This is a genomic window from Flavobacterium johnsoniae UW101, from assembly GCF_000016645.1.
Classification (GTDB): Bacteria; Bacteroidota; Bacteroidia; order Flavobacteriales; family Flavobacteriaceae; genus Flavobacterium; species Flavobacterium johnsoniae.
This window is the reverse complement of the sequence record NC_009441.1, coordinates 344,840-402,510: the sequence shown is the minus strand read 5'-3', so window position 1 is coordinate 402,510 and position 57,671 is coordinate 344,840. Positions and strand designations below refer to the sequence as shown.

64 protein-coding genes (2 of these 64 running past the window's edge) are annotated in these 57,671 nt (G+C 30.4%); 63 read left to right on the top strand and 1 reads right to left on the bottom strand.

Annotation, left to right across the window (positions count from 1 at the left end):
* The 23 genes from rplN to ctlX all read left to right on the top strand — a co-directional run.
* Positions 1–166: the 3' end of a 50S ribosomal protein L14 gene (gene rplN / locus FJOH_RS02030; protein WP_007803649.1), read on the top strand. It extends 203 nt beyond the left edge of the window; only the last 166 of its 369 coding nucleotides appear in the window; its start codon lies off the left edge, out of view; the stop codon is at positions 164–166.
* Between the two features lie 11 nt (positions 167–177).
* Complete coding sequence (gene rplX, locus FJOH_RS02025; RefSeq protein WP_008464300.1) at positions 178–492, top strand: 50S ribosomal protein L24; 315 nt, start codon at positions 178–180, stop codon at positions 490–492.
* Positions 493–494: 2 nt separating this feature from the next.
* A complete protein-coding gene (gene rplE / locus FJOH_RS02020; RefSeq protein ID WP_012022484.1) occupies positions 495–1,046 on the top strand; it encodes a 50S ribosomal protein L5 in 552 nt (183 codons plus the stop codon).
* 3 nt (positions 1,047–1,049) lie between these two features.
* A complete protein-coding gene (rpsN, locus tag FJOH_RS02015; RefSeq protein ID WP_008464305.1) occupies positions 1,050–1,319 on the top strand; it encodes a 30S ribosomal protein S14 in 270 nt (89 codons plus the stop codon).
* Positions 1,320–1,396: 77 nt separating this feature from the next.
* Positions 1,397–1,795, top strand: a complete 399-nt coding sequence (gene rpsH, locus FJOH_RS02010) for a 30S ribosomal protein S8 (protein WP_008464306.1) — start codon at positions 1,397–1,399, stop codon at positions 1,793–1,795.
* A gap of 18 nt (positions 1,796–1,813) precedes the next feature.
* Entirely contained in the window at positions 1,814–2,356 is a 543-nt protein-coding gene (gene rplF, locus FJOH_RS02005; RefSeq protein ID WP_012022483.1) for a 50S ribosomal protein L6, read from the top strand.
* Positions 2,357–2,367: 11 nt separating this feature from the next.
* Positions 2,368–2,718 carry a 50S ribosomal protein L18 gene (gene rplR / locus FJOH_RS02000; protein ID WP_012022482.1) on the top strand — a complete coding sequence of 117 codons (351 nt, stop codon included), beginning with the start codon at positions 2,368–2,370 and terminating at the stop codon, positions 2,716–2,718.
* Positions 2,719–2,721: 3 nt separating this feature from the next.
* Positions 2,722–3,246 (top strand): 30S ribosomal protein S5, encoded by a 525-nt coding sequence (gene rpsE / locus FJOH_RS01995; protein ID WP_085949269.1) that lies wholly within the window; start codon positions 2,722–2,724, stop codon positions 3,244–3,246.
* An 11-nt stretch (positions 3,247–3,257) separates the two neighbouring features.
* Positions 3,258–3,440 (top strand): 50S ribosomal protein L30, encoded by a 183-nt coding sequence (gene rpmD, locus FJOH_RS01990; protein WP_012022481.1) that lies wholly within the window; start codon positions 3,258–3,260, stop codon positions 3,438–3,440.
* 11 nt (positions 3,441–3,451) lie between these two features.
* Positions 3,452–3,904 carry a 50S ribosomal protein L15 gene (gene rplO / locus FJOH_RS01985; RefSeq protein ID WP_012022480.1) on the top strand — a complete coding sequence of 151 codons (453 nt, stop codon included), beginning with the start codon at positions 3,452–3,454 and terminating at the stop codon, positions 3,902–3,904.
* A 13-nt stretch (positions 3,905–3,917) separates the two neighbouring features.
* Positions 3,918–5,264 (top strand): preprotein translocase subunit SecY, encoded by a 1,347-nt coding sequence (gene secY / locus FJOH_RS01980; RefSeq protein ID WP_012022479.1) that lies wholly within the window; start codon positions 3,918–3,920, stop codon positions 5,262–5,264.
* An 8-nt stretch (positions 5,265–5,272) separates the two neighbouring features.
* Entirely contained in the window at positions 5,273–5,488 is a 216-nt protein-coding gene (gene infA / locus FJOH_RS01975) for a translation initiation factor IF-1 (RefSeq protein WP_007136545.1), read from the top strand.
* A 12-nt stretch (positions 5,489–5,500) separates the two neighbouring features.
* The gene (gene ykgO, locus FJOH_RS26420) at positions 5,501–5,617 is read left to right on the top strand and encodes a type B 50S ribosomal protein L36 (RefSeq protein ID WP_002987490.1); all 117 of its coding nucleotides are present in this window, start codon (positions 5,501–5,503) and stop codon (positions 5,615–5,617) included.
* Between the two features lie 2 nt (positions 5,618–5,619).
* Positions 5,620–5,994, top strand: a complete 375-nt coding sequence (rpsM, locus tag FJOH_RS01970; RefSeq protein WP_012022478.1) for a 30S ribosomal protein S13 — start codon at positions 5,620–5,622, stop codon at positions 5,992–5,994.
* 8 nt (positions 5,995–6,002) lie between these two features.
* Entirely contained in the window at positions 6,003–6,386 is a 384-nt protein-coding gene (rpsK, locus tag FJOH_RS01965; RefSeq protein WP_012022477.1) for a 30S ribosomal protein S11, read from the top strand.
* A gap of 92 nt (positions 6,387–6,478) precedes the next feature.
* Complete coding sequence (gene rpsD / locus FJOH_RS01960; protein ID WP_008464326.1) at positions 6,479–7,084, top strand: 30S ribosomal protein S4; 606 nt, start codon at positions 6,479–6,481, stop codon at positions 7,082–7,084.
* A gap of 21 nt (positions 7,085–7,105) precedes the next feature.
* Positions 7,106–8,098, top strand: a complete 993-nt coding sequence (locus FJOH_RS01955; protein ID WP_008464329.1) for a DNA-directed RNA polymerase subunit alpha — start codon at positions 7,106–7,108, stop codon at positions 8,096–8,098.
* Positions 8,099–8,134: 36 nt separating this feature from the next.
* Positions 8,135–8,626 (top strand): 50S ribosomal protein L17, encoded by a 492-nt coding sequence (rplQ, locus tag FJOH_RS01950; RefSeq protein WP_012022476.1) that lies wholly within the window; start codon positions 8,135–8,137, stop codon positions 8,624–8,626.
* Positions 8,627–8,866: 240 nt separating this feature from the next.
* Positions 8,867–9,985 carry a glutamine-hydrolyzing carbamoyl-phosphate synthase small subunit gene (gene carA, locus FJOH_RS01945; protein ID WP_012022475.1) on the top strand — a complete coding sequence of 373 codons (1,119 nt, stop codon included), beginning with the start codon at positions 8,867–8,869 and terminating at the stop codon, positions 9,983–9,985.
* A gap of 102 nt (positions 9,986–10,087) precedes the next feature.
* Positions 10,088–11,380 carry a phosphopyruvate hydratase gene (eno, locus tag FJOH_RS01940; protein WP_012022474.1) on the top strand — a complete coding sequence of 431 codons (1,293 nt, stop codon included), beginning with the start codon at positions 10,088–10,090 and terminating at the stop codon, positions 11,378–11,380.
* 153 nt (positions 11,381–11,533) lie between these two features.
* Entirely contained in the window at positions 11,534–12,811 is a 1,278-nt protein-coding gene (locus FJOH_RS01935; protein ID WP_012022473.1) for a citrate synthase, read from the top strand.
* Positions 12,812–12,872: 61 nt separating this feature from the next.
* The gene (locus tag FJOH_RS01930) at positions 12,873–13,787 is read left to right on the top strand and encodes a dimethylarginine dimethylaminohydrolase family protein (RefSeq protein WP_012022472.1); all 915 of its coding nucleotides are present in this window, start codon (positions 12,873–12,875) and stop codon (positions 13,785–13,787) included.
* A gap of 82 nt (positions 13,788–13,869) precedes the next feature.
* Positions 13,870–14,805: a citrulline utilization hydrolase CtlX gene (gene ctlX / locus FJOH_RS01925; protein WP_012022471.1), complete on the top strand. Its 936-nt coding sequence runs from the start codon at positions 13,870–13,872 to the stop codon at positions 14,803–14,805.
* A gap of 69 nt (positions 14,806–14,874) precedes the next feature.
* Here the strand turns inward: ctlX and FJOH_RS01920 are convergent, their stop codons facing one another.
* Positions 14,875–15,504 carry a MarC family NAAT transporter gene (locus FJOH_RS01920; RefSeq protein WP_044047404.1) on the bottom strand — a complete coding sequence of 210 codons (630 nt, stop codon included), beginning with the start codon at positions 15,502–15,504 and terminating at the stop codon, positions 14,875–14,877.
* A gap of 151 nt (positions 15,505–15,655) precedes the next feature.
* Here FJOH_RS01920 and FJOH_RS01915 point away from each other — a divergent pair, with 151 nt between their 5' ends.
* The 40 genes from FJOH_RS01915 to FJOH_RS01720 all read left to right on the top strand — a co-directional run.
* Complete coding sequence (locus tag FJOH_RS01915) at positions 15,656–16,021, top strand: CoA-binding protein (protein ID WP_044047403.1); 366 nt, start codon at positions 15,656–15,658, stop codon at positions 16,019–16,021.
* 165 nt (positions 16,022–16,186) lie between these two features.
* Positions 16,187–16,807: a recombination mediator RecR gene (recR, locus tag FJOH_RS01910; protein ID WP_012022468.1), complete on the top strand. Its 621-nt coding sequence runs from the start codon at positions 16,187–16,189 to the stop codon at positions 16,805–16,807.
* 70 nt (positions 16,808–16,877) lie between these two features.
* Complete coding sequence (locus FJOH_RS01905) at positions 16,878–17,669, top strand: polysaccharide biosynthesis/export family protein (RefSeq protein WP_012022467.1); 792 nt, start codon at positions 16,878–16,880, stop codon at positions 17,667–17,669.
* An 11-nt stretch (positions 17,670–17,680) separates the two neighbouring features.
* The gene (locus FJOH_RS01900) at positions 17,681–20,128 is read left to right on the top strand and encodes a polysaccharide biosynthesis tyrosine autokinase (protein WP_012022466.1); all 2,448 of its coding nucleotides are present in this window, start codon (positions 17,681–17,683) and stop codon (positions 20,126–20,128) included.
* Positions 20,129–20,137: 9 nt separating this feature from the next.
* Entirely contained in the window at positions 20,138–21,121 is a 984-nt protein-coding gene (locus FJOH_RS01895) for an SDR family oxidoreductase (protein WP_012022465.1), read from the top strand.
* Between the two features lie 24 nt (positions 21,122–21,145).
* Entirely contained in the window at positions 21,146–22,537 is a 1,392-nt protein-coding gene (locus tag FJOH_RS01890) for a UDP-glucose 6-dehydrogenase (RefSeq protein WP_012022464.1), read from the top strand.
* Positions 22,538–22,630: 93 nt separating this feature from the next.
* A complete protein-coding gene (locus FJOH_RS01885; RefSeq protein WP_012022463.1) occupies positions 22,631–23,095 on the top strand; it encodes a UpxY family transcription antiterminator in 465 nt (154 codons plus the stop codon).
* A 292-nt stretch (positions 23,096–23,387) separates the two neighbouring features.
* Positions 23,388–24,677 carry a nucleotide sugar dehydrogenase gene (locus FJOH_RS01880; RefSeq protein WP_012022462.1) on the top strand — a complete coding sequence of 430 codons (1,290 nt, stop codon included), beginning with the start codon at positions 23,388–23,390 and terminating at the stop codon, positions 24,675–24,677.
* Between the two features lie 36 nt (positions 24,678–24,713).
* Positions 24,714–25,721: a mannose-1-phosphate guanylyltransferase gene (locus FJOH_RS01875; RefSeq protein ID WP_012022461.1), complete on the top strand. Its 1,008-nt coding sequence runs from the start codon at positions 24,714–24,716 to the stop codon at positions 25,719–25,721.
* A gap of 2 nt (positions 25,722–25,723) precedes the next feature.
* A complete protein-coding gene (rfbB, locus tag FJOH_RS01870) occupies positions 25,724–26,770 on the top strand; it encodes a dTDP-glucose 4,6-dehydratase (RefSeq protein ID WP_012022460.1) in 1,047 nt (348 codons plus the stop codon).
* A 42-nt stretch (positions 26,771–26,812) separates the two neighbouring features.
* Entirely contained in the window at positions 26,813–29,305 is a 2,493-nt protein-coding gene (locus tag FJOH_RS01865; RefSeq protein ID WP_012022459.1) for an SLBB domain-containing protein, read from the top strand.
* 7 nt (positions 29,306–29,312) lie between these two features.
* Positions 29,313–30,386 (top strand): Wzz/FepE/Etk N-terminal domain-containing protein, encoded by a 1,074-nt coding sequence (locus FJOH_RS01860; protein ID WP_012022458.1) that lies wholly within the window; start codon positions 29,313–29,315, stop codon positions 30,384–30,386.
* Positions 30,387–30,564: 178 nt separating this feature from the next.
* Positions 30,565–31,194 (top strand): phosphatidylinositol-specific phospholipase C/glycerophosphodiester phosphodiesterase family protein, encoded by a 630-nt coding sequence (locus FJOH_RS01855; protein WP_012022457.1) that lies wholly within the window; start codon positions 30,565–30,567, stop codon positions 31,192–31,194.
* Between the two features lie 6 nt (positions 31,195–31,200).
* Positions 31,201–31,827: an HAD family hydrolase gene (locus tag FJOH_RS01850; RefSeq protein ID WP_012022456.1), complete on the top strand. Its 627-nt coding sequence runs from the start codon at positions 31,201–31,203 to the stop codon at positions 31,825–31,827.
* On the top strand, positions 31,820–32,542 hold the full coding sequence (locus FJOH_RS01845; RefSeq protein ID WP_012022455.1) for a glycosyltransferase family 2 protein: 723 nt from the start codon (positions 31,820–31,822) through the stop codon (positions 32,540–32,542). Before FJOH_RS01850 ends, FJOH_RS01845 begins: the two co-directional genes overlap by 8 nt.
* Before the next feature lie 9 nt (positions 32,543–32,551).
* Positions 32,552–32,881, top strand: coding sequence for a hypothetical protein (locus FJOH_RS01840; RefSeq protein WP_012022454.1), 330 nt, complete (start codon positions 32,552–32,554; stop codon positions 32,879–32,881).
* Complete coding sequence (locus FJOH_RS01835) at positions 32,868–33,596, top strand: glycosyltransferase family 2 protein (RefSeq protein WP_200799110.1); 729 nt, start codon at positions 32,868–32,870, stop codon at positions 33,594–33,596. The genes FJOH_RS01840 and FJOH_RS01835 overlap by 14 nt, the downstream gene beginning before the upstream one ends.
* Positions 33,593–34,579: a WavE lipopolysaccharide synthesis family protein gene (locus FJOH_RS01830; protein ID WP_012022452.1), complete on the top strand. Its 987-nt coding sequence runs from the start codon at positions 33,593–33,595 to the stop codon at positions 34,577–34,579. The genes FJOH_RS01835 and FJOH_RS01830 overlap by 4 nt, the downstream gene beginning before the upstream one ends.
* 114 nt (positions 34,580–34,693) lie before the next feature.
* A complete protein-coding gene (gene wzx / locus FJOH_RS01825; RefSeq protein WP_012022451.1) occupies positions 34,694–36,100 on the top strand; it encodes an O-unit flippase-like protein in 1,407 nt (468 codons plus the stop codon).
* A gap of 248 nt (positions 36,101–36,348) precedes the next feature.
* Positions 36,349–37,461 (top strand): glycosyltransferase, encoded by a 1,113-nt coding sequence (locus FJOH_RS01820; protein WP_012022450.1) that lies wholly within the window; start codon positions 36,349–36,351, stop codon positions 37,459–37,461.
* Positions 37,462–37,464: 3 nt separating this feature from the next.
* Complete coding sequence (locus FJOH_RS26135; RefSeq protein ID WP_012022449.1) at positions 37,465–38,373, top strand: glycosyltransferase family 2 protein; 909 nt, start codon at positions 37,465–37,467, stop codon at positions 38,371–38,373.
* 285 nt (positions 38,374–38,658) lie between these two features.
* Positions 38,659–39,837 (top strand): O-antigen polymerase, encoded by a 1,179-nt coding sequence (locus FJOH_RS01810; protein ID WP_123875681.1) that lies wholly within the window; start codon positions 38,659–38,661, stop codon positions 39,835–39,837.
* 5 nt (positions 39,838–39,842) lie between these two features.
* Complete coding sequence (locus tag FJOH_RS01805; RefSeq protein WP_012022447.1) at positions 39,843–40,877, top strand: glycosyltransferase; 1,035 nt, start codon at positions 39,843–39,845, stop codon at positions 40,875–40,877.
* Positions 40,867–41,967, top strand: a complete 1,101-nt coding sequence (locus FJOH_RS01800; protein WP_012022446.1) for a glycosyltransferase family 4 protein — start codon at positions 40,867–40,869, stop codon at positions 41,965–41,967. Before FJOH_RS01805 ends, FJOH_RS01800 begins: the two co-directional genes overlap by 11 nt.
* 55 nt (positions 41,968–42,022) lie before the next feature.
* The gene (locus FJOH_RS01795) at positions 42,023–42,766 is read left to right on the top strand and encodes a class I SAM-dependent methyltransferase (protein ID WP_012022445.1); all 744 of its coding nucleotides are present in this window, start codon (positions 42,023–42,025) and stop codon (positions 42,764–42,766) included.
* A gap of 1 nt (position 42,767) precedes the next feature.
* Positions 42,768–43,946, top strand: coding sequence for a glycosyltransferase (locus FJOH_RS01790; protein ID WP_012022444.1), 1,179 nt, complete (start codon positions 42,768–42,770; stop codon positions 43,944–43,946).
* Positions 43,939–44,835 (top strand): NAD-dependent epimerase/dehydratase family protein, encoded by an 897-nt coding sequence (locus FJOH_RS01785; protein ID WP_012022443.1) that lies wholly within the window; start codon positions 43,939–43,941, stop codon positions 44,833–44,835. The genes FJOH_RS01790 and FJOH_RS01785 overlap by 8 nt, the downstream gene beginning before the upstream one ends.
* A 43-nt stretch (positions 44,836–44,878) precedes the next feature.
* A complete protein-coding gene (locus tag FJOH_RS01780; protein WP_012022442.1) occupies positions 44,879–45,850 on the top strand; it encodes an MraY family glycosyltransferase in 972 nt (323 codons plus the stop codon).
* Positions 45,840–46,265: a cupin domain-containing protein gene (locus tag FJOH_RS01775; RefSeq protein WP_012022441.1), complete on the top strand. Its 426-nt coding sequence runs from the start codon at positions 45,840–45,842 to the stop codon at positions 46,263–46,265. Before FJOH_RS01780 ends, FJOH_RS01775 begins: the two co-directional genes overlap by 11 nt.
* Positions 46,258–47,391: a DegT/DnrJ/EryC1/StrS family aminotransferase gene (locus FJOH_RS01770; RefSeq protein ID WP_012022440.1), complete on the top strand. Its 1,134-nt coding sequence runs from the start codon at positions 46,258–46,260 to the stop codon at positions 47,389–47,391. The genes FJOH_RS01775 and FJOH_RS01770 overlap by 8 nt, the downstream gene beginning before the upstream one ends.
* Before the next feature lie 27 nt (positions 47,392–47,418).
* A complete protein-coding gene (rfbC, locus tag FJOH_RS01765) occupies positions 47,419–47,967 on the top strand; it encodes a dTDP-4-dehydrorhamnose 3,5-epimerase (protein ID WP_012022439.1) in 549 nt (182 codons plus the stop codon).
* The gene (rfbD, locus tag FJOH_RS01760; RefSeq protein WP_012022438.1) at positions 47,967–48,812 is read left to right on the top strand and encodes a dTDP-4-dehydrorhamnose reductase; all 846 of its coding nucleotides are present in this window, start codon (positions 47,967–47,969) and stop codon (positions 48,810–48,812) included. Before rfbC ends, rfbD begins: the two co-directional genes overlap by 1 nt.
* Before the next feature lie 32 nt (positions 48,813–48,844).
* A complete protein-coding gene (gene rfbA / locus FJOH_RS01755; RefSeq protein ID WP_012022437.1) occupies positions 48,845–49,720 on the top strand; it encodes a glucose-1-phosphate thymidylyltransferase RfbA in 876 nt (291 codons plus the stop codon).
* Positions 49,721–49,754: 34 nt separating this feature from the next.
* Positions 49,755–50,867, top strand: coding sequence for a GDP-mannose 4,6-dehydratase (gene gmd, locus FJOH_RS01750; RefSeq protein WP_012022436.1), 1,113 nt, complete (start codon positions 49,755–49,757; stop codon positions 50,865–50,867).
* Positions 50,868–50,885: 18 nt separating this feature from the next.
* On the top strand, positions 50,886–51,821 hold the full coding sequence (locus FJOH_RS01745; RefSeq protein WP_012022435.1) for a GDP-L-fucose synthase family protein: 936 nt from the start codon (positions 50,886–50,888) through the stop codon (positions 51,819–51,821).
* Positions 51,822–51,967: 146 nt separating this feature from the next.
* On the top strand, positions 51,968–53,935 hold the full coding sequence (locus tag FJOH_RS01740) for a polysaccharide biosynthesis protein (RefSeq protein WP_044047400.1): 1,968 nt from the start codon (positions 51,968–51,970) through the stop codon (positions 53,933–53,935).
* 146 nt (positions 53,936–54,081) lie between these two features.
* Complete coding sequence (locus FJOH_RS01735; protein WP_012022433.1) at positions 54,082–54,948, top strand: ABC transporter permease; 867 nt, start codon at positions 54,082–54,084, stop codon at positions 54,946–54,948.
* A gap of 53 nt (positions 54,949–55,001) precedes the next feature.
* On the top strand, positions 55,002–56,129 hold the full coding sequence (locus FJOH_RS01730; RefSeq protein ID WP_012022432.1) for a glycosyltransferase family 4 protein: 1,128 nt from the start codon (positions 55,002–55,004) through the stop codon (positions 56,127–56,129).
* An 87-nt stretch (positions 56,130–56,216) separates the two neighbouring features.
* Positions 56,217–57,485, top strand: coding sequence for an ABC transporter ATP-binding protein (locus FJOH_RS01725; protein WP_012022431.1), 1,269 nt, complete (start codon positions 56,217–56,219; stop codon positions 57,483–57,485).
* Positions 57,486–57,671, top strand: the 5' end (the start) of a protein-coding gene (locus tag FJOH_RS01720) for an FkbM family methyltransferase (protein ID WP_012022430.1). Its footprint extends 585 nt past the window's final position; 186 of the gene's 771 nt are visible here — the first part of the coding sequence; it begins with the start codon at positions 57,486–57,488; its stop codon lies beyond the right edge, outside the window. It begins immediately after the preceding gene.

Genomic DNA, 57,671 nt, shown 5'->3' with positions numbered 1-57,671 from the left:
AGTGAGAAGAGCTGATGGTTCTTATATCCGTTTCGATGACAATGCATGTGTTCTTTTGAATGCTGCAGGGGAAATGAGAGGAACTCGTGTTTTTGGTCCGGTAGCAAGAGAACTTCGTGAAAAACAATTCATGAAAATTGTATCATTAGCACCAGAAGTGCTTTAATTCGTTTTAAGATGATAAAGCTAAAAATAAAATCAGGAGATATCGTAAGAGTTATTGCTGGAGACCATAAAGGTGCTGAAGGTAAAGTTTTACGTGTTTACCGTGAAAAAAACAAAGCGATCGTTGAAGGTGTAAACCTGGTTTCAAAACATACTAAACCAAGTGCTAAAAACCCTCAAGGTGGTATCGTTAAGAAAGAGGCTTCTATTCAAATTTCTAACATTGCTTTAATTGATCCTAAAACTAAGGAAACAACTAGAGTAGGTATTAGAGTAGAAGGAGATAAGAAAGTAAGATTTTCAAAAAAATCTAATCAAGTACTATAGTAATGGCATATACACCTAGACTAAAAGAAGAATATAAGAGTAGAGTAATCTCTGCTCTTAAAGAAGAGTTCGGATATACAAACGTAATGCAAGTTCCTAAACTTGAAAAAATCGTTTTGAGCCGTGGAGTTGGTGCAGCTGTATCTGATAAAAAACTTATTGACTATGCAGTTGATGAGTTAACTAAGATCACTGGACAAAAAGCAGTATCTACAATTTCTAAGAAAGACGTTGCGTCTTTCAAATTAAGAAAAGGGATGCCTATTGGAGCAAAAGTTACTTTACGTGGAGAAAGAATGTATGAGTTTTTAGATAGACTTATTACTTCTGCTTTACCACGTGTTAGAGATTTTGGTGGTATTAAAGCTACTGGTTTCGACGGAAGAGGTAACTACAATCTTGGAGTTTTAGAGCAAATCATTTTCCCAGAAATTGATATTGACAAAGTAAATAAAATTTCAGGAATGGATATTACATTTGTTACTACTGCAAAAACAGACAAGGAAGCAAAGTCATTATTGGCTGAATTAGGATTACCTTTTAAAAAGAATTAAGACATGGCTAAAGAATCAATGAAAGCCCGCGAGGTGAAAAGAGAGAAAACGGTAGCTAAGTATGCTGAAAAGAGAAAAGCTTTATTAGAAGCTGGAGACTATGAAGGTTTACAAAGATTACCTAAAAATGCTTCACCTGTTCGTTTACACAATCGTTGCAAATTAACTGGAAGACCAAGAGGTTATATCCGTCAATTCGGAATCTCTCGTGTAACTTTCCGTGAAATGGCTAACAATGGATTAATTCCAGGTGTAAAAAAAGCCAGCTGGTAATTTAAAAAAGTTTATAAATTGATTAAAGGTTCAGGAAGCGGGTGCTTCCTGAAAACCATAATCGCAATCAAATACATATGTATACAGATCCTATTGCAGATTATTTGACTAGAGTTCGTAATGCTGTGGCTGCAAACCACAAAGTTGTTGAAATTCCAGCTTCTAATCTTAAAAAAGAAATAACTAAGATCTTATTCGATCAAGGTTATATCTTAAGTTACAAATTTGAGCAGAACACGGTTCAAGGTTCTATCAAAATTGCTTTAAAGTATGATAAAGATACTAAAGAGCCTGTAATTAAAGATATCCAAAGAATTAGTAAACCTGGTTTACGTAAGTACGCAGGTGCTGCCAAATTACCAAGAATCCTTAACGGATTAGGAATTGCTATTGTTTCTACATCAAAAGGTTTGATGACAGGAAAACAAGCTAAGCAGTTAAATGTAGGTGGTGAAGTAATTTGTTACGTATACTAATTTTAAACACTAGATAAGATGTCAAGAATAGGTAAAAGCCCAATTGTAATCCCTGCTGGTGTAACTGTAGAAGTTAAAGACGGTATTATTACAGTAAAAGGAAAAAAAGGTCAACTAGTTCAGGAGTTTTCGGACGTAAATGTAACTGTTGAAGGCGATCAAGTTTTAGTAGAAAGATCGTCTGATCATAAAGACCATAGAGCAAAACACGGATTATTCAGATCTTTGATCAGTAATATGGTTGTTGGTGTATCTGAAGGTTTCACAAAAGAACTAGAATTAGTTGGAGTTGGTTATAGAGCTTCAAACCAAGGACAAAAATTAGATTTAGCTCTTGGATATTCTCACAATATTGTTTTAGAAATTGCTCCAGAAGTAAGTTTAGAAACAATATCTGAAAAAGGTAAGAACCCAATTGTAAAATTAACATCATTTGATAAACAACTTTTAGGGCAAGTTGCAGCGAAAATCAGAGGTTTCCGTAAGCCAGAGCCGTACAAAGGAAAAGGTGTTAAATTTGTGGGTGAAGTATTAAGAAGAAAAGCAGGTAAATCAGCTTAAAATATAAGATTATGTCATTAACAAAATCTGAAAGAAGACAGAGAATTAAATTCAGAATTAGAAAAACGATTAGTGGTTCTGCTGCTAAGCCAAGATTGTCTGTATTTAGAAGTAACAAAGAAATTTACGCTCAACTTATTGATGATGTAAATGGAGTTACTATATTAGCTGCATCTTCAAGAGAAAAAGAAATAGCAAAAGGTACTAACGTTGAAATCGCTGCCGCTGTTGGAAAACTAGTTGCAGAGAAAGCGTTAAAAGCTGGGATAGATACCATCACTTTTGATAGAGGTGGATATTTATATCACGGTCGTATTAAATCATTAGCAGAAGGCGCAAGAGCCGCTGGACTTAAATTCTAATATATTATGTCTAAATACAAAAATGTAGAATTGGTAAAACCTAGTGGTCTTGAACTTAAAGATCGTCTAGTTAGTGTAAATCGTGTTACTAAAGTTACAAAAGGAGGTAGAGCTTTTGGTTTTTCTGCTATTGTAGTTGTAGGTGATGAAAATGGAGTAGTTGGTCACGGATTAGGAAAATCTAAAGACGTTTCTGAAGCAATTGCGAAAGCAGTAGAAGATGCTAAGAAAAACTTAGTTAGAATTCCTTTGAACGGACAATCTGTTCCTCACGAACAAAAAGGTAAATTTGGTGGTGCGCGTGTATTCTTAATCCCTGCCTCTCATGGTACAGGAGTTATTGCTGGTGGAGCTGTTCGTTCAGTTCTTGAATCAGTAGGTATTCACGACGTATTATCTAAATCTCAAGGATCATCAAATCCTCATAACGTAGTTAAAGCAACTTTTGATGCTTTATTACAAATGAGAAGCGCTCATACTGTTGCAAAACAGAGAGGAGTTTCTTTAGAAAAAGTTTTTAAAGGTTAATCAAGGAAATTATGGCTAAATTATTAGTAAAACAAGTAAGAAGCAAGATCAACTGTCCTCTTTCTCAAAAGAGAGGTTTAGAAGCTTTAGGTCTACGTAAATTAGGACAAGTTGTGGAGCATGAGTCAAATCCTGCTATCCTTGGGATGATAAACAAAGTTAAACACTTAGTTTCTGTAGAAGAAGCTAAATAACAAATACTGTTATGAATTTAAGTAACTTACAGCCTGCTGAAGGATCAACGCACAATCAAAATAAAAGAGTAGGTAGAGGAGAAGGTTCTGGAAAAGGTGGCACTGCTGCAAGAGGTCACAAAGGGGCTAAATCTCGTTCTGGTTATTCTAAAAAGATTGGTTTTGAGGGTGGACAAATGCCACTTCAAAGACGTGTTCCTAAGTTTGGTTTCAAAAACATCAATCGTAAAGAATACGAAGGTGTTAATTTAGATACGCTTCAATTATTAGTAGACAATGGTGTGATTACAGATTCTGTTTCTATGACAGATTTCGTAGCTAATCGTCTAGCTTCAAAAAATGAAATCGTTAAGATTTTAGGTAGAGGTGAATTGAAAGCAAAATTAAAAGTAACTGCCCACAAATTTACTGCTACTGCAAAAGCTGCTATTGAAGCTGCTGGTGGTGAAGCTGTAACTATATAACTTATCTATTAAGATGAAGAAATTTATTGAATCACTAAGTAATGTTTGGAAAATCGAAGAACTGAAAAACAGAATCTTAATTACATTAGGATTACTTTTAGTATATCGTTTTGGTGCACACGTTACGCTTCCTGGAATTGACGCAACTCAATTAACAGGTTTAGCGGGACAAACTAAAAATGGTTTAGGATCTATCCTAGACATGTTTACTGGGGGTGCTTTCTCTAAAGCTTCAGTTTTTGCTTTAGGTATCATGCCTTATATTTCTGCATCTATTGTTGTTCAGTTAATGGGAATTGCTATTCCTTATTTACAAAAACTTCAAAACGATGGAGAAAGTGGTAGAAAAAAGATTAATCAAATCACTCGTTGGTTGACTATAGCTATTACACTGGTTCAAGGTCCAACTTATATCTATAATTTATACAGAACATTGCCTGGTAGTGCTTTTCTACTAGGCTTTAATTCACCAGAATTTTTGTTCTCGTCAGTTATCATTTTAGTTACAGGTACAATTTTTGCTATGTGGCTTGGTGAGAAAATTACAGATAAAGGTATTGGAAATGGAATTTCATTATTAATCATGGTTGGTATCTTAGCTCGTTTACCACAAGCTTTTATTCAAGAGTTTACAACGAGAGTTACCAATAACAATGGTGGTCCAATGTTGTTAGTTATTGAAATTATTGTGTGGTTATTAGTAATCATTTCTTGTGTATTGCTTACTATGGCAGTACGTAGAATCCCGGTTCAATACGCTCGTCGTACTACAACTGGTGATTACGAGCAAGATTTGGCAGGTGGTAATAGACAATGGATTCCTCTTAAGCTTAATGCTTCTGGAGTTATGCCTATCATTTTTGCTCAGGCAATTATGTTTATCCCTGCAGCTGTAGCTGGACTGTCTAAGTCAGATACATCACAATCAATTGTTGGTGCATTTAGTAATATGTTTGGTTTCTGGTATAATTTTGTTTTTGCAACTTTAATTATTGTATTTACATTCTTTTATACTGCAATCACTGTACCTACTAACAAAATGGCTGATGATTTAAAAAGAAGCGGTGGTTTTATTCCGGGAGTTCGTCCAGGAGCTGAAACTTCAGATTTCTTAGATAAAGTGATGTCTTTAATAACTTTCCCAGGATCTTTATTCCTTGCTTTGATTGCTGTGTTCCCAGCTATTGTTGTAAGTATTATGGATGTACAACAATCTTGGGCGATGTTTTTTGGAGGTACCTCATTAATAATTATGGTTGGGGTTGCAATAGACACTATTCAACAAATCAATTCATACTTGTTAAACAAACATTATGATGGTTTAATGAAGACTGGTAAAAATAGAAAAGCAGTAGCTTAATATTATTTATGGCAAAACAATCAGCAATAGAACAAGACGGATCAATCATTGAAGCATTATCAAATGCTATGTTCCGTGTGGAGTTAGAAAATGGACATATAGTAATTGCTCATATTTCTGGAAAGATGCGAATGCATTATATCAAGTTATTACCTGGTGATAAAGTGAAATTGGAAATGAGCCCTTACGATTTGTCAAAAGCAAGAATTACTTATCGATATTAAAAGATATTCAGTATGAAAGTTAGAGCATCAGTAAAAAAGAGAAGTGCCGAGTGCATTATCGTGCGTAGAAAAGGAAGATTGTACGTGATAAACAAAAAGAATCCTAGATTTAAACAAAGACAAGGATAATTATGGCAAGAATAGCAGGGGTAGATATCCCAAAAAACAAAAGAGGTGTTATTGCACTTACCTACATCTTCGGATTAGGAAAAAGTAGAGCTATTGAGATTTTAGAGAAAGCTCAAGTTAGCCAGGATAAAAAAGTTCAAGATTGGAATGATGACGAGATCGGAGCGATTCGTGATGCTGTTTCATTTTACAAAATTGAAGGAGAATTACGTTCTGAAGTTTCTTTGAACATCAAACGTTTAATGGATATTGGTTGTTATAGAGGTATTCGTCATAGATCTGGTCTTCCATTAAGAGGTCAAAGAACTAAAAACAACTCTAGAACAAGAAAAGGAAAAAGAAAAACTGTTGCTAACAAGAAAAAAGCAACTAAATAATAAGTAATATGGCTAAAGCAACTGCAAAAAAACGTAAAGTTATCGTTGAATCAACGGGTGAAGCTCATATTTCTTCGACTTTCAACAATATTATCATTTCTTTGACAAATAAGAAAGGTGAAGTTATTGCTTGGTCTTCAGCTGGTAAAATGGGTTTCAGAGGTTCTAAAAAGAATACTCCGTACGCAGCTCAGATGGCAGCAGAAGATTGCAGCAAAGTAGCTCTTGAGGCAGGACTTAAAAAAGTAAAAGTTTATGTAAAAGGACCAGGTAACGGACGTGAGTCTGCTATCCGTTCTATTCATAACGGTGGAATTGAAGTTACTGAAATTATTGATGTTACTCCAATGCCTCACAACGGATGTCGTCCTCCAAAAAGACGTAGAGTTTAATTTTTTTATTTTTATAGTATAATCAAGGTAGAATATAGATTATCGGAGGATTAGACCTGAATTCATAATCTCTACCTTAAAATTTTTTTAAAATGGCAAGATATACTGGTCCAAAAACCAAAATCGCTCGTAAATTTGGCGAAGCAATCTTCGGAGATGATAAGTCTTTCGAAAAAAGAAATTACCCACCTGGACAACACGGGATGGCTAAGAAAAGAGGAAAAAAATCTGAATATGCTGTTCAATTAATGGAAAAGCAAAAAGCTAAATATTCTTATGGAATTTTAGAAAAACAATTCAGAAATTTATTCGAAAAAGCATCAGCTACTAAAGGTGTAACTGGTGAAGTTTTATTACAACTATGTGAAGCAAGATTAGATAATGTTGTTTTTAGAATGGGAATTGCTCCATCTAGAAGAGGTGCTCGTCAAATTGTATCTCACAGACACATTACTGTAAACGGAGAAGTTGTAAACATTCCTTCTTACCACCTAAAACCTGGTGATAAAGTTGCAGTTCGTGAAAAATCTAAATCTTTAGAAGCTATCGAGCGTTCTTTATCAAATTCAAGTCATGTTTATGAATGGATTACTTGGAACAATGATCTTAAAGAAGGAACTTTTGTTTCTGTACCTGCGAGACTTCAAATTCCAGAAAACATTAAAGAACAATTAATCGTAGAGTTGTACAACAAATAATAATTGACTTAGTCGAAATTTATGGCAATATTTAATTTTCAAAAGCCCGATAAAGTTATCATGATCGATTCAACCGATTTTGAAGGTAAATTTGAATTTAGACCTTTAGAACCTGGTTACGGATTGACAGTTGGTAATGCACTTAGAAGAGTTTTGCTTTCAGCGTTAGAAGGTTATGCAATTACATCTGTTCGTATCGAAGGTGTAGATCATGAGTTTTCTACTATTTCAGGTGTTGTTGAAGATGTTACCGAAATTATCCTTAATCTAAAACAAGTACGTTTTAAACGTCAGATCGAAGATATCGATAATGAATCAGTTACTATTTCTGTTTCTGGTAAAGATCAATTAACAGCAGGTGATTTTCAAAAATTTATCTCAGGTTTTCAAGTTTTGAATCCAGACCTTGTTATCTGTAATTTAGATTCTAAAATCAAATTGAACTTCGATTTAACAATCGAAAAAGGTAGAGGATACGTTCCTGCTGAAGAGAACAAAAAACAGAATGCTGCAATTGGAACGATTTTTACAGATTCTATTTTTACTCCGGTAAAAAATGTAAAATATGCAATCGAAAATTTCCGTGTAGAGCAAAAAACAGATTACGAAAAATTAGTTTTTGAAATCAAAACTGATGGATCTATTAATCCAAAAGATGCTCTTACTGAAGCTGCTAAAGTTTTAATTCACCATTTCATGTTGTTTTCTGATGAAAGAATTACACTTGAGGCTGACGAAATTGCACAAACAGAATCGTATGATGAAGAGTCATTGCATATGAGACAATTGCTTAAAACTAAGCTTGTTGATATGGATTTATCTGTAAGAGCATTAAATTGCTTGAAAGCGGCTGAAGTTGATACACTTGGTGATTTAGTATCGTTCAATAAAAATGACCTAATGAAATTCCGTAATTTCGGTAAAAAATCTTTAACTGAACTTGATGAACTTGTTGCAGTGAAGAATTTAACTTTTGGAATGGATTTAGCTAAATACAAACTAGATAAAGAATAATTCAATCCGCTTCGGCGGGTTAAATTTAAAATAGCAATGAGACACGGAAAAAAAATCAATCACTTAAGCAGACAGACTGGACATAGAAAAGCTATGTTAGCTAATATGGCTTGTTCTCTTATCGAGCACAAACGTATTAATACTACTGTTGCTAAAGCTAAAGCGCTTAAACAATTTGTTGAGCCTTTAATCACAAAATCAAAAGAAGATACGACTCACAATCGTCGTATTGTTTTTGCATACTTACGTAGCAAATATGCTGTAACTGATTTGTTCAGAGATGTAGCTGCTAAAGTAGGAGACCGTCCAGGAGGATACACTCGTATCATTAAAGTTGGAAATCGTTTGGGAGATAACGCTGATATGGCGATGATCGAACTTGTAGATTTCAATGAACTTTACAACGGAGGTAAAAAAGAAGTTAAAAAAGCTAAAAGCCGTCGTGGTGGTAAAGCTAAAAAAGCTGAAGGTACTGCTCCTGAAGCTCCTGCAGCTGAATCAGAATCGACTACTGAAGCTTCTGAATAATTATGAAAGTAATGATTCTATAGAAATCAAGGATAAGCTAATTTTTAGTTTATCCTTTTTTTTTGATTTTTTTAGAAGAGTAAAATTTAACTTATTTCATTGTCAAGGTTTTATTTTTATGAATGAAAATTTTAAAAAATCTTGGCAGCACTCTTTTAAAGAAGTAAATTTGCAAAATATCTAATTACAATGGAACTCTAAAAGTTTCATAATACGATTAAAAACAATACAAATTAAACAATGAAATACACAACACGACAAAGCGCCATTTTATTACTAAGCGATGGAACTATTTTTCATGGTAAATCTATCGGAATCAGCGGTAAAACTTTTGGTGAAGTTTGTTTTAATACTGGAATGACAGGATATCAGGAGATTTTTACAGATCCTTCTTATTTTGGACAAATTATGGTAACTACTAACCCTCACATTGGTAATTACGGTGTGAATGATCTTGAAGTTGAATCAGAAGATGTAAAGATTGCTGGTTTAGTTTGTAAAAATTTTAGTTTTAATTATTCAAGAGTAGGTGCTTCTGGAAGTTTAGAAGATTATTTCGCTAAACAAAATTTAATTTGTATTTCAGATGTAGATACTAGAGCTCTTGTTAGTTATATCCGAGATAATGGTGCAATGAATGCTGTTATTTGTACAGATGGAACTTCAATTGAGGATTTGAAAAAAGAATTAGCAAATGTTCCAAACATGGAAGGTTTAGAATTAGCTTCAAAAGTTTCTACCAAAGAACCATATTTTGTTGGAGACGAAAATGCAACATATAGAATTTCTGCACTTGATCTAGGAATTAAGAAAAACATTTTAAGAAACTTTGCAAAGAGAGACTGTTATATTAAAGTTTTTCCATACGATGCTACTTACGAAGATTTGAATTCATTTAATCCAGATGGATTTTTCTTATCGAATGGACCTGGAGATCCGGATCCATTACATGGAGTAATTGAAGTTGCTAAAAAAATCATTGCTGATGACAGGCCTTTGTTCGGAATTTGTTTAGGACACCAAATTATTGCTTTGGCAAATGGAGTACAGACTTATAAAATGTTTGGGGGACATAGAGGTATTAATCACCCTGTAAAAAATCTTTTAACAGGTAAAGGTGAAATTACTTCTCAAAATCATGGATTTGCTGTAAAAAGAGAGGCTTTGGAAGGTCATCCGGAATTAGAGCTTACACATATACATTTAAATGATGATACTGTTGCAGGTATGAGAATGAAAAACAAGAATTGTTTTTCAGTGCAATATCACCCAGAAGCAAGTCCGGGACCGCACGATTCGTCATATTTATTTGATCAATTTGTTGAGAATATAAAACTAGCTGTGTCTAAAACGATGTAGTTAATAAATAAAGGTGTTTAGTAGAGAAAAAGCGTTTTTAATATTAAATATTTTTATAATTTCGAAAAAAAATCTATAATCTATTAATAAAAAACAAAAATAATGAGTATTATAATTAAAGTTCACGCAAGACAAATTTTGGATTCCAGAGGAAATCCTACTATCGAGGTTGATGTAGTAACTGAAAACGGAGTTTTAGGTAGAGCAGCTGTTCCATCTGGAGCATCAACTGGAGAGCACGAAGCTGTTGAATTACGTGACGGAGGTAAAGCTTATCTTGGAAAAGGAGTTTTAAATGCAGTGAACAATGTAAATACTGTTATTGCTGAAGAATTAGTTGGAACTTCTGTTTTTGAACAAAACACTATTGATCAATTAATGATCGATTTAGATGGAACTCCAAATAAGTCTAAATTAGGAGCTAATGCAATTTTAGGAGTTTCTTTAGCTGCTGCTAAAGCTGCTGCAAACGAATTAGGATTGCCTTTATACAGATATGTAGGTGGAGTTTCTGCTAATACATTACCTGTTCCAATGATGAATATCATCAATGGTGGTTCTCACTCTGATGCGCCTATTGCATTCCAGGAATTTATGATTTTCCCAGTAAAAGCTACTTCTTTTACACATGCTATGCAAATGGGAACTGAAATTTTCCACAGCTTGAAAAAAGTATTACATGATAGAGGTTTAAGTACAGCTGTTGGTGACGAAGGAGGTTTTGCTCCAAACTTAGCTGGTGGTACTGAAGATGCTTTAGATACTATTAAATTAGCAGTTGAAAAAGCAGGATATACTTTCGGTGACGAAATTATGATTGCTCTTGATTGTGCTGCTTCTGAATTTTATGTTGATGGTAAATACGATTATACTAAATTTGAAGGAGAAACTGGAAAAATCAGAACATCTGCTGAACAAGCTGATTATTTAGCTGAACTTGCAGCTAAATATCCAATTATCTCTATCGAGGATGGTATGTATGAAGATGACTGGGATGGATGGAAAGCTTTAACTGAGAAAATTGGAAATAAAGTACAATTAGTAGGTGATGATTTGTTTGTTACTAATGTTGCTCGTTTGTCAACTGGTATCGAAAAAGGAATCGCAAATTCAATCTTGGTAAAAGTTAACCAAATTGGAACTTTAACTGAAACTATTGCTGCTGTAAACATGGCGAAAAACGCTGGTTATACATCAGTAATGTCTCACCGTTCAGGAGAAACTGAAGATAATACAATTGCTGACTTAGCGGTTGCGTTAAACTGTGGACAAATTAAAACAGGTTCTGCTTCTCGTTCTGATCGTATGGCAAAATACAATCAGTTATTAAGAATTGAAGAAGAATTAGGAAGTACAGCTTATTTTCCTGGTTTAAATGCTTTTAAGATTAAATAATCATAAGAGTTATATTAAGATAAACCATTCGTTTTCTAACGAATGGTTTTTTTTTGGAGTTTTAACAAATTCATAGCAGTATTCTTTTTTTAATTAGTCTTAAATTCATTAGATTTGGTAAATTATTATTTAAAGAATTATTTCCAATATATTATGTCAAAAATAGCTACATTAGAAATAGATGGTAAAAAGATTGAACTTCCAGTAATCACAGGAAGCGAAAACGAATCAGCTATCGATATTAACAAATTACGTGATTTAACAGGTGTTATTACTATTGATCCGGGTTATAAAAATTCAGGATCTTGTACAAGTGAAATCACTTTCTTGGATGGAGAAGAAGGAATTTTACGCTACAGAGGGTATTCAATCGAAGATTTAGCAGAAAAAGCTAGTTTCTTAGAAGTTTCATACCTTTTGATTTTTGGAGAATTGCCAACTGCGGCACAATTAGAAGATTTTGAAAATAATATTAGAAAACATTCTTTGGTAAACGAAGAAATGAAAAATATTATTGACGGTTTTCCAAAAACAGCCCACCCAATGGGAGTTTTATCTGCTTTAACAAGTGCTTTGACAGCATTTAATCCAAAAGCGGTAAATGTTGATAATGAAAAAGAAATGTACGAAGCTATTTGTAAAACAATGGCAAAGTTTCTTGTGATTGCGACTTGGACTTATAGAAAATCTATGGGTTATCCGTTAAACTACTACGATAATACAAAAGGATATGTTGAGAGCTTTATGCAATTAATGTTTAAATTGCCAACAGGTCCTTACGCAGCAAATCCGGTTATTGTTAATGCTTTAGATAAATTATTTATTCTTCATGCAGATCATGAACAAAACTGTTCTACTTCGACAGTAAGAATGGTAGGTTCTTCTCATGCTGGTTTATTTGCTTCAGTTTCTGCAGGAGTTTCTGCTTTATGGGGACCACTTCATGGTGGTGCAAACCAAGCGGTACTTGAAATGTTAGAAGAAATTAATAAAGACGGTGGAGATACTGATAAATTCTTAGCAAAAGCAAAAGATAAAAATGATCCATTCCGTTTAATGGGATTCGGACACAGAGTTTATAAAAACTTTGATCCAAGAGCCAAAATCATCAAAAAAGCAGCAACTGAAGTATTAGAGACTTTAGGTGTTGAAGATCCAATTTTAGATATTGCAAGAAAATTAGAAAAGGCAGCTCTTGAAGATGATTACTTCAAATCAAGAAATTTATATCCAAACGTTGATTTCTACTCTGGAATTATCTACAGAGCGTTAGGAATTCCAACAGATATGTTTACTGTAATGTTTGCTATCGGAAGATTACCAGGCTGGATCGCACAATGGAAAGAAATGCGTGAAAATAAAGAGCCAATTGGAAGGCCAAGACAAATTTATACTGGACATCCTTTAAGAGAGTTCAAGTCTAATAAATAAAAAACGAAAGCTTCACTTAACTGTGAAGCTTTTTTTATATTTGCTCAAAATATATAATGTTATGTTGCAATTAAATGTAAAGAACGAAACATCTAGGCTTCGGGCTGTTGTTTTGGGTTCTGCCGTTCATAATGGGCCAACTCCTACAATTGATGAAGCCTATGATCCTAAATCGTTGGAACATATTAAAGCAGGAACATATCCAATAGAAAAAGATATGGTTGCTGAAATGGATGCTTTTAATGCTGTTTTTCAAAAGTATAATGTGACAGTTTATCGTCCTGAGTTGATCGAAAACTACAATCAGATTTTTGCAAGAGATATAGGATTTGTAATTGATGATGTTTTTGTAAAATCGAATATTCTGCCAGATCGCGAACGTGAATTAGATGCAATTCAATATGTTATTGATCAAATTAATCCAGTAAAAGTGGTGCGTCCGCCGGAAGAAGTTCATATTGAAGGCGGTGACGTCATGCTTTGGAATGATCATATTTTTATTGGTACTTACAAAGGAAGCGACTATAAAGATTACATTACGGCCAGAACAAATATGCATGGTGTAAATTATATTAAAGAATTATTCCCAAATAAAATTGTAAAAGAATTTGATTTAGTTAAATCTAAATTAGAAGCACGTGATAATGCACTACATTTAGACTGCTGTTTTCAGCCTGTTGGGAAAGATAAAGGCATTATCTACAAAAGAGGTTTTCGTGAAGAGGCAGATTATTTGTATTTAGTTAAGCTTTTTGGAAAAGAAAATTTATTCCATATAGAAAGAGAAGAAATGTACAATATGTTTTCAAATGTCTTTTCGATCGATACAAATGTTGTGGTTTCTGAAAAGAACTTCACTCGTTTAAATAATTGGCTTCGTGCAAAAGGTTTTACAGTGGAAGAGATCCCTTATGCAGAAATAGCAAAACAAGAAGGGTTGTTAAGATGTTCAACTTTGCCATTAATTAGAGACTAAAAATAGTTTTTTGGTTTCAAATTTCAAGTTTGTACAAGACGTGAAACGTGAAAGTTGAAACCTGAAACAAAAAAGATAAAAGATGAAACAAACTACAAATGCAATCGTAATGATTCGGCCAGTTGCTTTCAGAATGAATGAGCAGACTGCTGTAAATAATTATTACCAAAAAGTATTAGATGGATTATTGCCAAGCACTGTGAATGCAAAAGCACAACAAGAATTTGATGCTTTTGTTGAAAAACTAAGAGCTGTTGGTGTTGATGTTACCGTAATCGAAGATACTTTGGAAACTGATACTCCGGATAGTATTTTCCCAAACAACTGGGTTTCTTTTCATGAAAATGGAGATGTAGCACTTTATCCTATGTTTGCCGAAAATCGTCGTCAGGAACGTCGTGAAGATATTTTAGATACACTAGAAGAAAAAGGTTTCGAAATTTCTAATATAATGGATTATACATCTGCAGAAGATGATGGGTATTTTTTAGAAGGAACCGGAAGTTTGCTTTTAGATCGTGCTAATGCAAAAGCGTATTGTGCTCTATCTCCTCGTGCTGATGAAGAATTATTTATAGAATTCTGCGAAGATTTTGATTATGCTCCGGTAATTTTTGAAGCTTTTCAAACAGTTGACGGTGAAAGAAAACTAATATATCATACCAATGTTATGATGTGTTTAGGAGAAACATTTGCTGTTATTTGTGCAGATTGTATCGATGATAAAAAAGAAAGAAAAATGGTTTTAGATAATCTGAAAGATGATAAAAAAGAAATCATTTTAATTACAGAAGATCAAGTAAATAATTTTGCTGGTAATATGTTGGAAGTTCGTGGTACAAACGATAAAAAATATATCGTTATGAGTGCGTCAGCTCATCAAAGTTTAACTCCTAAGCAAATTCAGCAGTTAGAGAAACATGCAGAGATTTTGAGTTCTAGTTTAGATACTATTGAAGCTTGTGGAGGCGGAAGTGCAAGATGTATGATGGCTGAAGTATTTTTGCCAAGAAATTAAGATTTTATATAAAATTAAAAGGGGATAGAAACATTAGTTTTATCCCTTTTTTTGTTTTTAAAAGATAAATTACATTAAGTTTCCTTTTATGATATTTACGATCGAGCTTACAATGTATTGAATCCCAATAGAGATTACAATAAAGCCAACAATTCTTGAAATAGCAACGATTCCAGACGCACCTAAAATTCTTGCCAGATAATGTGCACTTTTTAGAATAACAAAAATTACAACAGCTATTGCTAAAATCGCAAGACAAGAAAAAAGGATTTCTTCCATTTGATGATGTTCCTGATAAAATGCAATTAACAAAGAAATTGATCCGGGACCAGCAAGCATCGGAATTGCTAATGGAGTTAAGGCAATGTCGTTTCTTTGTTGTACTTCGTTTTCAATTTTTTTATTGATACCTCGCTTCTTATTGAATTTACCAGAAAGTAACGAAAAACCAGAATTTACAATTACAATTCCGCCGGCGATTCGAAGTGCATCAATACTAATTCCAAAAAAAGTTAAAACATATTGGCCAATGAAATAAGAAACTAATAAAATAATACCAACATTTATGGCAGTCCATAAAGAAATTCTCGAACGTTCTTTTTGTGAATCATGCTGTGTTAATCCAACAAAAATGGGTACTGTTCCAATTGGGTTTAGTACTGAGAAAAGAGCGGCAAATAGGTAAATAAATAAATCCATGAAATATTGGTTAGTAAAGTAAAAATAATCAAATTTTAATAGCTGCATACAAATAAATATTATCATATTGTTTTTTACAGTCAATATTCTAAATTAATAAGATAAGTTAAACTTATGCTTTTTAACTACTTTTGTAGAATATTCTAAAATGATGAAAAACAAAAAAACTTTGTTGCTAGGAGCAACAACAAAAACAGATCGTTATGCTTTTAGAGCTATTAATGCATTAACTCAAAAAGGGCATACTGTTATTGCTATTGGGCAAAATGCCGGAGAAGTAGCAGGGGTAAAAATTCATACAAAAGCAATTCCGGTTAAAAATATAGATACAGTTACTTTATATTTAAATCCTACTCGTCAGCGTGATTATTATAATTATATCATTGAAGCACAGCCAAAAAGAGTGATCTTTAATCCGGGAACTGAAAATCCTGAACTGTATCAATTATTAGAGTTAAATAATATTGAAGCAGAAGTGGCTTGTACTTTGGTACTATTGGCAACAAATCAATATTAATATCTGGCTTTATCTCAATTATTTTGCAGTCGTAAAAAGTTATTAGTGATATTGCAAGATGATGTCACTTTAATTTGAATTAATTATAACATTTTATCTTTCTAAGGTATTGATTTTAGATGCGTCAAAACTTCTGATACCATTAAAAGTATTACTTTTGTCGTCATGGAATTTTCATCAAAATTAATAGAAAAAGCAGTCAATGAAATGTCGCAATTACCAGGGATTGGTAAACGTACGGCATTGCGATTGGTATTACATTTATTAAAACAGCCAAAAGAACAAACAGGATTTTTGTCGCAGGCGCTTTTAAATATGCGTGAGGATATTAAATTCTGTGAAAATTGTCACAATATTTCAGATACTAAAGTGTGTGAAATTTGTGCAAATTCAGTTAGAAATCATCAAACAATTTGTGTTGTAGAAGATATTCGAGATGTCATGGCAATTGAAAACACAGGACAATATAAAGGAATTTATCATGTTTTAGGAGGTAAGATTTCGCCAATTGAAGGAGTTGGTCCAAGTCAGCTGAATATTTCAAGCTTAGTTGAGAAAGTAAAATCAGGAAAAGTGGTTGAAATTATATTTGCACTAAGCTCTACAATGGAAGGCGATACGACCAATTTTTATATTTATAAACAAATCGCCGAATCAGAAATTATAATTTCGACTATTGCAAGAGGGATATCAGTGGGAGATGAATTAGAATATGCTGATGAAATTACCCTTGGTCGAAGTATTCTGCATCGAGTTCCATTTGAAAAAACTTTCAAAAATAATTAACTAAAATCAAGCAAAACATAGATTTTCTGGAAACTAAAGGAAAAGCTATATTTGCGGTAAAATTTTCATAATGACAAAAAATAGCTTTTATATACTTTTAATAGTTAGTATATTTTTTACTTCATGTATCCCTGTAAAAGATCTGATATATTTACAAGATAAAAATAATTCGGGAGAGCAAAACAATAATATAGCTCAGGTAGAATCGAAACCTTACAGGCTTCAGGTTAATGATGTCTTGAGTGTTACTATTAAAGCTATTGACCCTAAGTTTGTATCTATTTTTAGTCCCACCGAAAGTGGAGCTGATGGCAAATCTGAATCTGCTTTATATTTTGATGGATTTACGGTTGATGATCATGGAAATATAAGAATGCCAATCTTGGGTGAGATAAATGTTATAGGGTATACTTTAGAAGAAGTACGTCTTAAAATTGAAAAGCAGCTTCTTGAAGAATATTTTAAAAGTGAAGCTAATATTTTTGTTACAGTTAAACTTGCAGGGTTTAGATATACAATCAATGGCGAAGTTGGCAGCACTGGTACAAAAACTTTGTTTCAGGAACGCGTAAATGTATTGGAAGCGATTGCTAATGCAGGAGATATTAAAACAGTTGGAGATAGAAAATCTGTTGTTATCATTCGCCAGAGTCCCACCGGAGTTCAGATGAATTCTATTGATTTAACAGATGTTAATGTTATGAAGTCTCCATATTATTATTTACAGCCAAATGATTACATTTATGTTAAGCCTTTACGACAAAAAACTTGGGGTACAGGAGAGACAGGTTTACAATCTATTGGTACAATCATAACTTTACTTTCTTTGGCAACAACTGTTTATTTTATTGTAAAAAACTAAAAAATCAAAAAATGTTAGATATAAAAGATTTTTCCATTTTTGAGAACCAGTCAAATTTTGATTTTAAAGGTTTTTTGTTGAAAATAATAAGTTATTGGAAATGGTTTTTATTGAGCTTGATAATTGCATTTACAATTGCATATCGGGTGAATGTAAGAAAAGAAAAAATTTACGGAATGCAGACCATGATTTCTATTAAAGAGGAGAGTAATCCCTTTTTTACTTCTAATACTAGTTTAGTTTTTAATTGGGGAGGTGTTTCAGATAAAGTAAATGGAATTTCGACTATTTTGCAATCAAGATCTCATAACGAAATGGTTGTTAGTAAATTATCTTTTTATGTCGACTATTTGGAGCAAGGAAAATATAATTTAATTGATTCTTATGGAGCAGTACCTTTCTATGTAGAAATTGATAAAACAAAAGGGCAACTGGCAAATAATTTAATTAGCATTAAGTTTTTGAGTGAAAATGAATATCAAATTAAAATTCCATTTGAAAACCCTTCAGTTTCATTAATCACATATTCTGATAATACTTATAGTAATACTTCTGTTCAGCCAGCAATATTTTTAAAAAGATATAAAGTTGGAGAACAGGCTTCTCTACCTTTTCTAAATTGGAAATTGCAGATAATTGATAATCCAGGTTTTTACATAGGGAAGGAATATTTTGTGAGGTTTAATGATTTTAACGGAACAGTTTCTCGTTATAGAGGAATTAGTGTTGACGGTGATAAAGGGGGAGGCTCTATCCTGACTTTAAGTATGCAGGGAACTAACAAAGCAAGAATGGTGGAGTATTTAAATGCAACAGTAAGAATGTTGATTAAAATTCAGCTGGATGGAAAAAATCAGTTTGCAACAAATACTATTCGATTTATTGATAGCACTCTTGTTTCTATGGAAGCACAGTTGAAACAAACAGGTAATGAGTTAAAAACATTTTCGAAAGACAAAAATATATTTGATATAGAAGGAGGTGGCGAAAAATTTTCTAATAAAATTATGGATTTTGATGTTCAAAAGGATCAAGTTACTAGAAAAATTGCTTACTATAACTCTTTAAGAGCATATTTAAATAATAGTGTAGATTACTCAAGATTGCCCGCTCCATCAGTTGCCGGAATTGAAGATGCAAATATTATTGCAGGTGTTGCAAAACTTATTACACTTTCTACTCAAAGATCAGAAATGGCTTATGCTGTAAAAAGTGATAAAATTTTTAAAGATTTTGATAATCAAATGCAGGCGGTGAAAAATGTTTTGATAGAAAATATTTCATCTGCAAAAAATTCTCTGCTTTATGATTTGTCTCTTGTAAATGCAAAAATTGGAGAAGCAGAAAGTACTGTTAAAAGACTTCCTCAAGAACAGCAGGAATTGTTAAAAATAAAGAGGAAATATGATCTTAATGATAATATTTATACTGAATTTCTGCAAAAGAGAAATGAAGCTGAAATTGTAAAGGCATCTAATCTTTCAGATATTCATTTTATAGATCCTGCAAAAGATATTGGAGGAGGGTTAATAGGTCCCAAAACTTCTGTGAATTATATTCTGGCATTATTTCTAGGAATATTAGTTCCGCTAATGTTTATTTTTATTTTATTTTTTATTAATAATTCTATTCAAAACATTGATGATATAAGTAAATTAACGAATATACCAATTATTGGAGTTATTGGATTTAATAAGGAATCAGTAAATTTAGCTGTTTTTGACAAACCGAAATCTGCACTTTCTGAGGCCTTTAGAGGAGTTCGTTCATCTTTGCAGTTTTTATATAAAAAGCAACAGTTAGAAGGATCAAAAACTTTAATGATTACATCATCTATTAGTGGAGAAGGTAAAACATTTTGTTCGATAAATATCGCAACAGTTTTCGCTTTAAGTGAGAAAAAAACAGTAATCGTTGGTTTAGATTTGAGAAAACCTCGTTTAGCAGATGAATTTTGTTTGACAAATCATCAATTAGGCGTTGTGAATTATTTAATAAAACAAAATACTTTAGAAGAGATAACTAATTCAACACAGATTTCAAATCTTGATGTTATACTTTCAGGTCCTATTCCGCCTAATCCTTCTGAATTGATTCTAGGTGACGCAATGGGAGAGTTGATAAATGAGCTTAAACAAAAGTATGATTATATTATTCTTGACACACCTCCCGTAGGGTTAGTTTCTGACGCTTTGGAGTTAATTCAATATACTGATGTTACTTTGTATATTGTGAGACAGAATTACACTAAAAAAGATATGATTACCCTTTTAAATAACAGAGTTAAAAGAGGAGAATTAACTAATACGAGTGTTATATTTAACGGTTTTGAAAATAAAACAAAATACGGTTCTAATTACGGATACGGATACGGCTATGGTGCTTATTCTAATGGATATCATGAAGAAGAAAAAAAAGGATTTTTGAAAGTGATATCCAAAGTATTTAGAAAAAAATAATGACTTAAAATGGAGATTTCAAATCAAAATACGATATTAATTACTGGAGGCGCAGGGTTTATTGGCTCAAATTTATCTGAGCATTTTTTAGGTTTAGGTCATAAAGTAATTTGTTTGGATAATTTTTCTACTGGACATAGACATAATCTAAAAGATTTTATAGAAAATCCTAATTACAAATTAATTGAAGGCGATATTAGAAATCTTGAAGATTGTACTAAAGCTGTTCAAGGAGTTGATTATGTTTTACATCAAGCTGCATTAGGATCTGTGCCAAGATCTATAAATGATCCGATAACAACAAATGAAGTAAATGTTTCAGGTTTTTTAAATATGTTAGTCGCTTCAAGAGATGCAAAAATAAAACGTTTTATTTATGCTGCCAGCTCATCAACTTATGGAGATTCTGAAGGATTGCCAAAAGTAGAAGAAGTAATTGGAAAACCTTTATCTCCATATGCTATTACAAAATATGTAAATGAACTGTATGCAGAAATTTTTAGCAGAACCTATGGACTAGAAACAATTGGATTACGATATTTTAATGTTTTTGGAAGGAAGCAAGACCCAGATGGTGCTTATGCTGCAGTAATTCCAAAATTTGTTAGGCAATTAATCAATCTTGAGAGCCCTTTAATAAATGGAGACGGTAATTATTCACGTGATTTTACATATATTGATAATGTGATTCAAATGAATGAACTGGCTATAAATACGAAAGATTCAGCTGCAATTAATACAGTTTATAATACTGCATTTGGAGATCGAAATACATTAAATGATTTAGTGAAATATCTAAAACAATATTTGTCAGAATTTGATCCAAATATCGCTGATGTTGAAATTAGTTATGGATTAAATAGAGTTGGAGATATTCCGCATTCATTGGCAAGTATCGAAAAAGCAAAAAAAATGTTAGGATATAAACCAGAATTCTCTTTGCAGGATGGATTAAAAGAAGCAGTTAGTTGGTACTGGAATAATTTAAAATAAAAAAATAAGATAATAATAAAGTAAATGGAAATTACAAAAATTTGCTGCATTGGTGCCGGTTATGTTGGAGGGCCAACTATGGCTGTAATTGCTCAAAAATGTCCACATATTCAAGTAACAGTTGTAGACTTGAATGAACAAAGAATTAAAGATTGGAATGATCCAAATACTGATAATATTCCTATTTATGAACCTGGGCTTTCAGAAATTGTAGCTGAAGCAAGAGGAAGGAACTTATTTTTTTCTACAGAAGTTGAAAAAGCAATTGATGAAGCTCAAGTTATTTTTATTTCAGTAAATACACCAACCAAAACCTACGGAAAAGGAAAAGGTATGGCGGCAGATTTAAAATATATTGAATTATGTGCCAGACAAATTGCGAAAGTTGCAAAACAGAATAAAATTGTCGTTGAAAAATCAACTCTGCCAGTTAGGACTGCAGAAGCAATTAAAAGTATATTAGATAATACTGGAAATGGTGTTCAGTTTCAGATTTTATCAAATCCAGAGTTTTTAGCAGAAGGAACAGCCGTTACAGATCTGTTAAATCCTGACAGAATTTTGATTGGAGGGGATTCTTCTCCAGAAGGTGAATCAGCTATTGATGCTTTAGTTAATGTTTATGCAAACTGGGTGAATAGAGATAAAATTTTGACTACAAATGTTTGGTCTTCAGAATTGTCTAAGCTAACGGCTAATGCATTTTTAGCACAGCGAATTTCTTCAATTAATGCTATGTCTGAGTTGTGTGAAAAAACAGGTGCTAATGTAAATGAAGTAGCTAAAGCTATTGGGATGGATAGTAGAATTGGTCCAAAATTTTTAAAAGCTTCAGTTGGATTTGGAGGATCTTGTTTTCAAAAAGATATCTTAAACCTAGTTTATATTGCAAAATCATACGGATTAAACGAAGTAGCAGATTATTGGGAGCAGGTTATTATTATGAATGATCATCAAAAAAGAAGATTTTCGAATAAAATTGTTCAAACCTTATATAATACAGTTGCTGATAAAAAAATAACTTTTTTGGGCTGGGCTTTCAAAAAAGATACAAACGATACAAGAGAATCTGCAGCGATTTACGTGGCAGATGATTTGATAAATGAACAAGCAAAAATTTCTGTTTATGACCCGAAAGTTTCAAGGAATAAAATGCTCAGTGATTTAGACTATTTGGAAACTAGATCTGAAGTAGAAAATGCTGAAGCATTAACAATATTTGACAATGCTTATGAAGCTTGTAAAGAATCTCATGCGATTGCAATATTAACTGAGTGGGATGAATTTACGACTTATGATTGGCAAAAAATTTATGAGTTTATGCATAAACCGGCATTTGTTTTTGATGGCAGAAATATTTTAAATGCAAAAGAATTAGAATCAATTGGATTTATTTATAACGGAATAGGTTCATAATTGGTAAATAAATTGGAATAAAATTTGAAAGATTGAAACGAAGGTATTGCAGGTTGGGTTTAAAGAATTTTATTTTCAAGATAAATAAAAATTATGAATTGGTATGTAGTTTATACAAAACCCAAATGGGAAAAAAAGGTAGCCGAAAAGCTTACTCAAATAGGAATCGAATGTTATTGTCCATTGATTACTCAAGTTAAACAATGGTCAGATAGAAAGAAAAAAGTTGAAATGCCACTTTTTAATTCTTATGTATTTATTCAAATTGAAGATGCTGACCGAAATTCTGTATTTGAGGTTGCTGGTATTGTAAGGTATTTATTTTGGTTGGGGAAACCTGCAGTTGTGCGTGATGAAGAAATTAATGTTATAAAAAACAGTTTAAAAGCATCAAATATTGCAGATATTTCGGTATCACAAATTCAGGTAGGAGATAAGATTAAATTAGAAACAGGGGCATTTAGTAATCAAAATGCAATCGTACAAGAAGTATCAAAGACACATTATATTTTAGTTCTTGAATCTTTAGGATGTGTTTTGAAAATAAAATACAAATAATTTCGTTTTCTACAAAGAAAGCATATTAAATATCAAGAGAGTTTAATCATTGTTTAATGTTTTAGACTCTTTTTTTTGTAAAAAAAATCTTTATCTGTTGATTAAGAGTTGTTTGTTTTTTTTGCAAAAAATTAACACGATTTCTTTTTAGTAATACGAGAAACCGTATTGATTAAGTAATGTGAATATGTTATATTTGCCGAAAATGATTTTAAGGCATCTGAGGCAATTTTTTGTGACTCAGAAGGGCGAAGCCGTGAGTTGAAATGAATGAAATTATAAAAAATAATTAATGAAATTGGAACAAAACATAAAAATAGCTGTTATTGGTTTAGGTTATGTTGGTTTGCCTTTAGCAAGATTATTCGCGACAAAATATTCAGTTATTGGGTTCGATATAAATGAAACCAGAGTTAAAAGTTTAAGTTCTGGATTTGATACAACATTAGAAGTCGATCAAGAAACATTAAAAGCTGTTTTAGTCGATAACTCAAATAGCGAAATAGGATTATACTGTACAAACGTTCTTGAAGATATTGCGGCTTGTAATTACTTCATTGTTACAGTTCCTACTCCAGTTGATAAAAATAATCGACCTGATTTAACACCTTTATATAAATCCAGTGAATCTGTAGGTAAAATATTGAAAAAAGGGGATGTTGTAATTTATGAATCTACAGTTTACCCAGGAGTTACAGAAGAGCAATGTGTTCCAGTTTTAGAAAAAGTTTCAGGTTTAAAGTTTAATAAAGACTTTTTTGCAGGATATTCACCAGAAAGAATAAACCCAGGAGATAAAGAGCATACAGTAGAGAAAATTTTAAAAGTTACTTCTGGTTCAACTCCTGAAGTAGGTTTAAAAGTTGATGCATTATATAAATCAGTTATAATTGCAGGGACTCATTTAGCGCCTTCGATAAAAGTTGCAGAAGCGGCAAAAGTAATTGAAAACTCTCAGCGTGATATAAATATTGCTTTTGTAAATGAATTAGCTAAGATCTTCAATTTAATGAATATCGACACACAGGAAGTATTGACTGCTGCAGCAACAAAATGGAATTTCCTGCCATTTAAACCAGGACTTGTAGGTGGTCATTGTATTGGAGTTGATCCTTATTATTTAGCGCAAAGAGCGCAAGAATTTGGATACCATCCTGAAATAATTTTAGCAGGTAGACGTTTGAACGACAGTATGGGGGAGTATGTAGCTTCGCAAATCGTGAAGTTAATGATCAAAAAAGGAATTTCTGTTAATGGAGCCAGTTTATTAATGCTTGGAATTACATTTAAAGAAAACTGTCCTGATGTTAGAAATACAAAGATAGTTGATGTAATAAAAGCATTAAAAGAATATGGAATAATAGTTACAATTTATGATCCTTTGGCGAATGTTGAAGAGGTTAAAAGAGAGTACAAACTAGAAACTACAAATTCTTCGCCAATAGAAAAATTTGATGCTATAGTTTTAGGAGTGTCACACAAAGAGTTTTTGAAATTAAGTTTTTCAGAATTTCAAAAAGAAAATAGTTTATTATACGATGTTAAAGGGGTTTTGGGAACAATCGCAGATAACAGATTGTAATTTCTAGATCTCCTTTTTAATTTATATATTATTTAAATGGAAAAGAATAGTTCAATTATACATGTAATTTTAACAGGAGGAGTTGGTAGTAGATTATGGCCGCTTTCTCGTAAAAGTCAGCCAAAACAATATTTAGAGATATTTGAAAATAAATCTTTATTTGAGATGACGGTTGAACGTAACAATCATTTAGCAGATAAAGTGATGGTTGTCGGAAATGTAGATAATCATCATTTAAGTGGAAAAGTAATGGATAAAACCAAAACTTCTTATTTAAATATTGTAGAAGCTACTCCTAGAAACACGGCTGCTGCAATTGCCTTCGCCGCTTTTGCTGCTGATTCGGAAGATATTTTAATTATAACTCCTTCAGATCATATTATTGATAAAATGGATGATTACAATATTGCTATACAAGATGCTATTTTAAAAGCTAAAGAAGGATATATAGTAACATTTGGTATTATTCCAACAAAACCGGAAACCGGATACGGTTATATTGAGTCGAAAGGAGATAATGTAATATCATTCCGTGAAAAGCCAAACGAAACTACTGCAAAAGAATTTATTGCGAGAGGGAATTTTTTATGGAACAGTGGTATGTTTTGTTTTAAAGCAGGAGTTCTTCTAGATGAATTAAAACAATTTCAACCAGATGTTTATGAGAAATCTAAACAGGTTTGGGACCAATCGAAAGAGGGATTGTTAGACTTGAATTTATCAATGAAAATTCCATCAATAAGTATTGATTATGCTGTAATGGAACGAAGTAAAAAAATTAAAGTAGTCCCAGCTTCTTTTTCTTGGTCTGATCTAGGTTCTTTTGAATCTGTATATGAATATTTGGTTTCCAAGGGACATCCAATTGATGCAAACGGAAATATGGTAATAGGGTGTGACAGCCATACAACTTTTTTAGGATTAAAAAATACTATATTTGTTCATACTGAAACAGCTAATTTAATCTTGCAAAAAGAAAATTCACAAGATGTAAAAGATGTTTACAGTTCATTAGAAAAACAAAATTCAGATTTATTAAATTAAAAATGAAAAAAATTCTTATAACTGGTGGGGCTGGTTTTATAGGTTCTCACGTAGTAAGACGTTTTGTTAATAAGTATCCAGAGTATCAAATTTATAACTTAGATGCTTTAACATACGCTGGGAATTTGGAAAATATTATAGATGTTGAAAATAAATCAAATTATACTTTTGTAAAAGGTGATGTTGTAAATGAAGATTTTATAAACGAACTGTTTAATATACACAATTTTGATGGTGTACTTCATTTAGCAGCAGAATCACACGTGGATCGATCTATTGAAGACCCTTTAGCATTTGTTAAAACGAATGTGATTGGGACCATAAATTTGCTAAATGCAGCAAAAAATCAGTGGAAAGACAATTTTGAAGGAAAGAGATTTTATCATATAAGCACAGATGAAGTATATGGTTCATTAGGTATTGATGGTCTGTTTACAGAAACAACATCTTACGATCCAAATTCTCCTTATTCAGCTTCAAAAGCCAGTTCCGATCATTTTGTTAGAGCTTATGGAGAGACGTATGGCTTACCTTACGTTTTAACAAACTGTTCGAATAATTATGGCTCATATCATTTTCCAGAAAAATTAATTCCTCTTTTTATAAATAATATTATAAATAATAAGCCTTTACCTGTTTATGGAGATGGTAATTATACTCGTGATTGGTTGTTTGTAGAAGACCATGCAATCGCAATAGATTTGGTTTTTCATGAAGGGAAAAATCATGAGACTTATAATATTGGTGGCTTTAATGAATGGAAAAACATTGATTTAGTGAGATTATTATGCCAAATAATGGATAGAAAATTAGGACGAAAAAAAGATGCTTCTGAGAAACTAATTACTTATGTGAAAGATAGACCAGGTCACGATTTACGTTATGCTATAGATGCTTCAAAAATTACTAAAGAGTTGGGGTGGAAGCCTTCTGTTACCTTTGAAGAAGGGTTAGAAAAAACTATTGATTGGTACCTGAATAACCAAGAATGGCTCCAAAATGTTACATCTGGTGCCTATAAAGATTATTACAAAAAACAATATTTATAAAGAAAATAGATAAAAAATCTAGAGATAATTTTTCCTGAAAATATGAAAAAAATAATATACGTTCTTACTTTGTTTTTAGCATTAACAACATTTAATGCCACAGCACAAGATATAATAAAATCAAAAGATTTAAGTACAGTTAGGGTTGATTATATGTCAGATGATGATTTGGCGAAGATTAGTGTTCAGTTAAAAAGCAATAACACAACTATTGATCAAGTTGAATCAATGGCTTTGTCGAAAGGTATGAGTCAAGCTGAATTTGATAAATTAAGAACAAAACTTAAAGAATATGAAAAGAAGATTTCCAAAGATTCAGATAAAAATAAGGAGAAAGAAGATAAGTTAAAAAACGGAGAAAAAGATTCTGAATTTGGAAGAAAACAAGAAAAAATTAAAAATGATAAAGTAAAAGATTCATTAAATGCTTTAATTTTTGGCTCAGAATTGTTTGATAATCCAACCTTAAATTTCGAACCTGATTTGAAATTAGCAACTCCTTTAAATTATGTTTTAGGACCAGGAGATGAACTACAAATTAGTATTTATGGTGTTCAAGAATATAACGCAAGCCTTCCAGTAAGCGTAGAAGGAAAAATAGCTATTGAGTATGTTGGTCAAATTGCTGTTTCTGGAATGACAATTGAAGCTGCAACTCAAAAAATAAAAGGAGCAATTGCAAGAGTATACAGTACCGTTCGATCGGGACAGTCTCAAGTTAGTGTAAGTTTAAGTGGGATAAGAACAATTAAAGTTACAATTGTTGGAGGAAAGCAGCCAGGTAATTATTCTATTTCATCATTAGCTACAGTTTATAATGCTCTACATTTGGCCGGCGGCCCTGGCAAAAATGGAAGTTATCGAAATATTGAGTTATTGAGGAATAATAGAGTATATAAAAACATTGATATTTATGCGTTTTTGGTTAAAGGAGATCAATCAGATAATGTTGCACTAAAAGATAATGATGTAATTCGAATTCCTGCATATAGCCAAAGAGTAACTGTTGAGGGAGAAGTAAAACGTCCAGGTATTTTCGAGATGAAAAAAGGTGAAAAGTTTTCAGACCTCTTAAATTTTGCGTCAGGATTTAATGAGTTTGCTTATACTGCTTCAGTAAATGTTTTGCAAAAGACAGGAAAAGAGTTTAAAGTTCATGATATAAATGAGAGTGAGTATAATTCTTATCAACCTCAATCAGGAGATGTTTTTAAGGTTACTAAGATTTTAAATCGATTTGAAAATCGTATTAAAATTGAAGGTGCTGTTTTTAGACCTGATTATTACTCTTTTACAGAAGGAATGAGAATTTATGATCTTATTACCAGAGCTGAAGGTTTAAAAGAAGATGCTTACACTAAAAGAGCAAGGATAATTCGTTTAAAAACAGATTTAACAACAGAAATTGTTAATGTAGATTTAGAGGCTGCTTTATCAGGTGATATAAATGCAGATATTCTATTAAAAAGAGAAGACATAGTTACAGTATATTCTATTTTAGACTTTAGAGAAGAATATAAAATTACAATTGATGGTGAAGTAAAAAATCCTGGAGAATATGAATATTTTGAAAATTTAACATTAAATGATTTAGTTGTTCAGGTAGGTGGACTAACAGGTTCTGCTTCAAAAAGAGTTGAAATTGCCAGAATGATTAAATCTGATGCTATTGATGATACAGATCCTAAACGTATAGAATTAGTTGAACTTGAAATAACAGCAGATAATAATGAACAAATTAAAAATTTTGTTCTAAAACCTTTTGATGTCATTAATGTTCGTCGAATGGCAGTTTATGAAAAACCAGAAATGGTTAAAATAAGTGGGGCTGTAACTTATCCAGGAAAATATGTATTGGCAAACAAGAAAGAAAAAGTTTACAATGTAGTGATGAGAGCTGGAGGATTGACATCTATAGCTAATTTGGATGGTATGAAAATTAAAAGACCAATCAAAGAAGAACAAATAGAACAATTGGAAAGTGTAAATCTTAATTTTGATAAAAAAGATATTTCTGGAAAAGATATTTCTGGGAATGAATCTAACTTAAAACAAAATGATACTCTTAAATCTAGATTATCAAAAAGACTTAGAGACGAATTGAAGTATACAACGATTCCTGTTAATTGGGAGAAAATTGTAAAAGATAAAAATCATTATTCTAATGTTACTTTATTTCCTGGAGACGAGATTGAAGTAGCAGTCTATAATGAGGGGGTTAAAGTAACAGGGAATGTATTATTAACATCTGAGATTCCATATAGAAGCGGGAAAGGATTTAAATACTATATTAATTCTGTAGGGGGTGTTGATAGTAAAGGATGGAAAAGAAAAGCTTATATAATCTATCCTAATGGAAAAGCAGCCGTAACAAGTTCATTTTTATTTTTTAAATCTTATCCCAAAGTAGAGCCTGATTCTCAAATTGTTGTTCCTGAAAGGCCGGAAAGAAAAAAGATGAGTGCTGGAGAATGGGCAGGTTTAGGAACTGCATTTGCTAGTTTGGCATTGTTAATTGTAACTGCTTTTAAATAATTATTTAATGAATGATAAACTTATTGAAAACGATGAAATATCGTTAAAAGAATTGTTACTAAAAATTAGTGATTGGTATAATTATTTGTTATCTCAATGGAAAATAATTGTATTAGCGGGAATTTTTGGGGCTCTTGCAGGACTGACCTATTCTTTCTTAAAGAAACCTATCTATACCGCAACATTATCTTTTGTTGTAGAAGATGAAAAAAGCACTGGAGGCTTAGGAGGAGCATTAGGTTTGGCTGGTTCTTTAGGACTTGATATTGGAGGTAATGGAAGTAGTATATTTTCAGGTTCAAATTTAACTGAACTATTTAAGTCAAGATCGATGGTAGAAAAAACCCTTTTGACACCTGTTCATTATAATAATAAGGTTATTTCGTTAGCTGAAATGTATATTCAAATTCATAAATGGAGAGACAAATGGAATGATCAGCCTAAGTTTAAGAATATTAAGTTTTTACCAAATCTTAATCGTGATTATTTCACAAGAGAAAATGACAGTATCTTAGGAGTTATTTATCGTAATCTTTCTCAAAATTCATTATCTGTTGCACAAAAAGATAAAAAAAATGCAATTATTTCAATAGATGTAAGTTCTACAAACGAATTGTTTTCATTGTATTTTTGTGAAGCATTAGCGAAACAAGTAGGTAAGTTTTATGTAGAGACAAAAAGTAAAAAAGCTCGCATGAATATGGACATTCTAGAACATCAGGTAGATTCTGTCCGCTCTGAATTAAATGGAGCAATCACAAGTGTTGCTGTCGCTAATGATAATACTTTTAATTTGAATCCAGCCCTTAATGTTCGCAGGGCACCTTCTTCGAGGAGACAGGTAGATGTACAAGCAAACACAGCCATATTGACAGAATTGGTTAAACAATCTGAATTAGCCAAAGTTACTTTACGTAAAGAAACTCCTTTAATCCAAGTTATTGATAGACCTATTTTGCCATTGTCAAAAGAGTATTTTGGAAAAGCTAAAGGATTTATCATAGGTAGTATTTTAGCATCTTTTATTATAATGATTATTTTAATAGTTAGAAGGTTGTTTAAGCAAGTATTGTTTAGTTAATTATCTGAATAGGAAAAGTAATTATAGTTAGAATTACATTTATGAAATGTATATAAGAATTAATATATTATTCTTTCTTTCGAAATAGATTAGCAGTAATAACTATATCATTTTATTTTTGCTGCATCTTTTAGTATCTTGAATAAATGTTTTATAATATTAAAAATAATTAATTAAAATGAATATAATTTCTCATAGAGGCTATTGGAAATCACAAGAAGAAAAAAATAAACAAATTAGTTTTGACAGATCTTTTAAATTAAGATACGGAACTGAAACAGATATTAGAGATTACAAAGGAGAATTAGTAATTTCACATGATATTCCAGATGAAAACAGTTTAAAGATTGATGATTTTTTTAAAATTTATAATACTTATTCAAATTCAAATTTGACCTTGGCATTGAACATTAAGTCAGATGGATTGCAAGTGAAACTAAAAGAGAAATTAATTGAATTTGGAATTGAAAATTATTTTGTTTTTGATATGTCTATCCCAGACACAATAGGTTATTTAAAAAATAATTTAATGACTTTTACGCGACAAAGTGAATATGAACCTATTCCGCCATTTATTGAGAAATGTGAAGGGATATGGCTGGATTCATTTGAATCGACATGGTACGATAAGCACATTTTATCAAAACATTTGCAAAGCGGAAAAAAAGTCGCTATAGTATCTCCTGAACTTCACAAACGTAATCATCTTGACTTGTGGAAATATCTGAAAGAAAATAATTATCATAAATCAGATGATATAATACTTTGTACTGATCTACCAGAAGATGCTACTGAATTTTTTAAATAATAAATTATGAAAATTAAAGCTGTAATTTTTGATATGGATGGTGTTTTAATAGATGCACGTGATTGGCACTATGAATCCCTCAATAAAGCGCTTGGGCTATTTGGTACTGAGATAACCAGGTATGATCACCTAGTAACTTTTGATGGATTACCTACCAAGAAAAAATTAGAAATGTTAAGTTTGGAAGGAGGACTTCCAACTAAACTTCATGATTTTATCAATGATTTGAAACAAGAATATACATGGGAAATAGTTTATACTACTTGTAAGCCAATTTTTCATCATAGATATGCTTTGTCAAAACTTAAAAATGACGGGTATCTTTTGTCAGTATGTTCAAATTCTGTTCGTAAGACAATTGAATTAATGATGGAAAGATCGGGTTTGATAGAATACTTAGATTTCTTTTTGTCAAACCAAGATGTTGAAAAAGGAAAACCTGATCCAGAAATTTACAGCAAGGCTATAAATAGGTTGGGGTTTCAACCTGATGAATGCTTGATAATAGAAGATAATCAAAATGGCATAAAAGCAGCGCTAGCTTCTGGAGCTCATTTGTTGAAAGTTGAAAATCCAGATGATGTAACCTATCAGAATATTATAAAACGTATCAAAGAAATTGAAAATGCTTAAGATAATTATACCCTTAGCCGGTTCTTCAGAAATATTTCATAAGGCTGGTTTTCCTTACCCTAAACCTTTGGTAGAGATTAAAGGTAAACCAATGATTGAGTGGGTTATAGAAAAAACAAGTTCAATAACAATTCCAAATCAAATTGTTTTTGTTATTAAAGACGAAGATGCAACAAAGTATCATCTAGATAATACATTAAAATTATTATCTCCTAATTGTGAAATTGTAAAAATAAAAAATGAAACTAAAGGGGGATTATGTTCGGTTTTAATGACTATTGATAAAATTGATAATGATGATTCTATTTTAATATTAAATAGTGATCAAATTATACAAAAGGATTTGTCTGAGTTTAACTCATATTGGTTAGATAAAAAAGCCGATGTAGGTGTTGTAACTTTTAAATCTGTTCATCCTAGATGGTCATATATTCTTACTGATGGAGAGAATGTTATTCAAACTGCTGAAAAGAACCCTATAAGTAATAGGGCTATTGCTGGATATTATTATTTCAATTCAGCTAAACTTTTCTTTGAATGTGCTTTCCAGACAATTATCAATGATGTTCAGAGTGACGGAATGTTTTTTATATCTCCAGTTATAAATGAATTTATATTAAGAAATAAAAAAGTTAATTTTTATGAAATTGAGAATAAAGATTATCATTCATTTTATTCCCCTAAATTGATCACAGAATTTGAGAATTATAATTAAAAATGAAAGATGGTAGTAGAAAAATATAATTTAGATGAAATGTTCAAAGGATGGTTTATTGGAAATTTCGAACCATCTTTATATAAGACAAATGAAGTAGAAGTTGGAGTAAAAAAATATAAAAAGGGTGAGTTTGAAAATCCTCATTTTCATAAAATTGCAACTGAATTTACTGTAATAGTTAATGGTATTGTTGAAATGAATGGTATACAGTATGGTGAAAATGAAATAATAAAAATCGTTCCAGGAGTGACAACAAACTTTAAGGCACTAACTGATGTAATAACTGTTGTGGTGAAATTACCAGGCGCAAATAATGATAAATATGAGCAAGATTAATATAGTAATCCCTATGGCTGGTTTAGGAAGTCGTTTTGCTAATGTAGGATACGAAAAGCCGAAACCATTTATTGATGTTGATGGAAAGCCAATGATAGTAAGGGTTTTAGATAATTTGAGTTATCCAGATGCTAATTACATTTTAATTGCTCGCAAAGAACATTTAGAAAAGGAAAAAGAACTAGTTGTTCAGATTGAAAAAGAATATAATGCCAAATTTATTGGTATTGATAAATTAACTGAAGGTACTGTTTGTACAGTTTTGTATGCTAGAAAATATATCAATAATGAATTACCATTGCTAATAGCTAATTCAGATCAAATTGTCGATATATCAATACCGGATTTTATTAATGATTGCTTTGATAGAGATTTGGATGGTTCGATACTAACTTTTAAAGATATAGAATTAAATCCAAAATGGTCTTTTGCTAAATTAAATGATGATTTAGTTATTGAAGTAAAAGAAAAAGAGGCTATATCAGAATTTGCTACAGTTGGAATTTATCTCTTTAATAAAGGCGCACAATTTGTTGATTCAGCCATAGATATGATTATTGAAAATGATCGCGTCAACAATGAGTTTTATACTTGTCCAGTCTATAATTATTTAATAAAAGACGGAGCAAGGATAGGAATTTATGATATTGAATTTAGTAATATGCATGGAATTGGAACACCTGAAGATTTAGAAGTATATTTAAAGAGATTATGAAAATACAAAGTTCTGATTTTTCTATCATCATACAAGGGCCAGTTCTTGGTAAACCTGATGATGAAGATGAAAAACAACTTACAAAAAAATGTATTGCAAGTGTAAAGAATGTTTTACCCGGTTCAGAAATTATAATTTCAACATGGATAAATACTGATGTTAGTCATTTGGATTATGATAAAATTGTTTTTAATGAAGACCCAGGTTCTATATCATATAATGACTATAATTTAAAAAATAAATTCAATAACAATAATAGGCAGATTGTTTCGACAAACAATGGTTTAAAAGTTGCTAGTCGAAAATTTGCAATAAAACTGAGAGGAGATTGTAAGTTATCGCACAATGGTTTTATTGACTTTTTATCTGAATATCCAAATAGAGGAAAATATTGTTTTTTTGATCAAAGGATTATTACATCAAATGTTTTTTCATTAAATCCTAGAAAAGCTCCTGTTTTGTTTCACATTAGTGATATTTTTCAAGTAGGTCTGACAAGTGATATGAAACAGCTATGGGATATCGAACTTCAGCTAGAACCGCAAACTACAAGAGCCGTTCAATCTGGTTGGATTAAATGGAATGATCCGTATTCAGAAGGAGGATATGAAATGAAATTCGCTTCTGAACAATATATATGGTTTGCTTTTTGTAAAAAATATAACCTTAATTTAAATCTTAAATTTTACAGTGAAATACCTTTAAATAAAATTGTTAAATCTGAATTATCTATAATAAATAATTTTGTTATAGCATCTCCGAATGAATTGGGATTTGTATTGCCCGATAAAATGATTGAGTTTTTAAACTATCCACTCATTTATTCTTCACAAGAATGGATAGAACTTTACGATAAATATTGTGTAAAAGGAATTTCAATCTTTGATAAAATTGAGCTTATTTGTAAAACAATTTTAAATTCTTATAAGTTTAGATGTATTTTTTTAATGTTGAAACTAAAAAAGTTATTTAAAAAAGCTTGATTTAGAAGTAGAATTTAAATATTTCGATTTCTTAGAGATATATAAATTTTAAATGAAAAGAGGCAAGTATTGCTGTCGCAATTTTAGAATTATCTCCCCAATTTAATTATCAATATGTTATTGTCAAAAAAAGATGTTTTTTGGGGCTATTTTGCCCAAATTTTTTCTATAGCCTCAGGAGTAATCACGTTGCCTTTGATACTTAGAATGCTTACAAAAGAAGAAATAGGATTAAATTATTTATTAATAACATTTGGATCATTAGTGTCTCTTTTTGATTTTGGATTTGCATCACAGTTTGGCAGGAACATATCTTATGTTTTTGGAGGTGCTCAGAATTTAAAAAAAGAAGGATTAGAAGTCTTAGATAGTCCTACTGAAATTAATTATCGTTTACTGTCAACAATGATCAAAACCGCACAATATGTTTACAGGAGGATTGCTTTAGTGGTTTTGACTACTATGCTTAGTTTAGGAACTTGGTATATTTATGAGGTTACAGATGGTTTTAAAAGTGTTGATAATGCTTTTATAATTTGGTTGTTTTTTTCTTTTTCTATTTTTTTTGATATTTTCTATTCATATTATACCTCTTTATTAGTTGGAAAAGGGATGATAATGGAATCTAGGAAAGCTATTGTATACTCAAAACTGGTTTATATCCTCTTAGCTTTTGTTTTTCTCTATATGGGATTTGGATTAGTAGGAGTTGTAATTGCAAATTTTGTTGCACCTTTTTTTAACAGGATTATTTCATATAGGTTTTTTTTTACGAACGATTTGCGAGGTAAGTTAGACAGTTATATTATCACGAAAGAAGAAAAGATAAAGTTGTTTAATATCGTTTGGCATAATTCTCGAAGATTAGGACTTGTGTTTATAGGGAGTTATGCCATTAATAAATTCAGTCTTTTTTTAGCAGGCTTGTATTTGCCTTTATCAGATATTGCATCATATGGTCTTATGTTGCAGCTTTTTGGATTAGTAAGTGCCGTAGCAGGAACTTTTTTTTCAATAAATCAATCCCGTTTTTCTGTATTAAGAGTTAATGGGAAATTGGATGAATTATTAAAAGAGTTTGCTTACAGTATGAATTTATATTATGTATTATTTATTTTGGGAGCCTTTTTTATAATTTTTATATGTCCTTGGTTTTTGACAGTTATAGGGGCCAATGCCAAACTTCCTTCGTTATTGATAATGGGGGTTTTTACGGTAATTGTTTTATTAGAAGGTAATCACTCTAATTTTTCGACACTGATTGTAATTAAGAATGAAATACCGTTTGTTAAACCATCTTTAATTGCAGGAGGAGCAATAATTCTAGGAGATTATTTTTCTCTAGCATATACAGGATGGGGAATATTAGGACTTGTTTTAGTACAAGGATTAGTTCAGATCGCTTATGCAAATTGGAAGTGGCCATATGTAGTTTGTAAAGAATTTAGAATTAGTTTTTTTATGTTTATTGTAATAGGTGCACAAGAATCATTAATTAAATTAAGACGACAGCAATTATAAAAGATATATGATGAATTTTTAGAGTCTTAGTTATGTGTATTTAAGTAAATCTCAATTATCTTACGATTTAAAGTATAAATATAATTTAGATTTTTTTTGTTAAGTTTAAATTATGCTATTAAATCAAAGAGCTTGAAAGGCTTTTGCACTTTAAATGAAGAATGCTTTTACAAGTGTGAGATAGACTTAAATAGATTTTTGTTAAAAATGTAAATAAATTTGTTGTTAAACGATACAATTAGTTTAATATGAAAATACTTTTTGTTTTAAATAAATTAAAACTTGATTCTGGCGGTGCAGTTGTAAATAATAGGAATTTGTATTTATTGCAAAATGTATATGGCGAGGAAAATATTATTATTCATGAATTTGAAAAAGAAGATAAAAACACAAGTATTTTATACAGTAAATATTTATCATTTTTTGGTGGGATATCAAATAAAACATTAAAAGATATTTCTTCTATTTTAAAAAAAGAAGATATTCAAGTAGTATTTATTTCAAATTCAATTTATGGATTGATATCAAAAAGTATTAAAAGACAATTTAAAAATATTATCGTAATTACTTTCTTCCATAATGTTGAGTATCTATATATCAAAGATTTGTTTAAGTCAAGCAAACTTAAAAGCAGATACTTTTTGCCTCCTTTTATAAAAAGAGTTGAACAACTTTCTGTTAATTATTCAAATTTGATTATTGCTTTAAATGAAAGAGATAGCAAAAAGTTATTTTCAATTTATGGAAGGAAAGCAGATTTTTTATTACCAACATCACTGGAAACAAAGAAAATTGAACAACCTTTATTAGATGAGAAATTTATTAGTGAAACTAATAATCTGGAATTACTTTTTGTAGGTTCTAATTTTTATGCTAATATACATGGAATTAATTGGTTCATTAATAATGTAATGACTAAAGTCCAAAATGTCAATTTGTCAATTGTGGGTAACGGATTAAATGATAACATTATTACGAATAACAAGAATACAACTATATACGGAAGAGTCGAAAGCCTCGATTTGTTTTATAAAAAAGCACAAATAGTTATTTTACCTATTTTTTTAGGTAGTGGAATGAAGACAAAAACGGCTGAGGCATTAATGTATGGAAAACCAATTCTTGCAACATCAGAAGCTTTAGAGGGCTACGATATAAAAAAAATTAAAGATATAGGAGCTCAATGTGAAACAGCTGAAGAGTTTATTGAACAAATAAATTATTTTAATCAAAATAGGACGGAATTATTTGATAAAGGAATTAATTCAAAAAACTTTTTTTTAGAAAATTATTCAAATGAAGCAATAACTGGTCTATTTAAGAAGACTATCGATGTAAGATTGAAAGAATTAATGAAATGAAATATGTTTAGTATTGTTGTTCCTCTGTATAATAAAGAAAAATCGGTCTCAAGAGCTATTAAAACAGTTCTTGAACAGAATTATTCTAATTTTGAGTTAATAATTGTAAATGATGGCTCAACTGATAATAGTTTAGATGTTGTTGAGAAGATAAAGGATGAGAGGGTAAAAATTATAAATAAAAAGAATGGAGGGGTTTCTAGTGCAAGAAATTTAGGTGTTGAAAATGCAAGTACAGATTGGATTTGTTTTTTAGATGCGGATGATTATTGGAAACCAAATCATTTAGAGATTATTGCAGAATTACAGAATAAGTATCAAGATGGTAAAATCTATTCAACTCTTGTATGTGAAAATTCAGAAAAAGGAGTTCAATTTATTGAAAATTCCTTGCCCGATGATTTTGAAGGCTATATTAATGATTATTTTAGTTTAGCAAGTAAAGGTACTATATTTCATTCTTCATCTGTTTGCGTATCGAAAAAAGCATTACTTGAAGTAGGTTGTTTTGATACAAACTTAAAACATGGGGAAGATTTAGATGTTTGGTTTAAATTAATGATGAATAATATTGCCGTAGTAAAAAAAACTGGCACTGCAGTATACGATTTGTTGGGTGAAAATAGAGCAATGAATTTAAAATGCATGTATGAAAAGCACTTACTATCTAAAATCGATAATTATCGATCAATTAAAGTTCCTAATTTGAACGAATTTATTGATTATTATATTCTTAGGAATTCAGTGCCATATTATTTCTCTATGGATAAAAATAAAGTTTATCCTGTTTTGTATAATGTGAAAGAAAAAAAAGAAACAAAATTAATTTGGAAATGCATTTATTCTGAAAAATTATTTTTGGGCAACTTTTTTTTATATAGATTATATAAAAAATTGAGAATGATATTATAAAACCTTAAGAAATTCTATTTCTTAAATCGATTTTTAAGGATTATTTTAATTAATCTAAAAAGAATCGATTTTTTATTAGCATAATAAATGCATAATTATTTTTAACTATATATTATAATAATAATTTTAAGTGGCTTATCAAATCCAGATGATATTCTAATGTTCAAAGAGGGGAATCTATTTTATATTAAAAAGAGCTTTTTGCTTAAGTCAATATTTGCATTGATAAATATTGGTTTAATGTTATTAAGCAATTTTTTCGCCTTAGGTAAAACATTATTAATAATGGCAATTCTAACAAATGTTTTTATCATTTGGGAGATGAGAAGAATTCAACCAGCTGTATTAATGGGAGTGTTTTTCTTGTCCTACCTTTTGTATTTAATTCCATATTACTATGGAGATTATATAATTTCAGCTCATACTCAATATTATAGAAGGGATTTGTATGACCAAATGTTAGGAATACATTTGCTTTTCCTTAGTTCATTTTTACTTTTTCTTAAAAGTAATTTAAATAAAAGTTCTTTGAAGATAAGAGATTTAATAAAACCCAATAATAATATAATTTTATTTTCATTTTTATATTTAATTATGCTGGGCATCATCCTTTCAATAAAAGGGAATAGTGTTATTGGGGGATCTTACAGCACTTACATAGATAATTTGGAAGGTCAGGGTGGAAGTGTAGAATATTTTTATATTTTTTTTGTCATAGCTTTCTTTTTTACAGATAAGCCTTTTTTAAGAAAAAGTCTGTTATTACTTGTGGTTTATTATTGCTTTATGACTATCACGAGAGGTTATAGGATTCAATTTGTTCAAATGGTTATTGTAGTTTTTGTATTGTTTTTTGACGGAAAGTTTAAAACAGTTTATATGATGATATTTGCTTTTTTAGGATTCATTATTGCAGAAATTGTAAATTTATTAAAGATGATGGGTTCATTGACTGTTGAAGATACTTTAGCTTTATTTGAAAAAAGTGATAAAGGAATTATTATTAGTAATCAAACAGATGTATTTTATTCATCAGTAGTTTTTTTGGGTTTAATAAAAGATGATATTTTTTCATTAGGTTTAAGGATTTGGTCTACAATAGGTTTTATTTGGAATTGGTTTGTTCCATCATCTTTTGTTTGGATAGAAGCTCGTGTACCCATGTTTGCTGGTACCTTTACTTCTCTAGGTGGTGGAGGATTAGTTTCGGCTTATTTTTATGTTTGGTTTGGATATCTTGGACCAATTTTAATTGGTTTTTGTTTGGCATTTTTATTTAATAAAACATATTCCTCTGCAGATAAAAAAGTTTTTAAAATTATTGCGATCCTCGTTCTAAGCCTTTATCCTAGATGGTTTGCATACGATCCGGCCAATTTTTTGATAAGATTATCCCTGTATATTTATGTGGTATATATTGGCTTTATACTTATCCATAATCAAATGAAGGGAGTTAAAAAATAAGGACTATGGGCAAAAAAGTCGCTATTCTAGATCTGACACCTTTTTTTGGTGGAGGACAAAAATTTTTACTGACAATACAAAAACACTTGTCTAATAAAGATAATTACTATTTTTTAGTAAAAGACCAAAGTACTTTTGACCAACTACAGGGAGAAAATAAATATCTTATTAAGGAGGATAATTTTTTATTACAGATTAAGAGGATCAATAGCTTAATCCTACTTCATGATATAGAAATTGTTATTTTTAATGGGAATAGACCAATTTACTTTTCACCATTTATTAAGGTAAAAAATAAAATTGCTTATAAGCATACTTCCAATAATGCTTTCCAATTTTATAAAAGGCAGCTTGGGCATCTAATTTTAAACTTATGTTATTTATGCTGTGATAGAATAGTTTTATTATATGATAATGCAAAAAACGAAGTTTTTTGGAATAAAAAGAAAATACGAATTATAAATAATGGGGTTGAATCATTTAATTTTATTGAACATAAAAATAGGTCATCAATATTAAATGTTTTATGTATTTCTCGGCTCGATTCTAACAAGGGGATTGATTGGTTAATTAATGTGTTTTGGGAAACTTTTGGTGATGATAAAAATATACAGTTAACAATAGCAGGAGCAGGACCATTATATGAATCTTTAAATAATTTTATTAACAGTAATAGTGTTCCTAACATTAAGTTAGTTGGATTTGTTGAAGATATTCAATCTATTTTAAGTCAGGCGGATATTTTTGTTTTACCTTCTAAATTCGAATCTTTTCCTCTTTCGCTCCTTGAAGCAATGTCATTTGGATTACCTATTATTTCAACTGATACTGGTGGGACTAAGGATATTGTTTCGGATAATAAAAATGGTTATTTAATAAATTACCATAATGATAAAGAATTGAGGGATGCTCTTTATACTTTATACGATAATTTGGATTTGAGAAAATCTCAAGGAGATAACTCTTTAGAAATATTTAATGAAAAATTCACAATTTCAAAGTGTGTTGAAAAAATTGAAAAGTTAATTTATGAAATTTGATGTAGAAATTGTTTATGATGCTACTTTTGCTATTAATCAGCATAGAGGCATGGGAAAATATATTAACAATTTTGTTGGTGTATTGAAAAATAATATAGGCTTGCGAGCTTTAGGTCTTCTTAGAACTGGTACTAAAGTTGATAGTAATGAGTATCATTCGTTCGGTTTTTCAATATATATATTATGGGAACAATTCTCAATGTATTTTTTCACAAAAAGAATTGAAAGTATGGTTATTTATCCCTACAATACTTCTACCATTTTTCTTAGAAAGTCAAGTAAAAATGTCTTAATTATTCATGATCTAATTTACTTTAATAACTCCAAAGATCGGTCATTAAGACAGAAAGTAGGAGCTGTTTATAGACGTTTTGTAGTGCCTAGAATTATAAATAAATTCGAGCATATTATTACGGTATCTGAATATTCTAAGCAACAGCTGTTAAATAGGTTTGATTTAGATAAAAACATGGTAAATGTTATTCCAAATTCTATTGGATTTAACAAATCTGATATTATCTTGAATCCTAAATATTATGAAAGGGGAAATTATATTTTGCATATAGGAGGAGAGCCTTCATATAAAAATTCCAAATCATTACTGTATGCTTTTAGTAAGCTTCCTGATCACATTAAGGAGATTTATAAAGTAAAAATGATCGGAATAAGAGATAATAAAGTTTTGCATCAATATAAAAAGATAGCTAGTGATCTAGCTATAACGGAAGCAATAGAATTTTTGCCATATCAAAGCGATGAACAAATTAATGATTTATATAAAAATGCTAAAATGTTTATTTTCCCTTCTTTTGATGAAGGATTTGGTATTCCAATTATAGAATCATTCAAGTTTGGATGTCCTTTACTGTGTAGTCATTCTTCTTGTTTTCCTGAAATAGCAGGAAACGCAGCCCGATATTTTGATCCCAATGATGAAAATTCAATCGCTTCAGCTATTGTTTTAACTATAGAAGATGAAGAGGAAACAATATCGAAAATAGAGCTAGGCTACAAGCAAGTAGAGAAATATAGCTCAGATATGTTTGTTGAAAATGTGAAATCTTGGTATAATAAAAATTTCAAAGTTTAGAATTTAAATAAAATATTGACTGCAATAAGGGAGTTAATTAAAATAAAAGAATAGTATGACTTCCGAAAGTGAATATCAAAGTAAAGTTAAAGAGATTTTGTTTAATGATGAGTTTATAGATTTATTATTTAAAAATGGAATTCCTTCATATGTTAAAGACCAATTTAGGTTTGAACGAGCATTAAAATTGTTAAAATACCCAAAGAATAAAACTATTTTTGAATTGGGAGCTTTTCCTGGTACAGGTTTTTACTATTTTGGGGAGTTTAACAATATGATTGGAATTGGAAAAACAAATCTTGATTTTTCGAAAAAAGCAATTAGTCTCGGTCATGATCTAATAGATGTAGATTTTGAGAGCATTAAAAAAGGTGATATCCATGTTCAGGCAGATGTTGTTTTAGTTATGGAAGTATTGGAGCATATCAGAATGCCTTATAAATTTATCGAAGCCATACTTGGTAATATTAAACCAGGAGGGCTTTTATATCTTACAACAAATAATCAATCCTATATTGGTTATTTAGTTAAATTACTTTTTAATAAAGAAATATTAGACCCAATTGAAAGTGAAAACACATTTTATCCAGGCCATTGTAGGTATTACGGTTTGAAAGAACTTGTTCGTGTTTTTGATAAATTTGGGTTTATAATTTTGGAATCCAATTATATTAATTTTCTACCAAAATATAAACTGTATAAAAGTGAAAAGTTTGGATTCATAAAAAATCTCTTTGTGAAACTATTTCCTAACCGATTCTCAACGCACATAGAAATTCTTATAAAGAAACCTGAATGAAATGAAAAAAAAATGCCTTATCATAATTCCCGGAATACCATATCCTCCTGTTGATGGTCATAAACTTAAAATTTATAACTTAATCTTGATTTTGTCAAAGTATTTTGACTTACATATCATAACTATTTCAAGAGAAAATTTATCAGACAAACAAGTAAATTTTATTAACCAAAATAGTTATAAGAGTAAACATTTTAAATTAAATACATTTAAAAGTTTATTTCGATTATTTGGATCAATTTTTTCAAAAATTCCTTTTCAAGTTAAGTATTTTTCGCTGACGTCTGTTAAAAAATATATCTCAGACAATTCTAAAAATGATGAATTCGCTGTTCTTAATCTTATTAGAACTTGTGGATATATAGATATTTTGAAAGACAAGTCTATTATAATAGATATGGTAGACGCCTTGTCTAAAAGTTATTTAAAATCAAACAAAACGACTAGTTCATTAATTTTTAATTTAATTTATGGAATTGAGGCAAAAAGATTAGTTGAATACGAAAAAAAGTGTTTGTCTAAAGCTGATCTTACACTTTGTGTGAATCAAAAAGATGCATTGAATTTAAGTGATTATGGTGAAGTTAAGTGGCTTCCAAACGGAGTAAACGAAAAATTGTTTAATTATACAGAAAAGTCCAGCGAATATAATAATTGTATAGTGTTTTTTGGAGCTATGTTTTATCAGCCTAACATTGATGCAATGGTTTGGTTTGAAAAAAATGTCATGGATTATTTAAATCCTAACATAAAAGTGATCGTTATTGGACCAAGACCATCAAGTAGTGTTTTGAATCTTGCAAAGAAGAGAAAGAACATTGTGGTAACAGGATTTCTTAATGACCCTTACTTGATTATTAATTCTTGCTTTGCAGTTATTGCTCCTATGCAGAATGGAGGGGGCATACAAAATAAAATACTTGAAACAATGGGTATGGGTAAAGTAAATATTTTAACATCATATGCTGCCGATCCAATAGTTGGAGCCGAAACCAATACACATTTTATAGTTGAAAATGATCCTTTGATTATGGCGGAAAAAATTAACGAAGTATATTTAAATCCATCATCTTTTATAAAAATGGGAGAAGATGCAGCTGTTCTCATTAGAAATAAATATACTTGGGATAGTTATGAAAAAAAACTTATTTCACATATAAAAGAAATAAAGGATGAATAGGATTTTGATTACTGGATCTACGGGATTTGTAGGATCATATCTTCAGGATTATTTTAAGTCTTATTATGAATTAGATATTTTAAGTGTTAGATATAAAAAGGAGCAACAATTTGAGATTCTTTCAGAAGCTATAATTCATTTAGCAGGAAAAGCTCATGATTTAAAAAAAGTATCAACTCCCCAAGATTATTATGAAGCCAATTTTGAACTAACCAAACAACTATTTGATGCTTTCTTAACCTCTGAGTCTTCAGTATTTGTTTTTATGAGTACAGTAAAGGCAGCATCTGATGAAGTGAAAGGAATATTGAAAGAAGATGTAATACCCAATCCTAAAACCCATTATGGGATATCTAAACACCAAGCAGAGGAATACATTTTGAACAAAAAACTGCCACAAGGTAAAAGGGTTTATATATTAAGACCTTGTATGATTCATGGAGATGGGAACAAAGGGAATCTAAATTTGTTATATCAATTAGTTTCAAAAGGATTTCCTTGGCCATTGGGAGCGTTTGAAAATCAACGTTCTTTTTTGTCGATTGAAAACCTTTGTTTTATTGTTAAAGAATTATTAGAAAATCAGTCAATCCCCTCAGGGATTTATAATGTCGCAGATGATAAATCGTTATCTACAAATGAGTTGATTGAATTATTAGGAGAGAGTTTAAACAAAAAAGTTCACATATTAAATTTATCGAAAGATATAATAAAATCGCTTGTTAAATTTGGAGATTTTCTTCACTTGCCTTTAAATTCTGAGCGTTTGCAAAAACTAACAGAGAACTATTTGGTAAGTAATGAAAAGATTATAAACGCAATTGGTAAATCCTTGCCTGTTTCAGCAGAAGAAGGATTGAAAAGAACATTTGCTTCATTTAGAAATTAATTAAAAATATCAAAAAAAACTGGTATACCGAGAACTCGATAATATGCAATACATAATACTTGGAATTATTTTAATGATTGTAATGTTACTATATTTTAAAGTAGCAGATCGTTTTAATATAATTGATAAACCTAACCTACGAAGCTCTCATACAGAGGTAACATTACGTGGGGGCGGAATAATTTTCTGGGTTTCGGCTCTGCTTTATTTTGTCCAGCATTTAAAAACAAATTATTGTTTTTTTACAGGTATAACGTTAGTTAGTTTGATTAGTTTTTGGGATGATATTCAAAGTTTATCTAATAAAATTAGAATTTCGATCCATTTTTTAGCAATTACTTTAATATTTTTTGATTTAGAGTTGTTTAATTTAATTCCAATCTGGAGTATTTTAATCGCTTACGTCGTAGCGATTGGTTTAATTAATGCCTATAACTTTATGGATGGAATCAATGGCATTACTGGGCTCTATACTTTGGTAGTTATGGGGTCTTTATTATATGTGAATGTAAACATACAGCTTTTTACAGATGGAGAATTCATAAAGTATGTAATAATAGCAAGCTTAGTTTTTTTATTTTTCAATTATAGAAAAAAAGCAAAATGTTTTGCAGGTGATGTTGGAAGTATTGCAATCGCTTTTTGGATAATTTTCTTAACTTTAAAACTTATTTTAATTACAAATTCTGTAATTTGGCTTTTATTTTTAGCAGTTTATGGAGTAGATGCTGGATGTACAATTATTCATCGTTTGTTTTTAGGACAAAATATTTTTGAAGCTCATCGTTTGCATTTATATCAAATTTTGAGTAATGAATATAGAATGCAACATAGATTTGTTTCTTTACTATATGCATTAGTTCAAACAGGAGTTTCTTTTTTAGTTATAACTCTTTATAGTAAGGTTGAAGATTCAATTATATTTTTAATAGTACTTATACCTTTATTTTTTGCATACACATCAAAGTTTTATTTATTAAAGAAGAATAATTTAAAATTAAAGCATGATTCCTAAAATTATTCAAGGAGGAAATTTTTCAGATCATCGTGGGACTATCTCATATGTAAATGATTTTAATTTTAAAGGAATTGAAAGGTTTTATATTATCAGTAATTCTGATGAAAACCCTATCCGCGCATGGCAGGGACACAAATTAGATTCCAAAAACTTTTATTGTTTAAATGGTTCTTTCAATATTCATTTTATAAAAATTGATAATTGGGAGAATCCAGCTAAGAATCTAATAATAGAAAGTATTTTTGTATCTGCTGGTGATAGTAAAATAGTTCACATTCCTGCGGGTTATGCCAATGCTATAGAATCTTTGGAAACAAATTCTAAGCTGATTTCTTTTTCAACTTTACCACTTGCAAATGTTACTGAAGATGATGTACGTTATCCTTCAGATTATTGGCTCATAAATGGATAATTCAAGAATTTATTTATCACTCTCAGCACAAAGTGGTTTTGAACAAAAATATGTTCAGAAAGCATTAGAAACAAATTGGATAACTTCCGGAGGGCCAAATGTTGATGATTTTGAAATTAAACTTGAAAATTATTTTAATAAAAAATCGTTTGTAACTGCATTAAATTCTGGAACATCAGCTATTCATTTGGCATTGATTTTATTAAATGTCAAAGCTGGCGATGAAGTAATTTGTCAGAGCATGACATTTTCGGCATCTGCTAATCCTATTTTGTATCAAGGTGCAGTGCCTGTTTTTGTTGACAGTGAATCTGATACATGGAATATTTGCCCTGAGAATCTTGAAATAGCGATAAAAGACAGAATAGCAAAAGGAAAAAAGCCTAAAGCAATTATTGCTGTTCATTTATATGGAATACCATATAAGGTTGATGAGGTTCATGCTATAGCAGATAGATATGAAATACCAATTATTGAAGATAGTGCAGAAGCTTTAGGGAGTACATATAAAGGTAAAAAATGTGGAAGCTTTGGAAGCTTTGGAATTCTTTCTTTTAATGGCAATAAAATTATTACAACTTCAAGTGGAGGTGCACTGATTACAGATTCTAAAAAAATAAAAGATAAAGCCATTTTTTATTCAAATCAATCAAAGGATATAGCTGTTCATTATCAACATAGTGAAATTGGATATAATTATAGAATGAGTAATATTTGTGCAGGTATTGGTTTAGGACAAATAAAAATCTTGGATAAGAATGTTGAAGCGCGGAGAAAAAATCATTTTTTTTACAAAGAGATTTTTAAAGAAATAGAAAATGTAGAACTTTCAGAAGTATTAGATGAAACTCATTTTTCGAATTTTTGGTTGAACACAATTCTTATAAAGCCAAGTAATAATATAAATAAGGAAGGTTTAAGAACGGCATTGGAAAACGCAAATATTGAAAGTCGTCCTCTTTGGAAACCAATGCATTTACAGCCTATTTTTTGTAAATACCCCTACTATGGAGGTAAAATTGCGGAAGGTCTATTTGATAACGGATTGTGTTTACCATCAGGTTCAAATTTAACAATTGAAGATAAGGATAGAATTAGAAAAGTAATTGAAGAATTTTTTAATTGAGACAAAGAATAGAGTACTATATTTAAAATGAAAATTGAAAAAACGTTTATAAAAGATTTATTAATTGTAGAACCAACAATATTTGGAGATGAAAGAGGATATTTTTTTGAATCTTACAGTAAAACTAAATTTGAAGATCTAGATATTCATATTGATTTCGTTCAAGACAATCAATCATTCTCAAAAAGAGGAACTTTAAGAGGTTTGCATTATCAAAATCCTCCGTTTGCACAAACCAAGTTAGTACGAGTTCTAGAAGGTGAAATTATTGACGTTGCTGTAGATTTAAGAAAAGATTCAGCAACTTATGGAAAAGTATTTAGTGTTTTGTTGTCATCTGAAAATAAAAAACAGTTATTAGTGCCACAAGGGTTTGCTCATGGATTTTCAGTTATCAGCGAGACTGCTTCGGTAATGTATAAATGTGATCAGTTTTATAATAAAGCTTCAGAAGGAGGAATTAGATTTGATGACTCATCTTTAAATATTGATTGGGGAATGGATTTAAAAGATGCAATTGTTTCTGAAAAAGATCAAAAACTACCTTTTCTTGATAATTGTAATAGTTTATTCTAATGAAAAAGATTCTTGTAACAGGAGCAAATGGACAAATAGGATCTGAACTCTTTGTTTTATCAACATCTTATCCAGAATTTGAATGGATTTTTGCAGATAGAATAAAAATCACATTAGATAATTTAGAGTTGCTTAAGATCCAGTTAAATGAAATTAAGCCTAATGTTATTTTTAATTGTGGAGCCTATACAGATGTAGATAAAGCAGAAACAGAAAAAGAATTGGCATTTATAATAAATTATTTGGCAGTAGAATTAATTGCAAAGTATACATACGAAAATAATGTAAAATTAATACATGTTTCAACAGATTATGTATTTGATGGGTCTTCATCTTCTGCTCTAAATGAAGAAGCTGAGACTAATCCGATAAATGTATATGGAGAAAGTAAATTAAAAGGTGAATTAGCTTGTTTAAAAGAAAACCCAAATTCAATTATCATTAGAACTTCTTGGGTTTATAGTAAATTTGGAAAAAATTTTGTAAAAACCATGCAGCGACTAATGCTGGAAAGAGATGAAATTAATGTTGTAAATGATCAGATTGGGTCACCAACATATGCCGCAGATTTAGCACAGGTATTGATTAATATTGTAAGGTTTTGCGGTTGGTTTCCAGGGGTTTATAATTATTCGAATGAAGGTGAAATTAGTTGGTACGAATTTGCTCTCTCTATAAAAGAATTTGGAGGATATAGTTGTAAGGTTGAAGGTATTGCATCTTCATTATATCATACTCCAGCAAAGCGTCCAAGATTTTCATTATTAGATAAGAAAAAAATAAAAGAAACTTATAATTTAGAAATACCTTGTTATAAGAAAAGTTTAAAAAATATGTTTATATAATTTAGGATCGTATAGATCTGAATTGAATATTTATGAAAGGGATTATTTTAGCTGGAGGTTCGGGTACACGTTTACATCCTTTGACATTGGCAATGAGTAAGCAAATGATGCCTGTTTATGATAAACCCATGATTTATTACCCTTTATCAACATTAATGATGTCGGGAATCAATGAAATTCTTATAATATCAACTCCCCATGATTTACCAAATTTTAAAAAATTATTGGGCGATGGATCAAGTTTAGGATGTAAATTTAGTTATGCGGAACAAGTTATACCAAATGGACTTGCGCAGGCTTTTGTAATTGGAGAAAAGTTTATAGGTAAAGATAAGGTTGCTTTAGTACTTGGAGATAATATTTTCTTTGGAACAAATATGCAGCAACTTTTAAAAGATAATGCTGATCCAGAAGGTGGAGTTATTTTCGCTTATCATGTTGCAGACCCAGAACGATACGGTGTAGTAGAATTTGATGAAAATAAAAATGCTATTTCTATAGAAGAGAAACCTATAGAACCAAAATCTAATTATGCAGTTCCAGGTTTATATTTTTATGATAACTCTGTAGTAGAAATTGCAAAAAGTATTAAACCTAGTCCGCGTGGTGAATATGAGATTACAGATGTTAATAAGGCTTATCTTGAAAAAGGAAAATTAAAAGTAGGTATATTAAGCAGAGGTACTGCATGGCTTGATACAGGAACTTTTAATAGTTTAATGCAAGCAGGACAATTTGTACAGGTTTTAGAAGAAAGACAAGGACTTAAAGTAGGTTGTATTGAAGAAATTGCCTGGAGACAAGGATTTATTGATGATAATCAACTTGAAAAATTAGCTCAGCCATTACTTAAATCAGGATATGGAACTTATTTATTAGGTTTTCTAAACAAAAGAAGAAGCAAATAAAAATTTAATTTGAAATTTTAAATAAAAAAATAAAATGAAAATAGCACTTATTACAGGGATTACAGGACAAGACGGTGCTTATTTAGCAGATTTGCTATTAAAAAAAGGATATGAAGTTCATGGAATTAAACGTCGAAGTTCGTTGTTTAATACAGATAGAATAGATCATTTGTATCAAGATCCACATGAAAAAAATATTCGTTTTAAATTACATTATGGTGATTTAAGTGATTCTACGAATCTTATTCGGATTATTCAGGAAGTTCAACCTGATGAAATTTACAATTTAGGAGCAATGAGTCACGTAAAAGTGAGCTTTGATACACCTGAATATACAGCAAATGCAGATGGTATAGGAACATTAAGATTATTAGAGGCTCTAAGAATATTAAATCTTACTAAAAAAACGAAGATTTATCAGGCTTCAACCTCAGAATTATATGGTTTGGTTCAGGCTGTTCCTCAATCTGAAAATACCCCATTTTATCCAAGATCACCTTATGCGGTAGCTAAGCTTTATGCATATTGGATAACAGTGAATTACCGTGAGGCTTATGGCATTTTTGCTTGTAACGGAATTCTATTTAATCATGAAAGTCCACTACGTGGAGAAACGTTTGTAACCCGTAAGATCACTAGAGCAGTTTCTAAAATGGCTCTAGGTCTTCAAGATTGTTTATATTTAGGAAATTTAGATGCTAGACGTGATTGGGGACATGCTAAAGATTATGTAGAAGCAATGTGGCTGATCTTGCAGCAAGATCAACCTGAAGATTATGTTATTGCGACAGGAGTTACAACAACCGTTAGAGATTTTGTTAAAATGTCATTTAATGAAGTTGGTATAGAGATTGAATTCAAAGGTGAGGGCATAGATGAAAAAGGATATATACGTTCATGTTCGAATCCTGCATACCAAATTGAAGCAGGAAAAGAAGTTGTTGTCGTAGATACAGCCTATTTCCGTCCAACGGAAGTCGATTTATTAATTGGTGATCCAACTAAAGCGAAGACAAAACTAGGGTGGGAACCTAAATACGATTTGCCCTCATTAGTAAAAGAAATGATGGCTGCAGATGTTGAACATTTTCAAAAAGAAAAAGTTCTGAAGGATGCAGGTTATTTTATTAAAAATCAATTCGAATAATTATTATAAAATTAATTAATGAATAAAAGTGATAAAATATATATAGCAGGACATCGTGGTATGGTAGGGTCTGCTATTCTGCGCCAGTTAAAAATAAAAGGATATACAAATTTTGTTTTAAAAACTTCTTCAGAATTAGATTTGACACAACAACAAGATGTTGCTGATTTCTTTCTGAAAGAAAAACCGGATTATGTTTTTTTAGCGGCTGCAAAAGTCGGTGGAATTCTTGCAAATAATATTTATAAAGGAGATTTTATTTATGCAAATTTAATGATCCAGAGTAATGTAATTCATCATGCCTATTTAAATAATACTAAAAAATTAATGTTTCTAGGTTCTTCATGTATTTATCCAAAAATGGCGCCACAGCCATTAAAAGAAGAATATATGCTTACAGGAGAGTTAGAACCAACTAATGAACCATATGCAATTGCTAAAATTGCTGGAATTAAAATGTGTGATGCATATAGAAGTCAATTTGGATGTAATTTCATTTCGGTTATGCCAACAAATTTGTATGGTCCTAATGATAATTATGATCTAACAAATTCGCATGTTCTTCCAGCAATGTTGAGAAAGTTTATTACAGCAAAACGCAATAATGACACTTCTGTCACTATATGGGGTAGTGGAAGTCCTAAAAGAGAATTTTTACATGTAGACGACCTTGCCGATGCTTGTCTATATTTAATGGAAAATTATGATGACCAAGGATTAGTAAATGTAGGCGTAGGGGAAGATATTTCAATTTTAGACTTGGCTGTTTTGATAAAAAAAATAGTTGGATTTGAAGGAGAAATTCTAAATGATATTTCTAAACCTGATGGAACTCCTCGTAAATTAATGGATGTTTCAAAATTAAGCAGCCTTGGATGGAAAGCAAAAACAAGTTTAGAAGAAGGCATTCAGAAAGTTTACAAAGAAATAAAAGATTCTAATTGGGACAAATAAAATAAAGTTTTACAGAATAAGTGTTTCTTACTACTAAATAGAGTTTTATTTATCTGTTCAAAAATATAATTTTAGTGGTAAGTAATTTTTAACACCTTTAATTATTACTTTTGTAAGACATAGTAAATTATCAAATCAAACCAAAATTGGATACAGATAATCAAACCAAAATAGCGTCGATATTATATAATTCTTTATCACCAAGGAATTTAAGGGCAAATATTAATAATCTTAGTTATTTGCCTAGATGGATCATTGTAGTAATAGATGTGATGGTTCTGATTTTTTCATTTACTTTTACTTATATGCTATTCGAAGGAACAGCATTAGGCTATATAATTACTTCTCATCAGTTTGCCTTTGTTGGTGGATTACTTTTTATAAATATCTTTTTCTTCTGGTTATTTAGGACTTATTCAGGAATTATTAGACATTCGTCTTACATTGATGCCATTAAACTTTTGTTTTCGCAGATGTCTGTTTTGGTGTTTTTCTTATTCTTTAATTTAGTATTTGAATTATATACAGGACACAAGGCATTTTTAAATACAGCATTATTTATTAATCTTGTGTTGTCATTTTGTGGCCTGTTTTTGTACAGAGTAATTGTAAAACAGACTTTTGAAATGTATTTCTCAGAAAAAACAAATTCAAAGCTCATAAGAACGGTAATTTATGGAACAGATGCTAACGCCATTTCTGTAGCAAATGCACTAAAATTTGAAACTCCATCTCGATTTAAGATTGTTGGTTTTGTAGATAAGAATAATCAAAATGCATCTAAGCGTATGCTGGATTTACCCATTTTGATTTTGCGTAAAAAATTGCCTGCTTTAATGCGTTCAGTTGCTGCTGAAGGGGTCATTATTGCTGATAAAAGTTTAACAAAAGACGAACAATTAATTATAGTTGATCAATGTCTTGAATTCAATTATAGAGTTTATACCGTTCCTTTAATTTCAGATTGGGAAAATCAAAAAGAAATCTCTCAAAAAGTAAAAAATATACAAATTGAGGATTTACTAGAAAGAAAACCTATTGTGTTAGATAGTAAATCAATTTCTAAACAATTGAAGGATAAAACAGTTCTTATTACTGGAGCAGCTGGTTCGATAGGAAGTGAGATAGTTAGACAGGTTCTTGGGTTTAATCCAAAAATAGTTATTATTTTAGATCATGCTGAAACTCCATTACATAATTTGTGTTTAGAAACTCTTAGTATGAATCCTACTGCTAAGATTGTTGCCGTAATTGCAGACATAAAAAGTAAAAAAGCATTAGAAAAAGTATTTAAAAATTACAATCCGCATGTTGTTTATCACGCTGCGGCATATAAGCATGTTCCTTTGATGGAAGAAAATCCATCACAAGCTATTTTAACTAACATACGAGGGACAAAAAATCTAGCCGATTTATCTTGTAAATATCATGTCAAAAAATTTGTAATGGTATCTACTGATAAAGCTGTAAATCCTAGCAATGTTATGGGAGCTAGTAAGCGTATAGCAGAAAAGTATGTACAGTCATTATCATTAAAAAATCAAAAAGAAAATATTCCAGGAGTAACTAAATTCATTACTACCCGCTTTGGAAATGTGTTAGGTTCTAATGGATCTGTTGTTCCTTTGTTTACGAAACAAATTGCTGAAGGAGGTCCTGTTACTATTACCCACCAAGATATTATCAGATATTTTATGACTATTCCAGAAGCGTGTCAATTAGTACTCGAAGCAGGGGCAATGGGTAATGGTGGAGAAATCTATATTTTTGATATGGGTAAACCTGTAAAAATAATAGATCTGGCAAAAAAAATGATCAAACTTGCAGGTTTTATTCCGGATAAAGAGATTAAAATTAAAATAGTTGGATTACGTCCAGGTGAAAAATTATATGAAGAATTATTAAATGATACTTCTAAAACACTGCCAACTTATCATAATAAAATTATGATTGCTCAGGAAATCCAAGATGAGTATGAAGATTTGCATAACGATATTGATGAATTAATAGGTATTGCAGATTTTTATGAAAATGAAGATATTGTTGCAAAAATGAAAAAAATTGTTCCTGAATTTAAAAGTATGAACTCTGCTTTTGAAGTTTTAGATAAATAAATTTAAGAATGATTATTTTTGTTAATAGAATTAAGAAGGTGTTGTTGACACCTTTTTTCTATTTTATGATATATTAAAAAGAGTAAAAATCCTGTTAATTTAAAAAGTTGAGTTTGAATTTTTGAATTCAGATATAATTAATTAAAATGAATAATACAAAAGAATCAAATGATTGGCTTTTCGAAATAGCGCCAAAAAACAAATTCCTTTCTGTAAATTTAAAAGAAACATGGCAATATCGTGATCTATTATTTTTATTTGTAAAGCGTGATATTATAACTGTATATAAACAAACTATTTTAGGACCATTATGGTATTTAATTCAGCCTCTTTTTACTTCAGTGACATTTACTATTATATTTAATAATGTTGCAGGTATATCTACTGGTTCAGTTCCTCCATTTCTTTTTAATTTAGCTGGCATTACTATTTGGAATTATTTTACGGCCTGCTTGACAGGGACTTCAGATACTTTTAAAGCTAATGCTTCTATATTTGGGAAGGTGTATTTTCCTAGGATTATTACTCCGCTTTCAGTAGTAATCTCTAATTTGATCAAATTTGGAATTCAATTCATAATCTTTATTTTCTTTTATTTATTCTATTATTTTAATGGTTTTGATTTAAGTTTAAATATTTCTGTGTTTTTTTTTCCTTTATTAATTTGCATTATGGGAGTTTTAGGTTTAGGACTTGGGATGCTTATTTCTTCAATGGTAACTAAATATCGTGATTTTAGCTATCTTATTAGTTTTGGCATACAACTGCTAATGTATCTTTCTGCAGTAATGTATCCAATGGAACTTGTTAAAGATAAACTGCCAAAATTTGGATGGCTGGTTGAATATAATCCTTTAGCTTATACAATCGAGACAACTAGATATATGCTTTTAAATATTGGTAATATATCTACCTTAGGATTGGTCTATACCGTTTTTTTTACAGTAATTGTTTTTTTTATAGGTCTTTTAATTTTTAATAGAACAGAAAAAAGTTTCATTGATACAGTTTAAAATAAATCATAGTATTTAGATTTAATTGACGGCACTTAACTAATCAAGATATAATGAGAATTATTTTAGATCCACAAATTTATAATCTACAGAGATATGGGGGGATTTCAAGATATTATACAGAAGTATTTACTTTATTAGCAAAAGATAAAAATGTCACAATAATTACACCTCTAAACAATTCAACTAATATTTATTTTAATAATAGTGTATTAAATTCGTTTAAGCAAAATATATATGGAATCATAATCAAATATTTTAAAAAGATTAAATTATATCAAAGGCTTAAAATACAGTATATTGCAAATTTAAACTTTGAAAAGAGGTTAATTAGCGCAAAATACGATTTATTTATACCAACATACTATGATGTTAATTTTCTAAAATATATAGGGTCTAAACCTTTTGTACTAACAGTTTATGATATGATTCATGAACTTTTCCCTGAGTACTTTACTAATTCAGAAGTTCTACTCAAAAACAAACTTTTGTTGATGGAGAAGGCAACTAGAATAATAGCAGTATCAGAAAATACTAAGAAAGATATTTTAAAATTGTACCCTCACATAAATGAATCTAAAATTGACGTAATTTATCATGGAGCATCTATTAAAATAAAAAATAATATTGAAAATATACTGCCAGATAAGTATATTTTATTTGTTGGAAATAGATCAATTTACAAAAACTTTCTTTTTTTTATTAATTCTATTTCTAATTTATTGAAAAATGAGGAGAACCTTTTTTTAGTATGCGCTGGAGGAGGAAATTTTACTAATGCAGAAAATGAATATATTTCTAGATTAGGATTGAAAAATAAAATTCTTTTTAAATCTTTTGTAGATGATGAGCTGGGCTATTTCTATAAACATGCAGAATGTTTTGTTTTTCCTTCACAATATGAAGGATTTGGGATTCCAGTTTTGGAATCAATGATTTGTGGTTGTCCTGTAGTTTTAGGAAATCATAGCTCATTTCCTGAAGTTGCAGGTGATGCAGGAGTATATTTTGAATTGAATAACTCAGATGATTTAGTTGAAAAAATAAATACCCTGATTAAAAATAAATCTGTTAGAGAATACTTTTCAAAAAAAGGAATTGAGCAGGCAAAAAAGTTTAGTTGGGAAAAAGCAGCAGTAGAATGTATAACTGTATACAACATAGCATGTAAGACTAATTAATATATTAAAAAACTTTTATATTTTAATTTTACAGATAATAAACTAAAAAATATAGTATAATAAATAACTATTTTAACTATTCCTAAATTGAAAGACATTATTCTAAAAGCCGAAAATATCTCTAAACAATATCGTTTAGGACAAGTAGGAACCGGAACTTTAAAACATGATTTGAATAAATGGTGGCATCAAATACGTGGTAAAGAAAACCCTTATCTAAAGATTGGTGAGACTAATGACCGATCTACTAAAGGAACGTCAGACTATGTTTGGGCCTTACAGAATATTGATTTTGAAGTAGAACGAGGTGAGGTTTTAGGAATTATTGGGAAAAATGGCGCTGGAAAATCTACACTTTTAAAAATACTTTCAAAAGTAACAGCCCCAACAACAGGAACTATTAAATCACGAGGACGTATTGCATCTCTTTTAGAAGTAGGAACAGGGTTCAATGGAGAAATGACAGGAAGAGAAAATATTTATCTTAATGGGGCTATTTTGGGTATGACCAAAAAAGAGATTGCGTCAAAATTAGATGAGATAATTGAATTTTCGGGTTGCGAACGTTATATAGATACTCCAGTAAAGAGATACAGTTCTGGAATGACCGTTCGATTAGCCTTTGCTGTTGCAGCATTTTTAGAACCTGAAATTTTGGTGGTTGATGAAGTTTTAGCTGTTGGAGATGCAGAATTTCAAAAAAAAGCAATAGGGAAAATGCAAGATATTTCTCGAGGAGAAGGAAGAACTGTACTTTTTGTTAGTCATAATATGGCTGCAGTAAAAAGTCTATGTACCAGAGGGCTAGTTTTAATTAATGGTAAGGTTGCTATGGCTGGAAGTGTAGAAAATGCGGTTAATTTTTATTTAAGTCAAGATTCAGAATCAATGAATGCGAAAGTTTTTGATTCGAACTATGATAAAAATGAATTTACTATCCATGAAATTAGTTTAAATGCGGTTGGGAAGTCATCAGAAGCCCCTCTAGATGAATATCAAGAAATTGAAATAAATACTTTATTTACATTAAAGGATGATTCAAGAAAATTGCATTTAACATTTGTTTTGAATAATGATTTTGGAGAACCACTTTTTACATTCTCCCATGTAAACAAGAATTTGAAATTGAATAAAGGAACAAACAAAATCAAATGTCTACTGCCAGAAGGATTTTTGAATGTAGGGACCTATTATCTTTCTCTATATATCATAGAGGATTCAAAATCTGCACTTTTTATTGAAAAAGATATCATTTCCTTTGTTATCCAAGAAGGAGAAAGACCTGTGGGATCTTGGATGGGACGAGAACCGGGTTTTATAAAACCTAAATTTGATTGGTCAATTGAAGTTAATTAGATGAAAAAGAAAATAAAAAAAGCGGCTAAGTTGGTACTAAACAAACTTGGTTATAATCTTACTAAAATATCCGCAACAAATATTGATTTGATTAACACAAGTCATAAAAATTATTTACTGTTTAATTTTTATAATACTTTAAAAGAATTTAATTTTCAACCTAAACATATTGTTGATGTTGGAGCT

Bases quoted from the DNA above. Each gene is read 5' to 3' on its own strand.
- rplX (WP_008464300.1), top strand. From the start codon at position 178: ATGATAAAGCTAAAAATAAAATCAGGAGATATCGTAAGAGTTATTGCT.
- rplE (WP_012022484.1), top strand. From the start codon at position 495: ATGGCATATACACCTAGACTAAAAGAAGAATATAAGAGTAGAGTAATC.
- rpsN (WP_008464305.1), top strand. From the start codon at position 1,050: ATGGCTAAAGAATCAATGAAAGCCCGCGAGGTGAAAAGAGAGAAAACG.
- rpsH (WP_008464306.1), top strand. From the start codon at position 1,397: ATGTATACAGATCCTATTGCAGATTATTTGACTAGAGTTCGTAATGCT.
- rplF (WP_012022483.1), top strand. From the start codon at position 1,814: ATGTCAAGAATAGGTAAAAGCCCAATTGTAATCCCTGCTGGTGTAACT.
- rplR (WP_012022482.1), top strand. From the start codon at position 2,368: ATGTCATTAACAAAATCTGAAAGAAGACAGAGAATTAAATTCAGAATT.
- rpmD (WP_012022481.1), top strand. From the start codon at position 3,258: ATGGCTAAATTATTAGTAAAACAAGTAAGAAGCAAGATCAACTGTCCT.
- rplO (WP_012022480.1), top strand. From the start codon at position 3,452: ATGAATTTAAGTAACTTACAGCCTGCTGAAGGATCAACGCACAATCAA.
- secY (WP_012022479.1), top strand. From the start codon at position 3,918: ATGAAGAAATTTATTGAATCACTAAGTAATGTTTGGAAAATCGAAGAA.
- infA (WP_007136545.1), top strand. From the start codon at position 5,273: ATGGCAAAACAATCAGCAATAGAACAAGACGGATCAATCATTGAAGCA.
- ykgO (WP_002987490.1), top strand. From the start codon at position 5,501: ATGAAAGTTAGAGCATCAGTAAAAAAGAGAAGTGCCGAGTGCATTATC.
- rpsM (WP_012022478.1), top strand. From the start codon at position 5,620: ATGGCAAGAATAGCAGGGGTAGATATCCCAAAAAACAAAAGAGGTGTT.
- rpsK (WP_012022477.1), top strand. From the start codon at position 6,003: ATGGCTAAAGCAACTGCAAAAAAACGTAAAGTTATCGTTGAATCAACG.
- rpsD (WP_008464326.1), top strand. From the start codon at position 6,479: ATGGCAAGATATACTGGTCCAAAAACCAAAATCGCTCGTAAATTTGGC.
- FJOH_RS01955 (WP_008464329.1), top strand. From the start codon at position 7,106: ATGGCAATATTTAATTTTCAAAAGCCCGATAAAGTTATCATGATCGAT.
- rplQ (WP_012022476.1), top strand. From the start codon at position 8,135: ATGAGACACGGAAAAAAAATCAATCACTTAAGCAGACAGACTGGACAT.
- carA (WP_012022475.1), top strand. From the start codon at position 8,867: ATGAAATACACAACACGACAAAGCGCCATTTTATTACTAAGCGATGGA.
- eno (WP_012022474.1), top strand. From the start codon at position 10,088: ATGAGTATTATAATTAAAGTTCACGCAAGACAAATTTTGGATTCCAGA.
- FJOH_RS01935 (WP_012022473.1), top strand. From the start codon at position 11,534: ATGTCAAAAATAGCTACATTAGAAATAGATGGTAAAAAGATTGAACTT.
- FJOH_RS01930 (WP_012022472.1), top strand. From the start codon at position 12,873: ATGTTGCAATTAAATGTAAAGAACGAAACATCTAGGCTTCGGGCTGTT.
- ctlX (WP_012022471.1), top strand. From the start codon at position 13,870: ATGAAACAAACTACAAATGCAATCGTAATGATTCGGCCAGTTGCTTTC.
- FJOH_RS01920 (WP_044047404.1), bottom strand. From the start codon at position 15,504: ATGGATTTATTTATTTACCTATTTGCCGCTCTTTTCTCAGTACTAAAC.
- FJOH_RS01915 (WP_044047403.1), top strand. From the start codon at position 15,656: ATGAAAAACAAAAAAACTTTGTTGCTAGGAGCAACAACAAAAACAGAT.
- recR (WP_012022468.1), top strand. From the start codon at position 16,187: ATGGAATTTTCATCAAAATTAATAGAAAAAGCAGTCAATGAAATGTCG.
- FJOH_RS01905 (WP_012022467.1), top strand. From the start codon at position 16,878: ATGACAAAAAATAGCTTTTATATACTTTTAATAGTTAGTATATTTTTT.
- FJOH_RS01900 (WP_012022466.1), top strand. From the start codon at position 17,681: ATGTTAGATATAAAAGATTTTTCCATTTTTGAGAACCAGTCAAATTTT.
- FJOH_RS01895 (WP_012022465.1), top strand. From the start codon at position 20,138: ATGGAGATTTCAAATCAAAATACGATATTAATTACTGGAGGCGCAGGG.
- FJOH_RS01890 (WP_012022464.1), top strand. From the start codon at position 21,146: ATGGAAATTACAAAAATTTGCTGCATTGGTGCCGGTTATGTTGGAGGG.
- FJOH_RS01885 (WP_012022463.1), top strand. From the start codon at position 22,631: ATGAATTGGTATGTAGTTTATACAAAACCCAAATGGGAAAAAAAGGTA.
- FJOH_RS01880 (WP_012022462.1), top strand. From the start codon at position 23,388: ATGAAATTGGAACAAAACATAAAAATAGCTGTTATTGGTTTAGGTTAT.
- FJOH_RS01875 (WP_012022461.1), top strand. From the start codon at position 24,714: ATGGAAAAGAATAGTTCAATTATACATGTAATTTTAACAGGAGGAGTT.
- rfbB (WP_012022460.1), top strand. From the start codon at position 25,724: ATGAAAAAAATTCTTATAACTGGTGGGGCTGGTTTTATAGGTTCTCAC.
- FJOH_RS01865 (WP_012022459.1), top strand. From the start codon at position 26,813: ATGAAAAAAATAATATACGTTCTTACTTTGTTTTTAGCATTAACAACA.
- FJOH_RS01860 (WP_012022458.1), top strand. From the start codon at position 29,313: ATGAATGATAAACTTATTGAAAACGATGAAATATCGTTAAAAGAATTG.
- FJOH_RS01855 (WP_012022457.1), top strand. From the start codon at position 30,565: ATGAATATAATTTCTCATAGAGGCTATTGGAAATCACAAGAAGAAAAA.
- FJOH_RS01850 (WP_012022456.1), top strand. From the start codon at position 31,201: ATGAAAATTAAAGCTGTAATTTTTGATATGGATGGTGTTTTAATAGAT.
- FJOH_RS01845 (WP_012022455.1), top strand. From the start codon at position 31,820: ATGCTTAAGATAATTATACCCTTAGCCGGTTCTTCAGAAATATTTCAT.
- FJOH_RS01840 (WP_012022454.1), top strand. From the start codon at position 32,552: ATGGTAGTAGAAAAATATAATTTAGATGAAATGTTCAAAGGATGGTTT.
- FJOH_RS01835 (WP_200799110.1), top strand. From the start codon at position 32,868: ATGAGCAAGATTAATATAGTAATCCCTATGGCTGGTTTAGGAAGTCGT.
- FJOH_RS01830 (WP_012022452.1), top strand. From the start codon at position 33,593: ATGAAAATACAAAGTTCTGATTTTTCTATCATCATACAAGGGCCAGTT.
- wzx (WP_012022451.1), top strand. From the start codon at position 34,694: ATGTTATTGTCAAAAAAAGATGTTTTTTGGGGCTATTTTGCCCAAATT.
- FJOH_RS01820 (WP_012022450.1), top strand. From the start codon at position 36,349: ATGAAAATACTTTTTGTTTTAAATAAATTAAAACTTGATTCTGGCGGT.
- FJOH_RS26135 (WP_012022449.1), top strand. From the start codon at position 37,465: ATGTTTAGTATTGTTGTTCCTCTGTATAATAAAGAAAAATCGGTCTCA.
- FJOH_RS01810 (WP_123875681.1), top strand. From the start codon at position 38,659: ATGGCAATTCTAACAAATGTTTTTATCATTTGGGAGATGAGAAGAATT.
- FJOH_RS01805 (WP_012022447.1), top strand. From the start codon at position 39,843: ATGGGCAAAAAAGTCGCTATTCTAGATCTGACACCTTTTTTTGGTGGA.
- FJOH_RS01800 (WP_012022446.1), top strand. From the start codon at position 40,867: ATGAAATTTGATGTAGAAATTGTTTATGATGCTACTTTTGCTATTAAT.
- FJOH_RS01795 (WP_012022445.1), top strand. From the start codon at position 42,023: ATGACTTCCGAAAGTGAATATCAAAGTAAAGTTAAAGAGATTTTGTTT.
- FJOH_RS01790 (WP_012022444.1), top strand. From the start codon at position 42,768: ATGAAAAAAAAATGCCTTATCATAATTCCCGGAATACCATATCCTCCT.
- FJOH_RS01785 (WP_012022443.1), top strand. From the start codon at position 43,939: ATGAATAGGATTTTGATTACTGGATCTACGGGATTTGTAGGATCATAT.
- FJOH_RS01780 (WP_012022442.1), top strand. From the start codon at position 44,879: ATGCAATACATAATACTTGGAATTATTTTAATGATTGTAATGTTACTA.
- FJOH_RS01775 (WP_012022441.1), top strand. From the start codon at position 45,840: ATGATTCCTAAAATTATTCAAGGAGGAAATTTTTCAGATCATCGTGGG.
- FJOH_RS01770 (WP_012022440.1), top strand. From the start codon at position 46,258: ATGGATAATTCAAGAATTTATTTATCACTCTCAGCACAAAGTGGTTTT.
- rfbC (WP_012022439.1), top strand. From the start codon at position 47,419: ATGAAAATTGAAAAAACGTTTATAAAAGATTTATTAATTGTAGAACCA.
- rfbD (WP_012022438.1), top strand. From the start codon at position 47,967: ATGAAAAAGATTCTTGTAACAGGAGCAAATGGACAAATAGGATCTGAA.
- rfbA (WP_012022437.1), top strand. From the start codon at position 48,845: ATGAAAGGGATTATTTTAGCTGGAGGTTCGGGTACACGTTTACATCCT.
- gmd (WP_012022436.1), top strand. From the start codon at position 49,755: ATGAAAATAGCACTTATTACAGGGATTACAGGACAAGACGGTGCTTAT.
- FJOH_RS01745 (WP_012022435.1), top strand. From the start codon at position 50,886: ATGAATAAAAGTGATAAAATATATATAGCAGGACATCGTGGTATGGTA.
- FJOH_RS01735 (WP_012022433.1), top strand. From the start codon at position 54,082: ATGAATAATACAAAAGAATCAAATGATTGGCTTTTCGAAATAGCGCCA.
- FJOH_RS01730 (WP_012022432.1), top strand. From the start codon at position 55,002: ATGAGAATTATTTTAGATCCACAAATTTATAATCTACAGAGATATGGG.